General features: G+C 66.7%; 50 protein-coding genes (2 of these 50 running past the window's edge). 34 read left to right on the top strand and 16 right to left on the bottom strand.

Annotation, left to right across the window (positions count from 1 at the left end; all coding sequences use genetic code 11):
• The 5 genes in view from ACW177_RS10785 to ACW177_RS10765 are tightly spaced (at most 37 nt apart) and all read left to right on the top strand, a layout consistent with a single transcriptional unit that may run on beyond the window.
• Positions 1-500, top strand: the 3' portion of a protein-coding gene (locus ACW177_RS10785) for a septal ring lytic transglycosylase RlpA family protein (RefSeq protein ID WP_492025717.1). It extends 331 nt beyond the left edge of the window; only the last 500 of its 831 coding nucleotides appear in the window; the start codon falls outside the window, past its left edge; its stop codon occupies positions 498-500.
• A 37-nt stretch (positions 501-537) separates the two neighbouring features.
• Positions 538-1,170: a dTMP kinase gene (tmk, locus tag ACW177_RS10780; protein WP_492025716.1), complete on the top strand. Its 633-nt coding sequence runs from the start codon at positions 538-540 to the stop codon at positions 1,168-1,170.
• Positions 1,167-2,159 (top strand): DNA polymerase III subunit delta', encoded by a 993-nt coding sequence (locus tag ACW177_RS10775; protein WP_492025715.1) that lies wholly within the window; start codon positions 1,167-1,169, stop codon positions 2,157-2,159. Before tmk ends, ACW177_RS10775 begins: the two co-directional genes overlap by 4 nt.
• Positions 2,159-2,941 (top strand): TatD family hydrolase, encoded by a 783-nt coding sequence (locus ACW177_RS10770; RefSeq protein WP_492025714.1) that lies wholly within the window; start codon positions 2,159-2,161, stop codon positions 2,939-2,941. The genes ACW177_RS10775 and ACW177_RS10770 overlap by 1 nt, the downstream gene beginning before the upstream one ends.
• Entirely contained in the window at positions 2,938-3,732 is a 795-nt protein-coding gene (locus ACW177_RS10765) for an MBL fold metallo-hydrolase (RefSeq protein WP_492025713.1), read from the top strand. Before ACW177_RS10770 ends, ACW177_RS10765 begins: the two co-directional genes overlap by 4 nt.
• Positions 3,733-4,374: 642 nt before the next feature.
• Here ACW177_RS10765 and ACW177_RS10760 read toward each other — a convergent pair.
• The 4 genes from ACW177_RS10760 to recG all read right to left on the bottom strand — a co-directional run bounded on the left by ACW177_RS10760 (position 4,375) and on the right by recG (position 11,067).
• Positions 4,375-5,868 carry a serine hydrolase domain-containing protein gene (locus ACW177_RS10760; protein WP_492025712.1) on the bottom strand — a complete coding sequence of 498 codons (1,494 nt, stop codon included), beginning with the start codon at positions 5,866-5,868 and terminating at the stop codon, positions 4,375-4,377.
• Between the two features lie 148 nt (positions 5,869-6,016).
• Positions 6,017-6,959, bottom strand: a protein-coding gene (locus ACW177_RS10755; RefSeq protein ID WP_267515012.1) for an IS630 family transposase whose coding sequence is annotated in 2 segments (ribosomal slippage) — positions 6,017-6,622 and positions 6,624-6,959 — 942 coding nt in all. Because the reading frame shifts where the segments join, the coding sequence is not laid out codon by codon here.
• Positions 6,960-7,272: 313 nt separating this feature from the next.
• Entirely contained in the window at positions 7,273-8,886 is a 1,614-nt protein-coding gene (locus ACW177_RS10750) for an NAD(P)/FAD-dependent oxidoreductase (protein WP_492025711.1), read from the bottom strand.
• Positions 8,887-8,979: 93 nt separating this feature from the next.
• Positions 8,980-11,067, bottom strand: a complete 2,088-nt coding sequence (gene recG, locus ACW177_RS10745; RefSeq protein ID WP_492025710.1) for an ATP-dependent DNA helicase RecG — start codon at positions 11,065-11,067, stop codon at positions 8,980-8,982.
• Positions 11,068-11,212: 145 nt separating this feature from the next.
• On the opposite strand from recG, the gene ACW177_RS10740 reads away from it, so the two are divergent.
• Together ACW177_RS10740 and mfd are read left to right on the top strand one after the other, a co-directional pair.
• Positions 11,213-11,542 (top strand): FAD assembly factor SdhE, encoded by a 330-nt coding sequence (locus tag ACW177_RS10740; protein ID WP_346496910.1) that lies wholly within the window; start codon positions 11,213-11,215, stop codon positions 11,540-11,542.
• A complete protein-coding gene (gene mfd, locus ACW177_RS10735) occupies positions 11,542-14,997 on the top strand; it encodes a transcription-repair coupling factor (RefSeq protein ID WP_492025709.1) in 3,456 nt (1,151 codons plus the stop codon). Before ACW177_RS10740 ends, mfd begins: the two co-directional genes overlap by 1 nt.
• 689 nt (positions 14,998-15,686) lie before the next feature.
• On the opposite strand, the gene ACW177_RS10730 is transcribed toward mfd, so the two are convergent.
• Both ACW177_RS10730 and ACW177_RS10725 read right to left on the bottom strand, forming a co-directional pair.
• Positions 15,687-15,878, bottom strand: a complete 192-nt coding sequence (locus tag ACW177_RS10730; RefSeq protein ID WP_492025708.1) for a hypothetical protein — start codon at positions 15,876-15,878, stop codon at positions 15,687-15,689.
• An 855-nt stretch (positions 15,879-16,733) separates the two neighbouring features.
• Positions 16,734-18,041 (bottom strand): diguanylate cyclase domain-containing protein, encoded by a 1,308-nt coding sequence (locus ACW177_RS10725; protein ID WP_492025707.1) that lies wholly within the window; start codon positions 18,039-18,041, stop codon positions 16,734-16,736.
• A gap of 288 nt (positions 18,042-18,329) precedes the next feature.
• Here ACW177_RS10725 and ACW177_RS10720 point away from each other — a divergent pair, with 288 nt between their 5' ends.
• Positions 18,330-19,187 (top strand): YihY/virulence factor BrkB family protein, encoded by an 858-nt coding sequence (locus ACW177_RS10720; RefSeq protein WP_492028106.1) that lies wholly within the window; start codon positions 18,330-18,332, stop codon positions 19,185-19,187.
• A gap of 9 nt (positions 19,188-19,196) precedes the next feature.
• Here the strand turns inward: ACW177_RS10720 and ACW177_RS10715 are convergent, their stop codons facing one another.
• Complete coding sequence (locus ACW177_RS10715; protein ID WP_492025706.1) at positions 19,197-19,424, bottom strand: sulfurtransferase TusA family protein; 228 nt, start codon at positions 19,422-19,424, stop codon at positions 19,197-19,199.
• Positions 19,421-19,912, bottom strand: a complete 492-nt coding sequence (locus ACW177_RS10710) for a CinA family protein (RefSeq protein WP_492025705.1) — start codon at positions 19,910-19,912, stop codon at positions 19,421-19,423. Before ACW177_RS10710 ends, ACW177_RS10715 begins: the two co-directional genes overlap by 4 nt.
• Before the next feature lie 264 nt (positions 19,913-20,176).
• On the opposite strand from ACW177_RS10710, the gene ACW177_RS10705 reads away from it, so the two are divergent.
• Together ACW177_RS10705 and ACW177_RS10700 are read left to right on the top strand one after the other, a co-directional pair.
• Positions 20,177-21,202, top strand: a complete 1,026-nt coding sequence (locus tag ACW177_RS10705; protein WP_492025704.1) for an IS110 family RNA-guided transposase — start codon at positions 20,177-20,179, stop codon at positions 21,200-21,202.
• A 207-nt stretch (positions 21,203-21,409) separates the two neighbouring features.
• Entirely contained in the window at positions 21,410-23,569 is a 2,160-nt protein-coding gene (locus tag ACW177_RS10700; protein ID WP_492025703.1) for a spermidine synthase, read from the top strand.
• Positions 23,570-23,572: 3 nt separating this feature from the next.
• Here ACW177_RS10700 and ACW177_RS10695 read toward each other — a convergent pair whose 3' ends face one another.
• Positions 23,573-24,727, bottom strand: coding sequence for a bifunctional 2-C-methyl-D-erythritol 4-phosphate cytidylyltransferase/2-C-methyl-D-erythritol 2,4-cyclodiphosphate synthase (locus ACW177_RS10695; RefSeq protein WP_492025702.1), 1,155 nt, complete (start codon positions 24,725-24,727; stop codon positions 23,573-23,575).
• Between the two features lie 94 nt (positions 24,728-24,821).
• On the opposite strand from ACW177_RS10695, the gene dusB reads away from it, so the two are divergent.
• From dusB to ACW177_RS10660, 7 genes are all read left to right on the top strand, one after another.
• The gene (gene dusB, locus ACW177_RS10690) at positions 24,822-25,877 is read left to right on the top strand and encodes a tRNA dihydrouridine synthase DusB (protein ID WP_492025701.1); all 1,056 of its coding nucleotides are present in this window, start codon (positions 24,822-24,824) and stop codon (positions 25,875-25,877) included.
• Complete coding sequence (locus ACW177_RS10685; protein ID WP_492025700.1) at positions 25,874-28,141, top strand: sensor histidine kinase NtrY-like; 2,268 nt, start codon at positions 25,874-25,876, stop codon at positions 28,139-28,141. The genes dusB and ACW177_RS10685 overlap by 4 nt, the downstream gene beginning before the upstream one ends.
• 10 nt (positions 28,142-28,151) lie before the next feature.
• Complete coding sequence (ntrX, locus tag ACW177_RS10680; RefSeq protein WP_492025699.1) at positions 28,152-29,558, top strand: nitrogen assimilation response regulator NtrX; 1,407 nt, start codon at positions 28,152-28,154, stop codon at positions 29,556-29,558.
• On the top strand, positions 29,558-30,421 hold the full coding sequence (locus ACW177_RS10675; RefSeq protein WP_492025698.1) for a D-amino-acid transaminase: 864 nt from the start codon (positions 29,558-29,560) through the stop codon (positions 30,419-30,421). The genes ntrX and ACW177_RS10675 overlap by 1 nt, the downstream gene beginning before the upstream one ends.
• 106 nt (positions 30,422-30,527) lie before the next feature.
• Positions 30,528-30,773, top strand: coding sequence for an RNA chaperone Hfq (gene hfq, locus ACW177_RS10670; protein ID WP_003164861.1), 246 nt, complete (start codon positions 30,528-30,530; stop codon positions 30,771-30,773).
• On the top strand, positions 30,774-32,087 hold the full coding sequence (gene hflX / locus ACW177_RS10665) for a GTPase HflX (RefSeq protein ID WP_492025697.1): 1,314 nt from the start codon (positions 30,774-30,776) through the stop codon (positions 32,085-32,087). It begins immediately after the preceding gene.
• 3 nt (positions 32,088-32,090) lie between these two features.
• A complete protein-coding gene (locus tag ACW177_RS10660) occupies positions 32,091-33,731 on the top strand; it encodes a Na+/H+ antiporter (protein WP_492025696.1) in 1,641 nt (546 codons plus the stop codon).
• A 23-nt stretch (positions 33,732-33,754) separates the two neighbouring features.
• On the opposite strand, the gene ACW177_RS10655 is transcribed toward ACW177_RS10660, so the two are convergent.
• Positions 33,755-35,029 (bottom strand): NAD(P)/FAD-dependent oxidoreductase, encoded by a 1,275-nt coding sequence (locus ACW177_RS10655; RefSeq protein WP_492025695.1) that lies wholly within the window; start codon positions 35,027-35,029, stop codon positions 33,755-33,757.
• Positions 35,030-35,061: 32 nt separating this feature from the next.
• The gene (locus ACW177_RS10650) at positions 35,062-35,712 is read right to left on the bottom strand and encodes an alpha/beta hydrolase (protein WP_267513407.1); all 651 of its coding nucleotides are present in this window, start codon (positions 35,710-35,712) and stop codon (positions 35,062-35,064) included.
• A 158-nt stretch (positions 35,713-35,870) separates the two neighbouring features.
• Here ACW177_RS10650 and ACW177_RS10645 point away from each other — a divergent pair, with 158 nt between their 5' ends.
• From ACW177_RS10645 to ACW177_RS10590, 12 genes are all read left to right on the top strand, one after another.
• Positions 35,871-36,353: an Rrf2 family transcriptional regulator gene (locus tag ACW177_RS10645; protein WP_492025694.1), complete on the top strand. Its 483-nt coding sequence runs from the start codon at positions 35,871-35,873 to the stop codon at positions 36,351-36,353.
• Positions 36,350-37,489, top strand: a complete 1,140-nt coding sequence (locus ACW177_RS10640; protein WP_492025693.1) for a cysteine desulfurase family protein — start codon at positions 36,350-36,352, stop codon at positions 37,487-37,489. The genes ACW177_RS10645 and ACW177_RS10640 overlap by 4 nt, the downstream gene beginning before the upstream one ends.
• Positions 37,489-38,955, top strand: coding sequence for a Fe-S cluster assembly protein SufB (sufB, locus tag ACW177_RS10635; RefSeq protein WP_492025692.1), 1,467 nt, complete (start codon positions 37,489-37,491; stop codon positions 38,953-38,955). The genes ACW177_RS10640 and sufB overlap by 1 nt, the downstream gene beginning before the upstream one ends.
• On the top strand, positions 38,952-39,185 hold the full coding sequence (locus tag ACW177_RS10630; RefSeq protein WP_492025691.1) for a hypothetical protein: 234 nt from the start codon (positions 38,952-38,954) through the stop codon (positions 39,183-39,185). The genes sufB and ACW177_RS10630 overlap by 4 nt, the downstream gene beginning before the upstream one ends.
• Positions 39,186-39,348: 163 nt before the next feature.
• Positions 39,349-39,609 carry a hypothetical protein gene (locus ACW177_RS10625; protein ID WP_492025690.1) on the top strand — a complete coding sequence of 87 codons (261 nt, stop codon included), beginning with the start codon at positions 39,349-39,351 and terminating at the stop codon, positions 39,607-39,609.
• Positions 39,606-39,908, top strand: coding sequence for a type II toxin-antitoxin system RelE/ParE family toxin (locus ACW177_RS10620; RefSeq protein ID WP_492025689.1), 303 nt, complete (start codon positions 39,606-39,608; stop codon positions 39,906-39,908). Before ACW177_RS10625 ends, ACW177_RS10620 begins: the two co-directional genes overlap by 4 nt.
• 6 nt (positions 39,909-39,914) lie before the next feature.
• Positions 39,915-40,676: a Fe-S cluster assembly ATPase SufC gene (gene sufC / locus ACW177_RS10615; RefSeq protein WP_492025688.1), complete on the top strand. Its 762-nt coding sequence runs from the start codon at positions 39,915-39,917 to the stop codon at positions 40,674-40,676.
• Positions 40,673-41,695, top strand: a complete 1,023-nt coding sequence (sufD, locus tag ACW177_RS10610) for a Fe-S cluster assembly protein SufD (RefSeq protein WP_492025687.1) — start codon at positions 40,673-40,675, stop codon at positions 41,693-41,695. Before sufC ends, sufD begins: the two co-directional genes overlap by 4 nt.
• Entirely contained in the window at positions 41,674-42,912 is a 1,239-nt protein-coding gene (locus ACW177_RS10605; protein ID WP_492025686.1) for an aminotransferase class V-fold PLP-dependent enzyme, read from the top strand. The genes sufD and ACW177_RS10605 overlap by 22 nt, the downstream gene beginning before the upstream one ends.
• 4 nt (positions 42,913-42,916) lie before the next feature.
• A complete protein-coding gene (locus tag ACW177_RS10600; protein WP_492025685.1) occupies positions 42,917-43,306 on the top strand; it encodes an SUF system Fe-S cluster assembly protein in 390 nt (129 codons plus the stop codon).
• A 13-nt stretch (positions 43,307-43,319) separates the two neighbouring features.
• On the top strand, positions 43,320-43,709 hold the full coding sequence (locus tag ACW177_RS10595; protein ID WP_492025684.1) for a HesB/IscA family protein: 390 nt from the start codon (positions 43,320-43,322) through the stop codon (positions 43,707-43,709).
• Position 43,710: 1 nt separating this feature from the next.
• A complete protein-coding gene (locus tag ACW177_RS10590; protein WP_492025683.1) occupies positions 43,711-44,070 on the top strand; it encodes a TfoX/Sxy family protein in 360 nt (119 codons plus the stop codon).
• Here ACW177_RS10590 and ACW177_RS10585 read toward each other — a convergent pair.
• From ACW177_RS10585 to ACW177_RS10575, 3 genes are all read right to left on the bottom strand, one after another.
• Positions 44,063-44,812: a lysophospholipid acyltransferase family protein gene (locus ACW177_RS10585; RefSeq protein ID WP_492025682.1), complete on the bottom strand. Its 750-nt coding sequence runs from the start codon at positions 44,810-44,812 to the stop codon at positions 44,063-44,065. The two genes, ACW177_RS10590 and ACW177_RS10585, sit on opposite strands and share 8 nt — an antisense overlap.
• Positions 44,813-44,852: 40 nt before the next feature.
• On the bottom strand, positions 44,853-45,902 hold the full coding sequence (locus ACW177_RS10580) for a GGDEF domain-containing protein (protein ID WP_492025681.1): 1,050 nt from the start codon (positions 45,900-45,902) through the stop codon (positions 44,853-44,855).
• 79 nt (positions 45,903-45,981) lie between these two features.
• On the bottom strand, positions 45,982-47,622 hold the full coding sequence (locus tag ACW177_RS10575; protein WP_492025680.1) for a DEAD/DEAH box helicase: 1,641 nt from the start codon (positions 47,620-47,622) through the stop codon (positions 45,982-45,984).
• A 250-nt stretch (positions 47,623-47,872) separates the two neighbouring features.
• Between ACW177_RS10575 and ACW177_RS10570 the strand changes: the two genes are divergently transcribed.
• Genes ACW177_RS10570 through ACW177_RS10560 form a run of 3 tightly spaced genes read left to right on the top strand, consistent with a single transcriptional unit; the run spans position 47,873 to position 53,500 of the window.
• A complete protein-coding gene (locus ACW177_RS10570; protein WP_492025679.1) occupies positions 47,873-48,691 on the top strand; it encodes an ImuA family protein in 819 nt (272 codons plus the stop codon).
• Positions 48,591-50,147: a Y-family DNA polymerase gene (locus tag ACW177_RS10565; RefSeq protein ID WP_492025678.1), complete on the top strand. Its 1,557-nt coding sequence runs from the start codon at positions 48,591-48,593 to the stop codon at positions 50,145-50,147. The genes ACW177_RS10570 and ACW177_RS10565 overlap by 101 nt, the downstream gene beginning before the upstream one ends.
• Positions 50,144-53,500 (top strand): error-prone DNA polymerase, encoded by a 3,357-nt coding sequence (locus tag ACW177_RS10560; RefSeq protein WP_492025677.1) that lies wholly within the window; start codon positions 50,144-50,146, stop codon positions 53,498-53,500. The genes ACW177_RS10565 and ACW177_RS10560 overlap by 4 nt, the downstream gene beginning before the upstream one ends.
• 6 nt (positions 53,501-53,506) lie before the next feature.
• Here the strand turns inward: ACW177_RS10560 and ACW177_RS10555 are convergent, their stop codons facing one another.
• Positions 53,507-54,676 carry an MFS transporter gene (locus ACW177_RS10555; RefSeq protein WP_492025676.1) on the bottom strand — a complete coding sequence of 390 codons (1,170 nt, stop codon included), beginning with the start codon at positions 54,674-54,676 and terminating at the stop codon, positions 53,507-53,509.
• 103 nt (positions 54,677-54,779) lie between these two features.
• Here ACW177_RS10555 and ACW177_RS10550 point away from each other — a divergent pair, with 103 nt between their 5' ends.
• Entirely contained in the window at positions 54,780-55,676 is an 897-nt protein-coding gene (locus ACW177_RS10550; RefSeq protein WP_492025675.1) for a LysR family transcriptional regulator, read from the top strand.
• 60 nt (positions 55,677-55,736) lie between these two features.
• Here the strand turns inward: ACW177_RS10550 and ACW177_RS10545 are convergent, their stop codons facing one another.
• Positions 55,737-56,231: a hypothetical protein gene (locus ACW177_RS10545; protein ID WP_492025674.1), complete on the bottom strand. Its 495-nt coding sequence runs from the start codon at positions 56,229-56,231 to the stop codon at positions 55,737-55,739.
• Positions 56,232-56,418: 187 nt separating this feature from the next.
• Between ACW177_RS10545 and ACW177_RS10540 the strand changes: the two genes are divergently transcribed.
• Positions 56,419-56,656, top strand: the 5' portion of a protein-coding gene (locus ACW177_RS10540; RefSeq protein ID WP_492025673.1) for a 50S ribosomal protein L11 methyltransferase. It continues 629 nt past the right edge of the window; 238 of the gene's 867 nt are visible here — the first part of the coding sequence; the start codon lies at positions 56,419-56,421; its stop codon lies beyond the right edge, outside the window.

Raw genomic sequence — 56,656 nt, 5'->3', positions numbered from 1 at the left:
CCAATCTGGAGAACGGACGGCGGATCGTCGTGCGGGTCAATGATCGCGGGCCGTTCGTCGATGGGCGGATCATCGATCTGTCGCGCGGGGCGGCGCAGGAGCTGGACATGCTGCGTCAGGGCGTGGGCCGGGTGCGGGTTCGCTACCTTGGACGGGCGCCGAGGTTGGGCGGAGGGACGGTGCTGCGGGCTGAGGCGCCGCCGCCGGCGCAATCCACCACGGCGAGGCCGTATCAGCCCGCGTCCCAGGCAGCGCCTGTCGAAGCGAGGGCGGTCGTGAGTGGAAGCGGCTCTTACTGGGTTCAGGCCGGATCGTTTTCCGATCAGGCGGCGGCGCGGCGAATCGCCGAGCGGCTGGGCGCGCGGGCGACCGTGGACGCCAGCAGCGGCGGTTATCGGGTTCTGGTCGGGCCCTGGATCGACGCCAATGCGGCCGAGACGGCCCGTCAGGCGGTCGTGGCGCGCGGATATGCGGACGCTCTGTTGATATCCGGCGGCTAAGGCTTGCCTCCCGCGCCGCGGTCGCCATTGTGCGCCCGTGACCCGTGGAAAATTCATCAGCTTCGAAGGCGGCGAGGGCGCCGGCAAGTCGACTCAGGTCGGCCGGCTGGTCGAGCGACTGCAAAACCTCTTGGGCGATCGCCAGGTGGTGCGGACGCGCGAACCGGGGGGATCGAAGGGGGCGGAGGTGATCCGCAACCTGGTCGTGGCCACCGAGGCTGAGCCCTGGTCGGCGATGACCGAGACCTTGCTGATGTACGCCTCGCGCTCGGATCACCTGGAGCGGACAATCCGGCCGGCGCTGGACGCCGGCGACTGGGTGGTGTGCGACCGGTTCGCCGACAGCAGTCGAGCCTATCAGGGCGCCGGCGGGGGCGTGGCCCAGAGCTTTATCGAACAGATCGATGCGGGCGTGGTCGGGGACGACCAGCCGGACCTGACCCTGGTGTTCGACCTGCCGGTCGAGGTGGGGCTGGAGCGGGCGTTCGGGCGAGGCCAGTTCGAGACGCGGTTCGAGTCCAAGGGCCTGGAGTTCCATCAGCGACTGCGCGAGGGCTTCCTGCGGATCGTCGAGGCCCATCCTGAGCGGTGTTTGCTGATCGACGCCGTGGGATCGCAGGACGAGGTTGAGGCGCGGGTCTGGCAGGCGGTTCAGGACCGGCTGCTGTGAGCGACGACCATCCCCGCGACCGGTTCGACCTGGTTCCCGATGCGGCGGCGGAAGCGGCCTTTCTGGACGCCTGGGAGCGGGGGCGGCTGCACCACGCCTGGCTGTTGTGCGGGGTCGAGGGGACGGGCAAGGCGACCTTCGCCTATCGCGCGGCGCGGCGGCTGCTGGGTGCGGCGGCCGATCCGGCGCGCGGGCCGCTGGGCGCGCGGCGCGAGGATCCGGTCAGCCGGCTGATCTCGGCCCAGTCCCATCCCGACCTGCTGGTGCTGGAACGGCTGGTCGAGGGCGGCAAGACCAAGAAGTCGATCTCGGTCGATCAGTCGCGCGACCTGCCCGAGTTCTTCTCCAAGAGCCCGTCCCAGGCCCAGCACCGGGTGGCGATCATCGATGCGGCGGACGATCTGAACATCAATGCGGCCAACGCCTTGCTGAAGGTTCTGGAGGAGCCGCCCGAGCGGGGCGTGCTGTTCCTGGTGACCCACGCCCCTGGGCGGCTGCTGGCCACGATCCGTTCGCGCTGCCGGCGGCTGAGCTTCCCCATATGGACGCCGGAGCGGCTGGAGACCCTGGTGCGAAACCGGACGGGGGCGGAGCCGGAGGAGGCCGAGCACGCGGCGGCCATGGCGGGGGGATCGCCGGGCGCGGCCCTGGCTCTGGCGTCGGGGGCGACCTTCGAGATGGATCAACTGGCGCGGCGCTGGGTCGAGGGCGATGTGGACCGGGCCGAGGCCCTGGCCATCGCCGACAAGTTCCGGGGCGCGGAGGGCCAGGAGCGGTTCGAGACCCTGATGGACCGGCTGATCGCGGCGGTGCGGATGCGGGCCTTGAGCAGTCCGGCCGGCGCAGGCAATCGCTGGGCCGAGCTGTGGGAGCGGCTGCAGCCCTTGCCGGAGCGGGCGGCGGGGCTGAACCTGGACAAGGCCGATGTGCTGGCCGGGGCGCTGGCGGACTTAAGGCGGGTGCAGGCCCAGCAAGAGCGGATGGGCTGATGCTGATCGACAGCCATGTGAACCTGCACGCGCCCCAGTTCGACGAGGACCGGGACGACGTGATCGCCAGGGCGCGTGAGGCCGGGGTCGGTCTGATGGTCGAGATCTCGGACAAGCTGACCACATTCGAGGCGACCCATGGGATCGCCATGGCGAACGACGACATCTGGTGCACGGTCGGGGTCCATCCGCACGAGGCCAAGGATGCGGCGGAGCTGACGGCGGCGACCCTGATCGAACTAGCGCAGCGGCCCAAGGTGGTGGGGATCGGCGAGTGCGGTCTGGACTTCCACTATGACTTCAGCCCGCGCGAGATCCAGGCGGCGGTGTTCCGCCAGCATGTGGCGGCGGCGCGGGAGACGGGCCTGCCGCTGGTGATCCATACCCGCGAGGCGGATGAGGTCATGGGGGCGATCCTGAAGGAGGAGCACGCCGCCGGGCCGTTCAAGATGCTGATGCACTGCTACACCAGCGGGGTGGAACTGGCGGGAATCGCTGCGGAACTGGGGGCGTGGTTCTCGGTCTCGGGCATCGCCACCTTCAAGGCGGCCGAGGATGTGCGGGCGGTGATCCGGGACATGCCGGCCGAGCGTATAATCGTCGAGACCGACTGCCCTTATCTGGCGCCCATCCCGCATCGGGGGCGGCGCAACGAGCCGGCCTATATCCGCCATGTGCTGGACAAGCTGGCCGAGATCCGAGGCTGGAGCGCCGAGGAGGCGGATCAGAGAACCACCGAGGCCTTCTTCGGCCTCTTTGACCGGATACCGAGATCGGCATGAGCTTCGAAGTCGTCATCCTGGGCAGCGGATCCTCGGGCGGGGTGCCGCGGGGCGACGGCGACTGGGGCGTGTGCGACCCGGCCGAGCCGAGGAACCGGCGGACGCGCTGCTCGATGCTGGCGCGCAAAACGGGGCCGGAGGGGATGACCAACATCCTGATCGACACCTCGCCGGATCTGCGCGAACAGATGCTGGCCTCGGGGACCCGGCATGTGGACGCGGTCCTCTATACCCACGACCATGCGGACCAGACCCACGGGATCGACGACCTGCGGACCTTCGCCACGCGGGCGCGCAAGCGGATCCCGGCCTGGATGGATGAGGCGACGCTGAACTCCCTGTCGCACCGGTTCGACTATATCTTCGAGAGCAAGTTCGGCTATCCGCCGCTGCTGGACGCCCAGCTCATCCCGCCGCACGGGACGGCCTGGTCGGTGGAGGGGCCGGGGGGCGCGATCCCGGTCGTGACCTTCGATCAGGGGCACGGGCCGATCCGGTCGGTCGGCTATCGGCTGGGCGACATGGCCTATTCCAGCGACGTGTCGGACCTGGACGAGGCGGCGATCCGCGCGGTGGCCGGGTGTCAGGTCTGGATTGTCGACGCCCTGCGCTACACCCCCCATCCGACCCATGCCCATCTGGACCGGACGCTGGAGTGGATTGCGGCGGCGGACGTCGAGCGGGCCGTGCTTACGAACCTGCATATCGACATGGATTACAAGGAACTGTCGGCGATTGTTCCGGCCAATGTCGAGGTCGGGTTCGACGGCTGGACCTGCATGATCGGCTGAGTTTTGGCAGGCCTGTCGTAAAAACAGGGTGACAAACCGCCAAACCGCCAAAGCGCATGCTGTGGCGTTAGGGTCCGCTGAGGCCCTTCGGTTTGGCGCGAAAACAGGGTGACAACCGTGCCAAAGGCGCCGAACGCGCCAGGGAGCGCCTGCTGTGGCGTTGATGGGGGGGGACGGCGCAGGCGGACTGCGGCGCGCGCCCGATGTCAAAGACCGGACGACGAGGCTAACACAGTCTGGAGGCGTGGTTGGTCGATGGCCGTCTGGGCGCGTTAGGGTGTTGAAATGATTAGGTTCAGTTCGCCAAATTAGGAGAGATGACCTTCGTTTGCCTTCCCTGGTTCATCTATACGAACCGCTCTCCTCACATTTTCATTCAGCAGAGCTGCGCTGGAAAGCGGACGTGCCGGACGTCCGTTCGGGGTGGATTTCGGTTCCAGGATTTCGGCGCCGAAAGCGGACGTCTGGCCTCAGACTGCGAAGGGGTTTCCATCGACGTCAGCATTGGGCGGCACGGACAGTCGCGAGGCTCCGACCGGAATCGCGCCTGAGTAAACCATGGTGGACGGGCGTACCGCGCCGCCGCAGCCATAGTCGAGGTTGGACTGTTGGTAGAAGTCCGCCTTGGTACGGGCAATCTTTCTATTGAGCCCTTACGCCAGTGTAGACGTTTGCCCCGCGAAACAGGCTGAACCCTGTGACAGCGCCTTCATCGCCGCGTTCGAAGCGGATCGACATGTCCTGTGCCGTCATGAAGAACGCCGTCTGCGACTCGGCGAACATCTCCATAGGTTTGGCGCCGAACAGATCGCTCTGGAAGTGCAGGCGATCACCTGCGGCTATGATGTGGACCGGTTGGTCTAGCAGCAGATAATCGCCAGCATACTGGCTGTTCAGTGTCGCATCGCCAGGTACCGCAACCTTCTCGATGGCCTGGAATTCGGGCCACCCGTATTCCTCGGCGATACTGCCGAGGATTTCGGCGATCAAAGCCGCCCCGTTGTCACTATTGGTCATCACGACCACGCCTTGGCCTGATTGCGTGTAGCCGTAGAGTTGAGAACGAAACCCTTTTGTGCCGCCGCTGTGACCGAAACTTGTGCTGGCACCGAGATCTTCAACGTAGAATCCGAGACCGTACTGGCCCAGCCCGCGTGTCAACATCAAAGACGCCAGGCTGTGGGGGAGGATGCTTCCTGAGGCGCCAGCCTCCGCCTGCTGGACGGCGATTACGACGCGCGCGAGATCACTCGGCGTACTCCACAAACCTGCCGCGGCGGATTCCGGATAGACGCGCCACTGACCTGGGACGGCTCGGCCATCGCTTTCGTAAGCCGTTGCCGCGAAGGCGCGTGATCCAGGGGGCAACATGGGGGCAAACGTACTTTGGCTCATCCCAAGTCGATCGAGAACTTCGGTTTGCATGTATCGTTCGAAAGGAGACCCGCTGGCTTCTGTCATCATCAGCTGGACGATTTCGTATCCGCCCCCTGAATATCGCCAGGTGCTGCCGGGGATGAGGTCAACCCGGACGGGTTCGGAGTTGGCCGGCGCGACACCGTCCAGTGTCTGCTCCAGTGTCGGCGCTGCCTCATCCTGCGCATACCCGTTGTAGCCATGCACAGTCATGCCGGCGCTGTGGTTGAGCAGCATGCGCAGGGTGACCGCCCTGGTCTGCGTGAACTCGTTTTCCGGAATTTTCCATGAGACGAGTTGGCTATTGGCATCCTCATCGAGGATGAGTTTGCCCTGTTCAGCCAAGCGCAAGGCTCCGATGGCAGCAACCGACTTGCTGATCGAACCTGCCTGGAACAAGGTGTTGACCGTCGCCGGGTGGTCGCCTGCGGCGTCGGCCATGCCATAGGCCCGTGCCCACTCTACCTGGTCGTTGTTGATTACCGCGATGCTGACGGCCGGGACCTGATGGAAGGCCATGCGATCCTTCAGCGTCATCTTCTGACCTTGTGCACCCCTTATGACGACAGGCGTGGTGAGCCCTCGCTCGACACGGTCGATCCTTTCATGGATGGCAAGCCGTTCGGCTTCGTTGGAAGGCGGCGGTGAAGTTGATTGAGCCTCTGCGCTCACACTCCACAGCATCAGCGTCGTGCAAGGCACCAACAAGTGTTTGAGCATCGAAGTCTCACCAAGACGGTCGGGCAGAATCGGTCCGCGCAGTTACACAAGCATCGCCCGACGACAAGGTTGAGGTCTAGGTTCAACAGCGGACGTTCGGAAAGTCCGCAACGGGTCGGGAACCGTCTTGGGCTAGAGCGTGATTCCTTCACACGGAACCGTATCCTGAGTTGACGAGGTAGTTCGCACATTCGGCGGGGCTGAAGAGATTGATGATCTCTCCGGCCTTTCGCCACGTGGCTTCAATGGTTCTGGGCTGGGCGTTGCGCATGAGGTGTTTGAGCTTGGCGAAGACCTGTTCGATGGGGTTCAGGTCGGGGGAGTAAGGGGGCAGGAAGATCATGTGTGCGCCTTTGGCCCTGACAGCGGCGCGGGCGGCCTTGCCCTTGTGACTGCCGAGGTTGTCGAGGACGACGACGTCGCCAGGCGACAGGGTCGGAGCCAGTATTTTCTCGATGTAGACGAGGAAGATCGCACCGTTGATCGGACCATCGATAACCCAGGGCGCGTCGATCCGGTCATGGCGCAGGGCGGCGATGAAGGTCAGGGTTTTCCAGTGACCGAAGGGCGAGTGGCCCTTCAAGCGTCGCCCCCTCGGCCCCCAGCCGCGCAAGGGCGCCATGTTGGTCTTGACCCAGGTCTCGTCCAGGAACACCAGTCGCGACGGGTCGATCCGCCCCTGATGCGCCTTCCAGCGTGCGCGGCGGCGCGCGACGTCAGGCCGGGCCTGCTCCTCAGGCAGCAGTGTTTTTTTTGAAGCTCAGTCCTTCAGCGTGCACGAACACCCACACCGCTCGAGGGCCGGTCTTGATCCCGCGCGCGGCAAGTTCGGCCGTCAGTCCTCTGAGCGTGAACGGCCCTGAGGCGATGCGGGTGCGCAGCCATTCGGCGCAGTCTCCTGACAGCGTGCGAGGCTTGTGGCCGCCGACCTGGCCCGGCGCCACCGAACCTGTCTCTCCAACTCGCTTCGTCCACTTGGACACGCAAGACGGACTGATCCGAAGCGCCGCCGCGATCTCCCGGTGTGTCTCGCCCTCCGCCTTACGCGCCAACGCTCGCTCACGAAGATCCATCGAATAAGGAGCCGTCATCCGGGCTGGCCTCCCATCCAGCACGGATGTTGAATCAGATCACCGCAAACTTGGGAATCCCGATTCCGTCAAAGCGAGCCATGCTCTAGCGGCCGGAAAGCCGACTTTCGAGCGCGCGCTGAATGTCGCGTTTGGGGCCGACAGTGAATGACCGATTTGGCGTATTGCGTAACTGTTGGACCGGCGAGCAAGGCAGTATGCCTTCCGCCTGATGCGGCATTCGGCGAAACTCGACTGGGGGGGTGAAGTCTGCTCCACGCCCTCTGACGAGGTCCGGATTGTCACACGATGGTGGCGATGCGCCGCCTTTTGGCTACGCCGTCCCCTTCGCGACCATCGACCGGGCGACGGCTTCGGCCACCTTGATGCCGTCAACGGCGGCCGACAGGATCCCGCCGGCATAGCCGGCCCCTTCGCCGGCAGGGAAGAGGCCGCGCACGTTCAGGCTCTGGAAGTCGGCGCCGCGGGTCATTCGGATCGGGGATGAACTGCGGGTTTCGACGCCCGTCAGAACCGCCTGGGCGTCGTCGTAGCGGGCGATCTTGCGGCCGAAGACGGGCAGGGCCTCGCGCATGGCGGCGATCACATAGTCGGGCATCAGGGGCGCCAGGTCGGTCGGGCGGACGCCCGGCTTATAGCTGGGGACGACCTCGCCCAGCGCGGTCGAGGCGCGGCCCGCCAGGAAGTCGCCGACCAGCTGGCCCGGCGCGAAATAGTCGCCGCCGCCGGCCACATAGGCGCGGGTCTCCAGCTCCCGTTGCAGTTCGATGCCCGCCAGCGGATGGTCGCTGGGATAATCCTCGGGCGAGATGCCGACCACGAAGCCGGAGTTGGCGTTGCGCTCGTTGCGCGAATACTGGCTCATGCCGTTGGTCACGACGCGGCCCGGCTCGCTGGTGGCCGCGACCACCGTGCCGCCCGGGCACATACAGAAGCTGTAGACGGTCCGGCCGTTTGAACAGTGGTGCGAGAGCGTATAGGCCGCCGCGCCAAGATCGGGGTGGCCGGCGCAAGGACCGAACATGGCCTTGTCGATCCACGACTGCGGATGCTCGATGCGGAAGCCGATCGAGAACGGCTTGGCCTCGATATGGACGCCGCGCTCGTAGAGGGTCTGGAAGGTGTCGCGCGACGAATGGCCGATGGCGAAGACCACGTGGTCGGCCTCAAGCGTCTCGCCGGTGTGCAGGCGCACGCCCCGTAGGGCGCCCTTGTCGAGATCGATGTCGGTGACCCGGTGCTCGAAGCGGTACTCGCCGCCCAGCCGTTCGATCTTCTCGCGCATGGCCTCGACCATGGTCACCAGGCGGAAGGTGCCGATGTGCGGGTGGGCCTCGGTGAGGATTTCCTCCGGCGCCCCGGCCGCGACGAATTCGGTCAGCACCTTGCGGGCCAGGAAACGCGGATCCTTGATCTGGCTGTAGAGCTTGCCGTCGGAGAAGGTGCCCGCGCCGCCCTCGCCGAACTGCACGTTGGATTCCGGGTCCAGCTTGCCTTTCCGCCACAGGCCCCAGGTGTCCTTGGTCCGCTGCCGAACCACCTTGCCGCGGTCGAGGATGATCGGCTTGAACCCCATCTCGGCCAGGATCAGCCCGGCGAACAGGCCGCACGGCCCGGCCCCGATCACGACCGGCCGAAGGCGCTCGGTCTTGGGCGCAACAGCGACAGGGCGATAGGCGACGTCTGGCGTCGGCGCCACGTGCACGTCGTCCGCAAGGCGGGCCAGCACCGCTGATTCATCCCTCACCTCGACGTCAAGGATATGGACTTTCAGAATCGCGGACTTCCGGCGGGCGTCGTGCGCCCGCTTCCATATCGACCAAGAGATAAGATCGTGCGGCGGCACGCCCAGGCGGGCGGCGATCGCGGCGGGCAAGGCCTCCGGCGGGTGGTCGAGGGGCAGTTTGAGTTCTGACAGGCGCAACATCCGGGGCGTTCTAGCCGGTCGAGTCTTTGGATCCTAGGTGCAAGGCCTAGGATGACGGGTGTTGGGTGTTGGGCGCGGGCGTGGCCGTCCCTTTTAATCCGCTCCCGACCTATGCCCCTTCCAGTCGAACAGCTCTTCCAGCACCTGAACCGCCTGGCCGCGTTCGGAGGTCAGGTCGGGGTCGCGGTTCAGGATCAGGCGGGCGTCGTCGGCGGCGGCCAGCATCAGGGCGCGGTGGCGGATCGGGTCGGCGAAGCGGTAGGCGGGGAAGCCGCTCTGTTTCAGGCCCAGGGGGTCGCCGCCGCCGCGCAGGCGGAAGTCTTCCTCGGCGATGACGAAGCCGTCTTCGGTGCGGCGCAGGGTTTCGAGCCGTTCCTTGGCCGTTTCTCCGAGGGCGCCGTCCTGGCCGCCGTACAGCAGGATGCAGGAGCTGGCCTTTGAGCCGCGACCGACGCGGCCGCGCAGCTGGTGCAGCTGGGCCAGGCCGAAGCGGTCGGCGTGTTCGATGACCATGATGGAGGCGTTGGGCACGTCGACCCCGACCTCGACCACCGTGGTGGCGACCAGCAGGGGGAGGCGGCCATCGGCGAAGTCGGCCATGACGGCCTCACGCTCGGCGCCGGGCATCTGGCCGTGGGCGAGGCCGACCGCGACGCCCAGCAGGCGGCGCAGATCGTCGGCGCGGTCGACGGCGGCGGCGAGGTCTATGGCCTCGGATTCGGCGACCAGGGGGCAGATCCAATAGGCCTGGGCGCCGGCGTCCAGCGCCGTCTTCAACCGGGCGGCGACCTCGCCGATGCGGGCCAGGGGGACGACGGCGGTGGTGACGGGGGTGCGGCCCGGCGGCTTCTCCATCAGGCGGCTGACCTCCAGCTCGCCGTACTGGGTCAGTTCCAGGGTGCGGGGGATGGGGGTGGCCGACATGGTCAGCAGGTGGACGGCGCCGATGCGCGGATCGCCCTTGGCCTGGAGCCGCTGGCGCTCGCTGACGCCGAACCGGTGTTGTTCGTCGATGACGGCCAGGGCCAGGCGGTCGAAGCGGACGGCGTCCTGGAACAGGGCGTGGGTGCCGATGGCGACCTGGGCGTGACCTGACGCCAGGGCGGCCAGCTTCTCGCGCCTCTGGCCGTTGGTGTCGCGGCCGGTGAGCAGGACGGAGGCGACGCCGGCCGCCTCCAGCAGGGGGCCGAGCTTTTCGTAATGCTGGCGGGCCAGGATTTCGGTCGGGGCCATCAGGGCGGACTGGAAGCCGCTGGAGGCCGCGTCGGCCAGGGCCAGGGCGGCGACGGCGGTCTTGCCCGAACCGACGTCGCCCTGAAGCAACCGGCCCATCTGTTTGCCGGAGGCCAGGTCGCGGCGGATTTCGGCGACGGCCTGGGCCTGGGCGTTGGTCAAGGTGAAGGGCAGGGCCTGGAGCAGGTGTGAGGAGGCGGCGCCGGGCGCGATGATGGCCGAGGGCTTGATTTCGCGGGCGCGGCGACGGCGGGCCAGGGCCAGTTGGTGGGCCAGGAATTCGTCATAGGCCAGGCGTTGGCGGGCGGGGGCGTCGGGCGTCAGGTCCAGCTCGCCCGCCGGGGCGTGCAGGGTGTCCAGGGCGGCGCGCCAGCCCAGCCAGTTCTGCTTCTTCAGCCAGGCGGGGTCCTGCCATTCCGGCAGGTCGGGGGCGGCGGGCAGGGCGGTCTGGACCAGTTTGCGCAGCTGGCGCGAGGTCAAGCCCTGCGTCGCCGGATAGACGGGTTCGGAGGCGGGGATGTCGGCGGCCTTGTCCAGGGTGACGATGTCCGGGTGGACGATCTGGACCTCGCCGTTGAAGCGTTCGACCTTGCCCGAGACCAGCCGGGTCTCGCCGCGCGGCAGCAGCCGGTCGATATGCTGGGGCGAGCCGCCGAACCAGACCAGGTGAACGAAGCCGGTCGGGTCGCTGGCGCGGACCTTCAGCGGGGCGCCGGGGCGGCTGGGGACGAACAGGCGGTCGATGACGATCTCGAAGATCCCGACCTCGCCGTCCACGGCGGTCGCCGCCTCCATGGGCCGGCGGACGATGACGCCGGAGGGGCTGAGGAAGGCCAGGTCGCGCACCAGCGGCCCCGCCACCTTCTGCACCAGGGGCAGGGCGCGGGGGCCCACGCCCTTCAGGCTGGAGACCTCGGCGAACAGGGGAAAGAGAATCTGCGGACGCATCGCCGGGAACATAGCGTGACCATGACGGGTGGCGAAGTGGGCGAAGGAGCGCTATCTGCGCTTCTTCCATTTTAGGACGCTGAGGTTCGCCACGCGGTGGATCGCGGCTTGAACGTCCTTCAACCTTGCCGGGCCAGGATTGCTTGTGACCGAAATCCCCCAAGACGACAGTGGCGACCAGGCGGCGCTGGCCCGCAAGCAGCGGCTGGGCCGAATCCAGTTCCGGTCCTGGCGGCGCGGCTTCCGCGAGGCCGACATGGTGCTGGGCCCGTTTTCGGACCAGGTGGCGCCGACCCTGACCGACGCCGAACTGGACCAGCTGGAACTGCTGATCGACGAGGAAGACCAGTGGCTTTACGGCTGGATCATCGAGCGTGACCCGACCCCGCCCGAGTTCGAGACGCCGGTGATGGCCAAGGTGCGGGCCTTCATGCGCGAGCATGTGGCGGCCGAGGTCGGCAAAGGCATCGGCTGATGGATCAACAGGTCACTGTGCAGCACCGGACCGACGCCGATCTGGGCGGGGCGCCCGAGGGGCTGGACGCCCTGGTCGTCGCGGAGCGGATCAAGGCCAGCGGCGGGGTCGGCGTGTTTGTGGCGCGCGACTATCAGCGGTCGGGCGGGTTTGTTCAGGCGTTCCGCTTCTTCTCGCAAGACATAGAAATCCTGGAATATCCGGCCTGGGACTGTCTGCCCTATGACCGGCTGAGCCCGACGGCGGGGATCGCCGCCCAGCGGATGGCGACCCTGACGCGGTTGGCCCAGCGCAATCCGGGGGACGCGCCGGTTCTGGTGGTCACGACCGTCGGCGCGGCCATGCAGAGGACGCCGCCCAGGTCGGTGACGACCCAGGCGGGGTTCGAGACCAAGGTGGGCCGCGATCTGGATATCCAGGCGCTGGAGCGGTACTTCGCCGCCAACGGCTATGTCCGGGCCTCGACCGTGTCGGAGCGCGGCGAGTTCGCCGTGCGGGGCGGGGTGGTCGATGTGTACCCGCCGGGCTTCGAGGAGCCGGTGCGGCTGGACATGTTCGGGTCCGAGCTGGAATCGATCCGCACCTTCGACCCCGAGACCCAGAGATCGACGGGGCAGATGACGGCGGTGTCGCTGGCGCCCGTGTCGGAGGCCCTGCTGGACGCCGATGCGATCTCGCGCTTCCGCACCGGCTATCTGAAGCTGTTCGGGGCGCCGGGCGACGATCCCCTGTATGCGACCATCAGCGAGGGCGCGCGGCGTCAGGGCATGGAGCAGTGGCTGCCGCTGTTCTACGAGACGCTGGATTCGCTGTTCGACTATCTGCCGGACCAGGCCCAGATCTTCCTCGACAATCAGGCCGAGAGCGCGCGGGCCGAGCGGTGGGACCTGATCGCAGACGCCTATGAGGGGCGGACGGAAGCGGCGAAAACCAAAGGGCACGCGGCGGCCAATCGGGCGCTGCCGCCCCGGTCGCTGTATCTGGACGCCGGTGACTGGAACCAGGCGCTGGCCGGTCGCGCCGTGCGACGGTTCACGCCGTTCTCGGGCGGCGGCGAGGACGCGGGCGGTCGCCTGGGCCGGACCTTTGCGGCCGAGCGGGCGCAGGACAGCGTCAACCTGTTCGAGGCGGTGGCGGCCCATGCTGCGGCGCTGAAGGCCGACGGCAAACGGGTGCTGTTCGCCTCGTGGACCGAAGGCTCGTCTGAACGGCTGGCGACCATGCTGGCCGATCACGGCCTGGATCATATCGTCGCCGTGCGCGACTGGGCCGATGTGCTGGCCGCGCCGAAGGATCTGTATCTGCGCGGCGTCCTGCCGGTCGAGCATGGGTTTGCGACGGACGATGTCGCGGTCATTTCCGAGACCGACATCCTGGGCGACCGGTTGGCGCGGCCGCGCAAGAAGCGGCGGGCGTCGAACTTCCTGGCCGAGGCCTCGGCCCTGACGACCGGGGATCTGGTGGTGCACCTAGATCACGGCATCGGGCGGTATGAGGGGCTGAAGACGCTGGAGATTCAGCAGGCGCCGCACGACTGTCTGGAGCTGTTGTACGCCGGCGAGAGCAAACTCTATCTGCCAGTTGAAAACATTGACCTCCTGACCCGGTATGGCACCGACGCCGACGGGGTTCAGCTGGACAAGCTGGGCGGGGCCGGCTGGCAGGCGAGGAAGGCCAAGGCCAAGGAACGGCTGCGGGCCATGGCCGAGGGGCTTATTGCGCTGGCGGCCAAGCGGGCGCTGCGCGAGACGGACGCCGTCACGCCGCCGCCGGGCCTGTTCGCCGAATTCTGCGCCCGCTTCCCCTATGAGGAGACGGACGACCAGCTGAACGCCATCGGCGACGTGCTGGAAGACCTGGGCAAGGGCACGCCGATGGATCGCCTGATCTGCGGCGACGTCGGCTTCGGCAAGACCGAGGTGGCGCTGCGGGCCGCCTTTGTGGTGGCCATGACGGGGCAGCAGGTGGCTATTGTGGCGCCGACCACCCTGCTGGCGCGCCAGCACTACAAGACCTTCACCGAGCGGTTCGCCGGCTGGCCTGTGAAGGTGCGGCAACTGTCGCGGATGGTCGGGTCCAAGGAGGCGTCAGAGACGCGGGCGGGCCTGAAGGACGGCTCGGTCGAGATCGTCGTCGGCACCCATGCGGTGCTGTCCGAACAGGTCGGTTTCCGCGACCTGGGCCTGGTTATCGTCGACGAGGAGCAGCACTTCGGCGTCAAGCACAAGGAGAAGCTGAAGACGTTGCGCGCCGACGTCCATCTGCTGACCCTGACCGCCACCCCGATCCCGCGAACCCTGCAAATGGCCCTGTCGGGCATTCGCGAGATGTCGATCATCGCCACCCCGCCGGTCGACCGGCTGGCGGTGCGGACCTATGTGACGCCGTGGGACCCGGTGCTGGTGCGCGAGGCCCTGCTGCGCGAGAAATATCGTGGCGGCCAGGCCTATTATGTCGCGCCGCGCTTGAAGGACCTGCCGGCCATCGAGAAATTCCTGCGAGAGCAGGTGCCCGAGGTGAAATTCGTGGTCGGTCACGGCCAGATGTCGGCGACCCAGCTCGAGGAGGTGATGAGCGCCTTCTACGACGGGGAATACGACGTCCTGGTCTCGACCACCATCGTCGAGAGCGGGCTGGACATCCCGACGGCCAATACGCTGGTCGTGCACCGCGCCGACATGTTCGGCCTAGCCCAGCTGTATCAGATCCGGGGCCGGGTCGGCCGGTCCAAGGCGCGGGCCTTCGCCTATCTGACCACGGATGCGGTCAAGCCGATGACCCTGTCGGCCGAGCGACGGTTGCAGGTCTTGCAGTCGCTGGACAATCTGGGCGCCGGCTTCCAACTGGCCAGCCACGACCTGGACCAGCGCGGCGGCGGCAATCTGCTGGGCGACGAACAGTCGGGCCATATCCGCGAGGTCGGGGTCGAACTGTATCAGCAGATGCTGGAAGACGCGGTCGCCGAGCTGCGCGAGAAGGGCGAGGGGGCCACTGTGGATCGCGGCTGGTCGCCGTCGATCAATGTGGGCGCTTCCGTCCTGATTCCAGAGGAATACGTCCCGGACCTGAACGTTCGTCTGAGCCTGTATCGCCGCCTGTCCGACGCCGAACAGGCCGAGGATCGCGAAGCCCTGGCCGCCGAACTGATCGACCGGTTCGGGCCCCTGCCGGACGAGGCGCAGCAACTGCTGAAGATCGTCGGCATCAAGTCGAACTGCCGCCGCGCCTGTATCGAGAAAATCGACATCGGGCCGCGCGGGGCCGTGCTGACCCTGCGCGACAACAGCTTCCCCAATCCCATTGGATTGGTCGGGCTGATCCAGAAGAACCAGGCCTTCTGGAAGATCCGGCCGGATCAGAAGATCGTCGTGACGGGCGACTGGCCGACGGCGGAGGACCGGCTGAAGGTGGCGGAGCGGATCACGGCCGATCTGGCGCGGGTGGCGGGGGCGTAGAGGCCCCCGCTGCGGCTCTCGTACTCGGGCTTGGCCCGAGGACATGGCGTATCCCATAGTGCAATGTGATTGTCTGGCGTCAGCTCAAGGTGTGAAACGACAGGGACGCATCGCCGTGGCAAGGGCCGGCCTCCGGCCTGTAAGCGGACACGGTGATGGTCTGTTCGGGGCGGGAAGCGGACTCAAGCTTTGCTGGGCGCGGCCACCGCATCAGGCAGAAATCGAACCTCGGCCTGTGTCCAGCAGTCGCTCCACTGCGTGGCGACCATTGAACCGCACAAGCACGCTCGGTTCGGTCCGTCGCACCCGTCCGATCCGCAACAGCCATTATCCGCACCAGCGGAAACCATACTGTCGGTCAGAACGTCCTCGGGGTTGGAGGCAATCGCGCCAGGCTCAGAATGGACTTTGCGCCCTACGATCTGGTCGCCCTGGAATACATCGACGGCGTCTTGGCCGCGCAAGCGGATCAGCACGCCCTTGGGAACAGCTGGGTTTCGATCAACAGCGGTACGGTCGTAGTCGCCCTCTGCTCCCCACTCGCATTGTCCGGTGAGAGGTCGTCCGCAGCAGGCGCAGGCGATTTGAACTGTCATCCGACAATTGTGCGGGACAGACGGACTGTCCGCAACGGGTCGAACGCGGTCGCGACCTTTCGGTCCAAAAGCGGACCGGCCGGTGAAGGATGGTCAGCTGTCGTGCGCTCGGTCAATGGTGGCGACCGTTAGCTTCCGATCAGGACGCATAATGGTTGCTCCTAAACCTTCCTGACGACAAAGCTCGGTAACTTCCGAAATGGCCGCTTCGTCATCATTAAACACCAGCGTGCCGAGTTGGGCTTTTCTGTCGCCGAAGTCCCATTCGACCTTGTATTTCGGCATCGCTGTTCCTCTGGGTCATATGCGCTGATCCTACACAACAGCGGCGGTGCAGCAATGTCCGCAACGGGTCGATTTGCGAATTGGGCGTCACCGCTGAAACCAGACGTTCAAAGAGATCGCCCACGAGCTGACACCCCAGAGTTCGAATGGGGTAGCTGGCGGAAATGTCTCTTCGCGAGTAACTGCAGCTGAACGTTGAGGGGCAAGTCGTGGGACGTGTGAACGAGGGCTTGAAGATTGTCGCGTTTTCGACATGCGCCGCCATCATCTACGGCATCATTCACGATCAAGTCACTGCGCACTTGTGTGTTGAGTATTTCACTTTCGCTCATCCACCAGTGTTTCCAACGAATTCTCCGTTCCTCTTGGCAATTGGTTGGGGGATTCTCGCAACGTGGTGGGTGGGCTTGGCGTTGGGGGTGGGGCTTGCCTTAGCCGCCCAGGTCGGTCGTGCGCCGACAATCCCTCTCCGCGCGCTTCGACGACCGATATTGCTTATGATGGGGGTGTGCGGGGCTGTGGCGTTGGCGGCTGGGTTGCTTGGCGCTGCTCTAGTTTGGTCTGGAGCTTTCGCCGCTCCAGGTTTCTGGGGCGCTGTGCTTCCAGAGAACAAACACGTTCCGTTCTCGGCCGCAGCGTATGCGCATCTCGCCAGCTATGCCTCAGGAGCCGTTTTCGGGTTGATCCTCGTGGTTCGGACCATTTGGTTGCGTAGGCGTCTGGCCAAAACGAATGTCCGCTAGGGCTGAAAGCACGCTTTAGTTTAGGCGCCGATCTCGGCCGGTTAAATCGTTACGGCGCGCAATTTTACATCTCGCGGCGCCCGCCCGATGGGGCGAGGGCGATGGCCAACCCCTACCGCGTCTTGTCGAACAAGTCGGCGGAGGCGCGTTCGAGGAGGGCGCCGGCGGATTCGCCGGGGCGCATTTCGGCGGCGCCGACGTCGAACTCGGCGACGAAGGGCGAGCGGTCGGGGCCGGCGTCGAAGGCGGTGCAGCCGATGACGGCGGCGATCCGTTCGGCGGCCAGGCGGGCGGCCTCGCCGCGTGTGGCCGGCAGCGCCAGAGCGAAGACCTCCTTGGCCAGGCGGGCCGGCGTATCCTCGACCCGCACCAGGCGCGAGACCATGGCGCCGATCTGGGGCAGGGCGCGGTCCAGCCAGCCGCCTTGGCGGGCCCAGGCGACAGCCTCGTTCTCACGCACCCGCAGCACGCAGACTGAGAGGGGACGTCGTCGGGCGCGCGAGGCGTCGGCGACCCGCGCCAGATGGGCGGCGAACAGTTCCGGGGTGAAGAGGCCGGTCGTGGCGTCCATGACGTCCAGGCCCCGAACCGAATCCAGCGCCTTGCGGATGGTCAGGTAGCGGCGGTGCGATTTTGCCAGGGCCAGCAGGCGCTCGGCGGTTTCGTCTTCACGGGTGTCGGCGGTGGCGACGTCGGAGAAGCCCCGGTTGAACAGCTCGTCCAGGCTCATCTCGCTGCCGCCGCGCAGATAGAGCATCAGGGGGATGTGATAGAGGCGGGTGTTGCGCTTCATGCCCGAGGCGATGGACAGGGCCGGGGCGTGATCCTTGGCCCCCCACAGGACGGCGGCGTCGAACGGGCTTTCGTGCAGATAGTCGAAGGCGGTGTAGGGGGTGGGGGCGGCGACGACCTCGACCCCGGCAGAGGTCAGGGCGTTCGACAGGGCCAGGAAGCGGCGCTCCGCCACGCCGGCGGCCAGAACTCGCAAGGGCGAAAGGTCGGCGCCGTCCGGCTGTAGATCCAGGCCACGCGCGGCGAAGGTGGTGCAGCGAAGGTCGAACTCCTCTTCTGCCACGGCCGCGCGGGTCATCTGTTCGAGACGCAGGGCCGCCTGGGCCGGATGGGGCGGGGTGGTGACGGCGAGGTCCGCGTCAGCCGCAGCACCGCGCGGCGCGCCGACCACCATGACCGGCAGGCTGCGCGGCTGGGCGGCGGCGCGCAGCCGCGTGATGGCGTCGTCCTGATACGAATCGAAATCGATCACGGCGGCGTCCAGCGGGAAGTCCTGAAGCGTCGCTTCGGCTGCGGCCAGGTCGCGCGCGGTGACGGTCGTCCAGCCGAGGGCGTCCAGTCCGGCCGCCAGCGGCCCGATCCGGCCGTCCTGTGCCGCCAGGATCAATACACGCGCGTCGAAAGCCAAGTTGGTCGTCTCCCCCGGACGTCCGTGCGCCCCTTGCCCGTACAGGCTGTCCGACCATAGCGAGGCGCCCCTTAATGAAGCAATGTCTCGGCGCGTCTGGAGCGGGGATAGACGGGTGTTTCCGGGTGGGATTTTCCTCGGCGAAGGAATGCTCTAGGTTAAGTCGCCTGTTCAACAGCTGTGAGAACCGGCTTGAGTGATCACCTGACCCGCACGGTTCTGAAGGCGCCCGGATTCTGGGGCGGGCTGGCGGTGCGCGCCTTTGCCCGAAGCTGGGGGCGCGACGTGATGCTGTACACGGGCGGGGTGTCGTTCTTCGCCCTGCTGGCTGTGTTTCCCGCCATTGCGATTCTGATCGGCTTCTACAAGCTGGGTTTGTCGATCAGCGAGGTCAGCGCCCAGGCTGCGGCGCTGTCGGACCTGTTGCCTCAGGCGGCGCAGACGATTTTTCAGGATGAGATCACGCGGCTGACCAATGCCTCGGCGCGCACGGTGTCGGCGCAGAGCGCCTTTGCCCTGATCGTCGGCGCCTATGCGGCGCACAGGGGGTTTAAGGCCTTGTTGGCGGGTCTGAACCTGATCCACGACGAGACCGAGCCGCACGGATTCTTCAAGTTCAACCTGCTGGCCTTCTTCGTCGCCGTCTTCGCCTTCGCCCTGTTCACCGTGGTGTCGGGGGCAGTGGTGACGGCGCGGATCCTGGCGCACACGACGTCATCGGCGGCGGAACAGTTCGGCGGCGGACTGATGCCGCTGGACGCCTGCCTGCCCGCGATGGGGCTCGTGGTGGGACTGACGCTGCTTTACCGCTACGCCATGAGCCACAGTTCGCGTGTCGCCTGGTTGCCGGCGGTCACAGGCGGTCTCGTGGCGACGCTGATGTCGGTCGTCTCGTCCTGGCTGTGCGCCATCTATGTGGAGCAGATCGCGCCGTTGGGGGCGACGTATGGTTCGGTCGGCGCCGTGGTGGTGCTGCTGATCTGGCTGTCGTGGAACATCAACGCCATCTTCTACGGCGGCGCCTTCGCCACCGAAATGGAGATCGCGGCCGAGGCCGAGGCGAAGGACAAGGTCACGCCGCCGAGCGCTCCGGCCGATGTGGTCGATTTGTCCGAGCGTCGGGCCAGCCGCCGGTCGCGACCGTAGGACCGGCCTTCAGCCAGTCTGAACCGTGAGGCGAATCACGCCTTCGGTCTCCTGAACGTCGAGCAAGCTGCCGTTCTTCTGGGTCATCAGATAGGGCACGTCGATTCGCGCCATGGGGTCCGTCGCCAGGAGGACGAAGACCGTTCCGGCCGGGGCGCCGTCCATGGCCTTCATCAACTTGAGGCTGGGCGTCGGGCAGACATGGCCACGCGCATCGACGAGGCGCGGTTCGGTCACGAGGCGAGCCGGTCCGCCAGCATCTCCAAGGCCACGCGGACGGCGGCCGTGCGGATGGCGTCGCGGCCGATGTCGCCGAAGGTTTCCCGGCGATGGATCAGGCCGCCCGGACCCTGGGCGGCGAAATGGACCAGACCGACCGGCTTTTCAGGCGATCCGCCGCCGGGGCCGGCGATGCCGGTGACGGCGACGCTGACGGCGGCGCGGGAGTGGGCGACGGCGCCCTGGGCCATGGCGCGGGCGGTCGGTTCGGAGACGGCGCCATGGGCGATCAGCGTCGCCTCGGGCACCGCCAGCATCTGCTGCTTGGCCTCGTTGCTGTAGGTGACGAAGCCCCGGTCCAGGGCGGTGGATGAACCTGGGACGGCGGTCAGGGCGGCGGCGACCAGGCCGCCTGTGCAGCTTTCGGCGGTCGCCAGCATCAGGCCGCGCGCGGTCGAGGTTGCGACGATCTGTTGCGCCAGGCGCTGAATGTCTTGCGGGAACATGGCCTTTTCATAGGCTGCGAGTCCCGCTCTAACCAGAGCCATGAGCGATGTGGCCCAGGCCCAAGTCCCGACCCGTGACGGTGCCCCGCAGGCGACCGCGCTCCTGTTCGCCATCGCCGTCTTCACTTCGGCCTGTCTGGTCTTTGTGGTCCAGCCGATGGCGACCAAGCTGATCCTGCCGACCCTGGGTGATGGGGTGGACGCCCCCCGACGGCATCGATGTGCCAGAGTGAGGGTGTTGAACAACACTCGAAGGAGGCGTCCATGGGACAGGTTAGCACTGTTGGTCTGGATCTCGCCAAGAGCATCTTTCAAGCGCATGGCGCGGATGCTGGGGGCGAGGTGGTGTTTCGCAAGAAGTTGGGGCGAGGACGTTTGCTGGCGTTCTTTGCAGGCCTTCGCCCCTGTGTCGTGGCGATGGAGGCCTGCGCGGGCGCCCATCACTGGGGTCGAGAGCTGACCCGCCAGGGTCATACAGTCCGGCTGATCCCGCCGGTCTACGTAAAGCCGTTCGTGAAGCGGCAGAAGAACGACATGGCCGACGCCGAGGCGATCTGTGAGGCGGCGCAACGGCCCAGCATGAGGTTCGTGCCGCTCAAGCCGGAAGAGCAGCAGGCCAGCAGCGTCGTGTTTCGTGCTCGGGACCTGCTGGTGCGTCAGCGCACCCAGACGATCAACGCCCTGCGTGGCCATCTGGCGGAGTACGGCTGGATCGTTCCCAAAGGCGTGCCGCACGTCGAGCGCCTGATCGCACGCGTCGAGGATCCGGCCGAAGCGCTTCCGCCCGCCGCGCGCACCATTTTGCTGGTTCTGGTCTCGACCCTGCGAACGCTCGACCAGCAGATCGCTGTGCTCGACGCGGAGATCGCCTCGCGCGCCAGGCATGATCCGGTCGCACGTCGATTGATGACCATCCCGGGGATCGGTCCGATCACGGCGACGGCTCTGGTCGCCCTCGCTCCCTCCCATGAAGCCTTCAAGAGCGGGCGCCACTTCGCCGCCTGGCTGGGCCTCACGCCGCGACAGCGATCCACCGGTGGCCAGCAAAAGCTCGGTGCGATCACCAAAATGGGCGAGCGAACACTTCGACGGCTTCTGACCATCGGGGCCAGCGCCGTCATAAAACAGGCCGCCATCCGAGGCGCGCCGGCAGGGTCATGGCTCGACCAGATGCTGGCGCGAAAGCCGAAGATGCTGGTCATCGTCGCATTGGCCAACAAGAACGCCCGCATCGTCTGGGCGCTCATGGCCAAGGGCGATGTCTACCGAGCTCCGGGCGTGCCGGCCTAGCCAGCACGAACGCGAGACGTCGAAGCGTAGGATGAGCGAAGGAGCATATGGCGCGACAGTCGGCGAGACGGGATCAGGAAAACCAGGGCTTTCCACCGTGCCTCGAGCACGCTTTGGGTGATTTGGACCGGATCCGCGAACTCCCATATAGGCCAGCGACGGTACGCCGCCGCAGTACAGGCCGGACAGATGGCAGCATCCGACTACGTGTCAGAAACTCTCGGATTCACTCTTGCGCTGAAGGGGGCGTCCACAGATGGATCGCCGTCGGTGTGGAATGCGGCCATGGTCTTCTTCCAGACCGCGCTGCTGGCCGGCTATCTCTATGCCCACCTGTTGCAGAAGATCGGATCGATGCGTCTTCAGGCGGCGGTCCATCTGGGCCTGCTGCTGATCGCGGGCGATCCCGATCCGTCGGCGCCGACGGTCTGGCTGCTGGCGACCCTGGCGGTGTCTATCGGCGTTCCCTTCGCAGTTCTGTCGGCGACGGCGCCGCTGTTGCAGGCCTGGTATGCCCGGGTCACGGCCGGTGATGGTACGCCGGGGGGCAGCAACCCCTATGTGCTTTACGCCGCCTCGAACCTGGGAAGTTTCCTGGCCCTGCTGGCCTATCCGGTCCTGATTGAGCCCTTGGTCAGCCTGTCGGGGCAGAGGGGAGGGTGGAGCCTGGGGTATGGGCTGTTCGTGGTCATGGTCGCGGGGCTGGGCGTCTTTGCGTGGCGGCGGCGCGAGGCGGTGGCGGCTGAACCGGCGCGACTGGAAGCCGGGCCCCGCATCGCCTGGCGCGAGAAGGGGTTGCTGGTTCTGCTGGCCGCTGCGCCGTCCAGCCTGATGCTGGGGGTGACGGCGCATCTATCGACGGACGTGGCCTCGGCGCCCTTCCTGTGGGTCATCCCGCTGGCCCTGTATCTGCTGACTTTTGTTATCGCCTTCCAGGCGCGGCCGGTCATTCCGATCTACCTGACCCTGGCGATCCAAGCGGGGGTGTTGGCGGCCTGTGCGGCCCTGGCGGCTTTTAGGACGACCGAGTGGCTGTTCGTCTTCGGGGTCAATCTGACGGCCTTCTTCTTCAGCGCCCTGATGTGCCACCAACTGATGGCTGAGCGGCGGCCGGCGCCGGGGCGGCTGACCGAGTTTTATCTGCTGCTGTCGCTGGGCGGGGTTATGGGCGGGGTGTTCAACGCCCTGATCGCGCCGGTGATCTTCAACATGGTGTGGGAGTATCCGCTGGTCCTGGTCGCTGTGGGCTTGCTCCGGCCGTGGCGCGGGCGGGAGATGCGGTCGTGGGAGATCATCGCCTGCGTGGCCGGGGTGCTGATCGCCCTGTCCGGGCCGCTGGGACTGGCCCTGGTCCGCTATGCGCCTGATATTCGCGCCAAGGTTCCGGATGCGGAGCTGGTGAGGATCGCCCAGGCGGTGCTGGGGATCGCGGCCCTGTTCGCCTTCCTGCTGCGCGACCGGGCGGTCATGTTCACCGTGGTCATCGGGGCCATGGTCTGGTCCGGCTATCATGTGGCGCGGGGCTATGACTGGACGCTGACGGAGCGCAGCTTCTTCGGCGTCATGCGGGTGGCCAGCACCACTATCGAGGGCCTGGACGGGCCGGTTCATGTGCTGATGCACGGCACCACCCTGCACGGCGCCCAGGCCCAGTCTGAGCGGTATCGCTGCCTGCCGACGCTCTATTACGCCACGACTACGCCCATCGGACAGGCGGGTCTGATCGCCCATGACCGACACCCGCAAGGCGCGGTGATCGGCGTTGTGGGGCAGGGGGCCGGGGCCATGGCCGCCTACAAGCGGTCTCAGGACCGGATGACCTTCTTCGAGATCGATCCGATGGTGGACCGGCTGTCGCGTGATCCGCACTGGTTCAGCTTCATCAACGGATGCGCCCAGGGGCCGGTGCGGACGGTGCTGGGCGATGCGCGTCTGACCATGGGGCAGGAGGCGCCGGGCAGCTATGACCTGTTGATCATCGACGCCTTCTCCTCGGACGCGGTGCCGACCCATCTGCTGACGGTCGAGGCCATCGCCGGCTATCTGCGCCTGCTGAAGCCGGACGGGGTGGTGGTGCTGCACCTGTCGAACCGGAACCTGGAGATCACCCTGCCAGCCGAGGCGGCGGCGGCGGCCCTGAAGGCGCCGGCCCTGCACCAGATCTATATGGAACGGGGCGAGGCGGTGCAGATGTCCGAATCCTCGACCGAGGGCCTGGTCATCGGCAAGTCGGAGGCGGCCATGGCGCCCTATCGGGCGGACCCGCGCTGGCGCAGGCTGGAGGCGACGGAGGTGCGGCCGTGGACCGACGACTATGTAAATCTGTTCGGGTCGCTGGTCCGCCAGATTCAGTATTCCGCGCGGTAAGGTCTAGGCGGGAACGGGGATCTCGACCGTGGCCACGGCCTGGGCGGCGAGGCCTTCCCCGCGTCCAGTGAAGCCCAGGCCCTCGGTCGTGGTGGCCTTGACGCTGACGGCGTCCAGCGGAAGCGACAGCAGGCTGGCGATCCGTTCGCGCATGGCCTGGCGGTGCGGTTTCACCTTGGGGCGTTCGCAGATCAGGGTCACGTCAACATTGACGATGCGGCCGCCACGGGCGGCGACCAGCTCGGCGGCGTGAAGTAGGAAGAGGTCGGAAGAGGCGCCCTTCCATTTCGGATCGGTCGGCGGGAAGTGATCGCCGATATCGCCCTGGGCGATCGCGCCCAGCAGGGCGTCGGTCAGGGCGTGAAGCCCGGCGTCGGCGTCGGAATGGCCGATCAGGGTCTGGTCGTGCGGCACCTCGATCCCGCACAGCCAGACCGACCCGCCGGGGGCCCAACGGTGGACGTCGTAGCCGGAGCCGATGCGGGTCTGATAGTGGGTCGCTTGCGACAACAGGGCCTCGGCCATGGCGAAATCCTCGGGATAGGTCAGTTTCATCAGGCGCGGGTCGCCCGCGACAAGGGCGACGCGTCCGCCGTGGCGTTCGACCACCACGGCTTCGTCCGTCGGGGCGTCGGGACCGGTCCAGGCGGCGTAGGCGGCCTCGATAGTCTGGCGACGGAAAGCCTGGGGCGTCTGGGCCCGCCAAAGGCCGTCGCGCTCGACCACCCCGGCCATCAAGCCCTCGGCGCCGCGACGCAGGCTGTCGGCGACCGGCAGGGCGGGCAGGGCGCCATCGGCGTCGGACAGGGCGGCGATCAGGCGGTCGATGACGGCGCGCTCCAGCAGGGGGCGGGCGGCGTCGTGGATCAGGACCGGCTGGTCGGCGGGGCCCGTCAGGGCGGCCAGGCCGGCGCGGACGGACTGGGCGCGGGTCTCGCCGCCCGCGACCGCGCGCCAGTTGGACAGGCCCGCCAGGGCCTCGGTCACGCGCGGCTCTGCGCCGGGCGCGACCACGATGACCAGTTCGTCGGCGCCCGCGTTCAGCAGGGCCTCGGCCGACCAGCGCAGCACGGGCTTTCCGCCCAGGGTGCGCCATTGTTTGTCGCCGCCGGCGCGCGAGCCTGAACCGGCCGCGACGATAATGCCCGAGAAAGTCATGACGGCCTTCTAAAGCGCGCCGTCGGCGGGCGAAACCATCAAACCGCCTCGGTGGTGCTTGACGAGGCGGCCTCGGATGCTGCGAAAGGCGGAGATGGCCAAGACCTTACAGATCGGCGACGTGACGGTGCCGGGGCAGGTGCTGATGGCGCCCATGACCGGCGTCACCGACCTGCCGTTCCGCGTGCTCGCGTCCAAACTGGGCGCGGCCTATGTGGCGACCGAGATGGTGGCGGCCAAGGAGCTGGCGCGCGAACGGCCCGACGTGGTGCGACGCGCCGCCGTCGGGGCCGGCCTGCCGCTGACGGTGATTCAGCTGGTCGGGCGCGATCCGGGCCAGATGGCCGAGGGCGCGCGCATGGCTGAGAAGGCGGGCGCGGACATCGTCGATCTGAACTTCGGCTGTCCCGCCAAGGAGGTTACGGGCTCGGCCGCCGGATCGGCCCTGATGCGGACGCCGGACCTGGCCTGCCGGATCATGGAGGCGGCGGTGCAGGCGACCGGTCGGCCGGTGACGGTCAAGATGCGGCTGGGCTGGGACGACGATAGCCGAAACGCCGCAGAACTGGCGAAGCGGGCCGAAGAAATCGGGGTTAAGGCGGTGACGGTCCACGGCCGCACACGCCAGCAGTTCTATACCGGCAAGGCCGACTGGGACGCGGTGGCGGACGTCAAGGCGGCCGTGGGCATTCCCGTGATCGTCAACGGCGACATACTGACGGCGGATGATGCGCGCGAGGCCCTGGTGCAGTCGGGCGCGGACGGTCTGATGCTGGGGCGTGGGGTCTACGGGCGGCCCTGGCTGGCGGCGCATCTGGAGCGGGCGCTGATCGACGGGGTGTCGCTGGAAGAACCCGGGCCGGAGGCGCGGCTGGCCATCGTCGTCGAACACCTGCGGGCCTCGGCGGAGTTCTACGGTCTGCCGCTGGGGTTGAAGATGTTCCGCAAGCACCTGGGCTGGTACATCGAACAGGCGCCCTGGCCGGCTGATCCGCAACACCGCAGGGAGGCCAAGGCAAGAATTTGCCGGCTGGACGAGCCGTCGGCGGTCGAGGCGGCCATGGCGGAGCTTTGGCGGCGGAATTTGCCGGATAGAGCTAAGTCTGTTGTTGAAAATGCGCCACAGTTGATCGACACTGCTGTGGCATGACGGATACGCCTTCAGACGTGGCCTCTCGAACCGACCGGGTGTCGGACGATGAGTCATTCTGGGGGCGGTTCGACGTTGAAAGATCGCGAGCCGGCTTCGGATTCGCTTATTTCATAGCCGTAGTGATCACCGCAGCGGCTGTTTGGCTGGTGGCGGTGGCGCCTGGCGCGACATCGGGGGCAGCGCGCGGTTCGAGCAGCCAATTGGTGCTGTTCGTGCTGCTCGCCAATCTGGCGCTGATCTCGGGCCTCGCCTTTATCGTCGGTCGTCGGGTTCTGACCCTGGCGCGCAGTACGGGCGAAGCGGGGGCGCGACTGCACCTGCGGTTTGTCGCACTGTTCTCCATGGTGGCCGTGATTCCGGCGGTGCTGATCGCGCTGGTTTTCGGGGTGCTGGTGACGCGCGGCGTGGACCAATGGTTCAGCCAGAATGTCCAGGCTTCGGTCGAGAACGGCGCCGTGGTGGGGCGAGCCTATGTGCAGGACGTCGCCTCGGCCGTGGATGCGGACCTCGTGACGATCTCCGAACAACTGAGCAGCGCGAAAGGTCTGTTCGGCAACCGGATCCAGTTCAACGACGCTCTGGCCCAGGTCGGTGAAATATTCGGCTATCCGGCGATCTATATTTTGAACGGGCAAGGTGAAGTTTTGGCGCGCGCGGAACGCCCGGATGCACCGCCCTATTTGGCCCCCCCGCTCACCTATCTGGAAGACGCCGCCCAAGGTGGGAAGCCGCCAACGGACGTGACGCAACATCCCGATACGGTGCGGTCCTTGATCGCCCTGCCGGCCTATGGCGACGCCTATCTCTATCTGGTGCGACCGCTTCAGGACGGTCTGATCGCCCGGATGAACGCGTCCGACCAGTCGATCCAGGCTTATCGCGAGGCCAGCGAGAGCCGGTCGCGGATTCAGTCGGCCTTCGTCCTCAGCTATCTGGAGACGGCCCTGCTGGTGCTGGTCGGGGCCGTGTGGCTGGGCATGTCGGCGGCCAGCAGTATTTCAGCGCCCATCGGCCGTCTGGTGAAGGCGGCGGATCAGGTGGCGGGCGGTGATTTCAGCGCCCGGGTGGACAGCGACGGCGCGCCAGCCGAAATTGCGACCCTGTCGGACGCCTTCAATCGAATGACGGGCGATTTGCAAGCCCAGCAGACGGCGCTGAAGGCCGCCAGCGACGAGGCGCAGGATAGAAGCCGGTTCATCGAGACCGTCCTGTCCGGGGTCAGCGCCGGCGTCATCGGCCTGGATCGACGCGGGCGCGTGTCCGCGATCAATGACAGCGCGTTGCAGCTTCTTCACATCGAGGAGGAGGCGGTGCTGGGTCACGAACTGGCGGCCCTGTCGCCTGAGCTGAGTGATCTGGTGGGACGGGTCGAGGCTCATATCGAAGAGGACATCGACATCAGCCGGGGTGGCGAGACCTTCCGGCTGCGGGTGCGGATCGAAGGCGGTCAGGGCGGCGAGATGGTCCTGACCTTCGACGACATCACCCGGCTGGTGACGGCCCAGCGCAACGCCGCCTGGCGCGATGTGGCGCGGCGCATCGCGCACGAGATCAAGAACCCGCTGACGCCGATCCAGCTGTCGGCCGAGCGGCTGAAGCGGAAATACCGGGACAAGGTGGACGAGGTCGAAATCTTCGACCGCTGCACCGACACCATCATTCGCCAGGTCGGCGACATCGGCCGGATGGTGGACGAGTTCTCGTCCTTCGCCCGTATGCCGGCGCCGCGCTTCGGCTCGGCCAACCCGGCGGAGATGCTGCGCGAAGCCGTGTTCGCCCAGAGGGTCGCGGCCGCCGATATCGTGGTCGAGATGCACGAGCCCCTGCCCAAGGCGAGCCTGCGCTGCGACGCCCGGATGGTGGGGCAGGCCCTGATCAATATCCTGAAGAACGCCGGCGAGTCCGTCGCTGCGCGTCGTCTGGCGGACGGCGAGGCGGCAGCATCGGACAGGCCGGGGATCATCGCCTCGCTGGTCATCGAAAACGGCACGGCGACTTTCGAAGTCGAGGATGACGGGATCGGCCTGCCGGCCAAGGATCGCGATCGTCTGACCGAACCCTATGTCACCACGCGCGAGAAGGGCACGGGCCTGGGCCTGGCCATCGTCAAACGCATCTGCGAGGACCACGGCGGCGAGCTGAAGCTGGCCGATGCCGAGACCCTGCGCGGCGCGCGCGTGTGCCTGATCTTCCCCCTGAAACCCCACGGCAAGACCGGCGACGTGACGGAGCGCAAGCTCCAGACCATCGTCGCCGAATAAGCGAGGCAAGATGCGACCTACCGGTTCCGACATTCTGGTCGTCGACGACGAGGCGGACATCCGCGATCTGGTTTCGGGCCTGCTCGAGGACGAGGGGCACGCCGTGCGCGTGGCCGCCAACTCCGACGAGGCCCTGGCCGCGATCCGCGCGAGGAAGCCGTCGCTGGCGATCCTCGACATCTGGATGCAGGGCGGCGGTCTGGACGGGCTGGAGCTGCTGGAGGTGGTCAAGGAGATCGATCCGGACCTGCCGGTGGTGATGATCTCGGGCCACGGCAATATTGAGACGGCGGTGACGGCCCTGAAGCGCGGCGCCTATGACTTTATCGAAAAGCCGTTCAAGTCGGACCGGCTGGTGGTCGTGGTCGAACGGGCCATCGAGGCGGCGACGCTGAAGCGCGAGAACCGACGGCTGCGAGCGCAGACCATGACGCCGTCCGGCCTGATCGGCCGGTCGCAGGCGGCCCAGGCCCTGCGCGGCACTATCGCCAAGGTGGCCCAGGCCAATAGCCGGGTCTTGATCGCCGGACCGGCCGGTTCCGGCAAGGAACTGGTCGCGCGCCAGATCCATGAGGCCAGCCCCCGCGCCAGAGCCGAATTCGTGGCCATTTCGGCGGCCGGGATGACGCCCGAACGTCTGGACGTCGAACTGTTCGGGGAAGAGGGGCAGGACGGCCGCCCGCGCAAGATCGGCGTGTTCGAACGGGCCCACAACGGCACGCTTTATCTGGACGAGATCAGCGACATGCCGCGCGAGAGCCAGAGCCGCATCCTGCGCGTCCTGGTCGATCAGCGTTTCCGCCGTGTCGGCGGCGAGCAGGACGTGCAGGTCGATGTGCGGGTCGTCACCTCGACCTCACGCGATCTGAAGGCCGAGATCGCCGAGGGGCGGTTCCGCGAGGATCTGTTCCACCGCCTGAACGTGGTGCCGATCCGCGTGCCGGCCCTGTCGGAGCGGCGCGAGGATATCGCCGAACTGGTTGAATATTTCGTCGAGACCATCAGCACCTCGCAAGGTCTGCCGCGTCGCATCGTCGGCGATGATGCGGTGGCGGTGCTGCAGGTCCATCCGTGGCCGGGCAATATCCGACAGCTGCGCAACAACATCGAACGGCTGCTGATCCTGGCGACGGGCGATCCGAACGAGCCGATCACCGCCGACATGCTGCCGCAGGAGGTGGCGACGTCGAACGGTGGTGCGTCCTCGATGGGCGCCGAACGCACCATCGCCCTGCCGTTGCGCGAGGCGCGTGAAGTGTTCGAGCGGGACTATCTGGCGGCGCAGATCATGCGGTTCGGCGGCAATATCTCGCGGACCGCAGCCTTCATCGGCATGGAACGATCGGCGCTGCACCGCAAGCTGAAGTCGCTGGGCGTGTCGCCCGCCCGCGGCGGGGAAGAGGAAGATCCGGCCTGATGTCCCGCGTCGCCTATGTCAACGGAACCTACAGCCCGCATGGCGAGGCCGTGGTCCATATTGAGGATCGGGGCTTTCAGTTCGCCGACGGCGTCTACGAGGTCTGGTCCGTGTTCGACGGTCGGCTGGCGGATTTCGACGGCCATATGACCCGCCTGCACCGCAGCCTGAACGAGTTGCGCATCGACATCCCCATGTCGGTGGCGTCCCTGACGCGGGTGCTGCGCGAGACCGTCCGCCGCAATCGGGTGAAGAACGGCATCGTCTATCTGCAGGTCACACGCGGCACGGCGCGTCGCGACCATCCGTTCCCCACGCCGGGCACGCCGCCCAGCGTCATCGTCACCGCCAAGTCGATTTCGCCCGCGCGTGGAGAGGCCCAGGCGCAAAAGGGCGTCGCCGTCCTGACCCAGCCCGACATCCGTTGGGGGCGATGCGACATCAAGACGGTCGGCCTCTTGCCCAACATCCTGGCCAAACAGGCGGCGCGCGAAGCCGGCGCCTATGAGGCCTGGTTCGTGGACGACATGGGGCTGGTGACCGAGGGCTCGTCTACCAACGCCTGGATCGTCGATGAGCACGGCAAGCTGCGGACCCGCGACACCCAGGCCAACATCCTGAGGGGCTGCACCCGCACCACCCTGATGGAGTTGATCAAGGAACATGGGGTCGAACTGGACGAGCGTCCGTTCAGTGTCGAAGAGGCCAAGCGAGCGCGGGAAGCCTTCTTCACCGCCGCCGGCGCCTTCGTCACCCCGGCGGTCTCGATTGACGGAACCAGGATCGGCGACGGCAAGCCGGGGCCGATTACGCTGAAGCTGCGCGCGCTCTATCTTGATCAGGCGCGCCGAGAGGCCATTTAGGGCGTTGCCGGAGGATGGAGGCGGCGTTTAAGGTCGCCTCCGGCCGCCATTCGGCCCCGACGCCGCTCCCATGGCGACGAACAACCAAGAACAGGAAAAACCTGCCATGTCGCAAGACAAACGTCAGAACCTTCAGGACACCTTCCTCAACTCGGTCCGCAAGACCAAGACGCCGCTGACCATCTTCCTGGTCAACGGGGTCAAGCTGCAGGGAATCGTGACCTGGTTCGACAACTTCTGTGTGCTGCTGCGCCGCGATGGCCAGTCCCAGCTGGTGTACAAGCACGCCATCTCCACCATCATGCCGTCCGCGCCCGTGCAACTGTACGAGCCCGACGCCGAAGAAGACTGATTGACCAGCAAACTGATCGACCACGCCGTCCCGCTGATCCGGGCGGTCGTCATCCATCCTGATCGACGCACCGACAGCCCTCGGCTGGCCAGCGAGCGCCTTGAGGAAGCCGTGGGCCTTGCCCGCGCGCTGGACCTTGACGTGCGCGCTGAAGAGATCGTGCGATTGCGTGGGACCATGCCTGCCACCCTGTTCGGAAGCGGCAAGGTCGAGGAACTGGCCGCCTTGGTTCGCGCAGCCGATGCGGAGGCGGTCATCATCGACGACGCCCTGACCCCGGTGCAGCAACGCAATCTGGAGAAGGCGTGGGAGGTGAAGGTCATCGACCGCACCGGCCTGATCCTGGAAATCTTCGGACGCCGCGCGCGGACCAAGGAAGGCCGGTTGCAGGTCGAACTGGCGCGGCTGGACTATGAGCGGTCGCGCCTGGTGCGGACCTGGACTCACCTGGAGCGCCAGCGGGGCGGCACCGGCTCGACCGGCGGTCCTGGCGAAACCCAGATTGAGCTGGACCGGCGTCTGATCGCCGACCGGATCGTGCGGCTGAAGGCCGAGCTGGAAGAGGTGCGCCGCACGCGCGGCCTGCACCGCAAGCAGCGCCAGAAGGTCCCGTTCCCGACCATCGCCCTGGTCGGCTACACCAACGCCGGCAAGTCGACTCTGTTCAATCGGCTGACGGGTTCCGAGGTCTTCGCCAAGGACCTGTTGTTCGCCACCCTGGACACGACCCAACGGACCATCCGCCTGCCGCAAGGCCGGCCGGCCATCGTGGCGGACACCGTAGGCTTCATCTCGGACCTGCCCCACGAACTGGTCGAGAGTTTCCGCGCCACCCTGGAAGAAGTGGGCGAGGCCGATCTGATCCTGCACGTCCGCGATATCGCCTCGGCCGACAGCGACGCCCAGGCCAAGGACGTCGAGATGGTGCTGAAACAGATCGAGACGCCCGAGGGCAAGACCCGGCGGGTGCTGGAGGTCTGGAACAAGATCGACCTGCTGGACGACGAAGCGCGCGAGGCCGTGCTGGGGCAGGCCGAACGGCTGGCCAAGGACGGCGAGGCGGTCGCGGTTTCCGCCTGGACGGGCGAGGGGATCGAGCCGCTGCGCCAGACCATCGCCGGACTGATCGATGATGATCCGGAGACGCGGCTGCGGCTGGAGCCCGAGCAGGGCGAGGCCCTGGCCTGGCTGTACGAGCATGGGCGGGTGACGTTCCGCGACACTGACGCGGAAGGGCGCACCCATGTCACAGTGCGGCTTCATCCTGCGGCGCTTGGGCGTTTCGAGCGTCTTTATCCTGACCTGGCCGACTGACCCATGCATCTGATCGAAACCGTGCTGCTGCTGCTTCTGGCCGTCGTGGTGTCGGGATCGGTCGCACGGATCACGCGCATCGCCCTGCCGCTGGTGCAGATAGGATTGGGGGCCGCCATCGTCCTGGCGACGGGCACGACGGTGGATCTGGAACCGGATATCTTCTTCCTGCTGTTCCTGCCGCCCCTGCTGTTTCTGGACGGGTGGCGGATCCCCAAGGAAGCCCTGCTACGCGACCGGGCGGTCATCCTGGAGTTGGCCCTGGGCCTGGTGCTGTTCACGGTTATCGGCCTTGGCTTCCTCATCTGGTGGATGATCCCGGAGATGCCTTTGCCGGTGGCCTTCGCCCTGGCCGCCATCCTGTCGCCGACCGACCCGATCGCGGTCAAGGCGATCGCCGCGCGCGCGCCGATTCCGAAGCGGCTGATGCATATTCTCGAGGGCGAGTCGCTGCTGAACGACGCCTCCGGTCTGACCTGCATGCGGATCGCGGTCGCGGCGGCGACCACCGGGGCCTTTTCCGTGGGCGGCGCCGTGGGGACCTTCGCCTGGCTGGCGCTGGTCGGGGTGGCGGTCGGCGTGTTGGTCACCATGGGCATCAGTTCCGCCAAGGCCTTCGTCAGTCGGCGCTGGGGCGAGGACGTGGGCGCGCAAATCCTGATCAGCCTGCTGATCCCGTTCGCCGCCTATCTGGTTGCTGAGGAACTGCAGGCCTCAGGCATTTTGGCGGCCGTCGCGGCGGGCGTGACCATGAGCTTTACCGAGCGGGCCGGCGGGATTGGCGGCCAGTCTCTGGCCATGACCCGCATCCGACGCAGTGTGGTCTGGGATACAGTCCAGTTCGTGGCCAACGGCATCATCTTCGTGATCCTGGGCGAACAGATGCCTTCTATCATGGCGCGCGCGGCGGAGGTGGTGCGAGGCACCAGCCGACCGGAAGTCTGGTGGCTGGCCGTCTATGTCTTCGCCATCGTCGCCGCGCTGGCCGCATTGCGCTTCGCCTGGGTTTGGACCTCGCTAAGGCTGACGCTGTTTCGGCGGCCGCATCGAGGGCCACCGCCCAAGGTGGGGCTGCGGCTTACGATGGTGATGTCGTTGGCCGGCGTGCGCGGGGCCATTACTCTGGCGGGTATTCTGACCCTGCCGTTCGCGCTGGCGGACGGGTCGCCGATGCCGTCGCGGAACCTGGCCATCTTCCTGGCGGCGGGGGTGATCATCGTCTCGCTGCTAGTGGCGACCTTCGCCTTGCCGCGTCTGATGAAGGGGGTCGAGCTTCCGCCCGAGCCGTCACAGGAGCGGGAGGTGGACCGGGGCCGGGTCGCCGCCGCCTCGGCCGCGCTCCGCGCCGTCGAGGACGCGTCCCATGCGATGGCGGAGGGAAAGACAAACCCCGATCTTTATTCCGACATCGCCAGCCGGATCATGGAAGTTTATCGCCGACGCATCGAGACCCATACTCGCACGGAGGAGGACGACGCGGTTCTGGCGCGCAAGATCGACGATGTAGAGCGCCGGCTCTGGTTGGCAGGCCTTGCCGCCGAACGCGACGAACTGATCCGGATGGCGCGGTCGCGACAGTTGGACGAGGTCACGGCGCGCCGAATGGTCCGAGATGTCGACTTGCAGGAACTGCGCTACCTTTGAGGCCGCTCCCGGAGGTCTGAAACCTAGTGCAGCTTCAGGCGGCCGGAGACGCGGCGGTGCAGCAGGCGGGACAGGGCCAGCAAGGCGGTGCGGCGCACGCCCAGAATGGCGCGGTGGTGGTCCAGGTGCAGGGCCATATAGGCCCATTTGGCGACCAGCCCCTCGATCAGGAAGTTCGGACCCCCGAGGTTGCCCATCAGGGAGCCGACGCCGCGATCGCCGCCCAGGGACACCAGCGAGCCCTTGTCGCGATAGACGTAAGGGCCTGGATCGCGCGACGGATTGGACAAAGTCTTGGCCAGATAGGCGGCTTGCTGAGCGGCAGCCTGGGCGCGGGCGGGGACGGGGCGGCCTTCGGGGCCCGGCGCTTCGGCGCAGTCGCCCATCGCATAGATGCCGGGGGCGGAAGTGCGGAGATGGTCGTCCACCACAAACTGGTTGATGCGGCCGGTGGTCAGGCCCAGATCGCGGTTGGACTCGGCCGCCTTTACCCCGGCCGCCCAGACGATCAAATCGGCCGGGACCGGGCCCCTGGAGGTGTCCAGCCGGCCGGCGTGAACGGCATCAACCTTGGCGTCCGTCAACAGCCGAACGCCCTTGGCCTCCAAGGCGTGAGCCGCCTTGGCCGAGACGGTCTCGGGAAGGCCGCCCAGTATGCGGGGCGCAGCCTCGACGATGGTGACGTTGAGGTCGAATTTCTGGTTTGGAGTCAGGCCGGCCGACAGTTCGTCGTGCCCCTCGATCAGTTCGGTGGACAGTTCGACCCCGGTCGCCCCGGCGCCGACGATGGCGATGTTCAGTGTCCGCTCGTCGGAATAGGCGGAGGCGAGGAAGGCGGCGGTCAGGCGCTTGTTGAAGGCCTCGGCGTCGGCGACGTCTTCCAGCAGGTGCGCGTGTTCGGCGGCGCCGGGCGTGTTGAACAGATTCGAACCGCTGCCGATCGCCAGGACCAGTGTGTTGAACGACAAGCTGCGGGGCTTGACCAAAACCAGGCCATCCTGATCCAGGATTTCGCCCAAAGTCAGGGTTTTGCTCGTCGGGTCGAGACCCGTCAGGTCGCCGAAAGCGAAGCTGAAATGATTGCGTCGGGCCAGGACGGGATAGGACAGGCCCTCCTGATGGCTGTCCAGCGATCCGGCCGCCACCTCGTGCAGGCTGGGCTTCCAAAGATGGAAGATCGAACGGTCGATCAGCAGAACGCGCTGACGGCCCTCACGCGGGCCGAACTTCCGGCCCAGGCGGGCGGCGAGCTCAAGCCCGCCGGCGCCGCCGCCGATGATGACGATGTCGTGCTGCATCCGGGTCTCCTTAAGGCGACCCGAATCTAGGGTCAGGCTGGCTTTTCTTCCAGACGCTTGTCCAGATAGGCGCCGACGCGGCGTTCCACGGCGCTCATGTGGTCCTGCCAGAAGTGGCTCGCGCCCTCTTCCAGTTCGTAGTCGATGATGATGCCCTTTTGGGTGCGCAGCTTGTTGACCACGCGCTCGACCTCGACCGGCGGCACGATGGTGTCGGCCGTGCCGTGTAGGAACAGGCCCGAAGCCGGGCAGGGGGCCAGGAAGCTGAAGTCGTACATGTTCGACGGCGGCGAGACCGAGATGAAGCCGTCCGTCTCGGGCCGTCTCATCAAGAGTTGCATGCCGATATAGGCCCCGAACTGGTAGCCGCCGACCCAGGTCTGGCTGGCGCCGGGGTTGTTCGACTGCAGCCAGTCGAGGGCGGTGGCCGCGTCGGCCAGTTCGCCGATGCCGGAATCGAACTCGCCCTGCGACTTGCCGACGCCGCGCGAATTATAGCGCAGGGTGGCGAAGCCGCGTTGCTGGAACAACTGGTGCAGGGTGACTGCGACCGGGTTGTTCATGTGCCCGCCCGCCTTGGGATGCGGGTGCAGAATCAAGGCGATCGGGGCGTTCGGGCGCTTGCCCGGGGAATAGCGGCCTTCGATGCGACCGGAGGCGCCGGGCAGGATGACTTCAGGCATAGGGGCTCTGGAATCCGTTCAACTGTCATTTCGCGTGTGCGTAATACTTGACCGCTGAGGTAGGACTTTCTAAGTCCCTCTTCAAGCGAGCCGCCTTTGCGAAGGCGCGGGTTCTAGCACAAGAGCCCCGAAAAGCGCGCAATTTTTGAAGGTGCGATATGCGTCTGTCGACCAAGGGACGATACGCCGTGATGGCGATGGCCGATCTGGCGAAAAACGGACGCGGCGAGAGCGGCGAAATCCGGGCGGTTTCGCTGGCTGAAATCGCTGCGCGCCAGGAGATTTCGCTCAGCTATTTGGAGCAGTTGTTCGCCCGGCTGCGCAAGAGCGGCCTGGTCAAGAGCGTGCGCGGACCGGGCGGCGGCTATCGTCTGGCCAAGGGCGCGGATGAGACGGTGGTGGCCGAGATCGTGCTCGCGGTCGACGAACCGATCCGGGCGACGCGCTGCGTGGCCCACGGATCGCCCAAGGGCTGTATGCTGGCCGGCGAGCGTTGCATCACCCATGAACTCTGGGAAGACCTGGGTGACGAGATCCATCGCTATCTGGCCGGGGTGTCCCTGGAGGACGTGGTGATGAATCGCACGGGCCAGCGCCGTCGCAACGTCGAACCGCCCCAAGCTGTGGGGGTGGCGGCATGAACGCGATCTATCTGGACTATAACGCCTCGGGCCTGGTGCGGCCCGAAGTGCTGGAGATCATGGCCAAGGCGCTCGCTGACAACGGCAATCCGTCAGCGGTCCATGCGGCCGGACGGCGGGCGCGGGCGCGGGTCGAGACGGCGCGGGCTCAGGTTGGTGAGTTGGTCGGCGCCGATCCAACGGCCGTAGTGTTCAACAGCGGCGGGACCGAGGCGAATGCTCAGGGCATCGCCAGCGCGCTGGCCGCGGGATGCGAACGGTTGATCGTTTCCGCCACCGAACATCCATGCGTGGCAGAGACGGCGGCGAATGCGGGCGCGCCTGTTGAGGTGCTGCCGGTCGACGCCGACGGGGTGGTGGATCTTGCCTGGCTGGCGGAGGCGCTGGCGCGGCCGGGACGAGCCGTGGTCGCCATCCATCATGCGAACAACGAGAGCGGCGTGATCCAGCCGGTGGTCGAGACGGCCGCGTTGGTGCGTGCGGTCGGCGGCTGGCTGCACGTCGATGCGATTCAGTCGGCGGGCAAGATCCCTGTCGATATTCGGGTTCTGGACGCGGATAGCCTGACCCTGTCGGCGCACAAGCTGGGCGGGCCGCAGGGCGTCGGGGCCTTGATCCTGAAGGAAGGCGTGGCGGGCGTTCGCATCCTGCACGGGGCGGGGCAGGAGCGGGGCCTGCGCGCCGGGACCGAAAACGTGCCGGGCATCGCGGGTTTCGGCGTGGCCGCCGACTGCGCCGCACGGGACCTGAAGACGATGGCTTCGCATGTCGGATGGCGCGACGCCGCCGAGGCGAAGGTGAAGGCCGTCGGGGCGACCGTGATCGGCGCTGACGTGGCGCGCCTGCCCAACACCCTGTTCATGGCGGTCGAGGGTTGGGACAGTCCTCAACAGTTGATTACGCTCGATCTGGCTGGGGTCATGGTGTCGGCGGGGTCGGCCTGTTCGTCGGGCAAGGTCAAGCCGTCTAAGACCATCAGCGCCATGGGATTGAACGCTCTGGCGACCGGGGGCGTGCGCGTTTCCGGCGGCTGGGGCACGACCGAGAGCGACTGGGTGCGGTTCGCCGACGCCTGGATCGCCGCCTACGACAAGCACAAGACACGCGCCGCAGAGCGTGTGAGAGAGGTCGCCTGATGGCCGCCGTCAAGGAAACCATCGACGCCGTCGCCGCGCTGGAGAAATACGCGCACGGCTTTACGTCGGACATCGAGCAGGAGTTCGCACCGCGCGGCCTGAACGCCGACATCGTGCGCTTCATCTCCGAGAAGAAGGGCGAGCCGGAATGGATGCTGGAATGGCGTCTGGCCGCCTATGAGCGCTGGCTGGCGATGGAGGAGCCGACCTGGGCGGCGGTGAAGTATGAGCCGGTCGATTACCAGGACCTGTTCTACTATGCGGCGCCCAAGCAGAAGGAGGGGCCGAAGTCGCTGGACGAGGTCGATCCCGAGATCCTGGAAATCTACAAGAAGCTGGGCATCCCGCTGAAGGAGCAGGAAGTGCTGGCGGGGGTGCAGGGCGCGCCGAAGGTCGCCGTGGACGCCGTGTTCGACAGCGTCTCGGTGGTCACCACCTTCAAGGAGGAACTGGCCAAGGTCGGCGTGATCTTCATGCCGATTTCCGAGGCCTTGCGGGAATATCCTGAGCTGGTGCGGCAATATTTGGGGTCGGTGGTGCCGGTCTCGGACAACTATTTCGCGGCCTTGAACAGCGCGGTCTTTTCGGACGGATCGTTCGTCTACATCCCGCCGGGCGTGCGCTGTCCGATGGAGCTATCGACCTATTTCCGCATCAATGCGTCACAGACGGGCCAGTTCGAACGCACCCTGATCATCGCCGACAAGGGCAGCTACGTCTCGTACCTTGAGGGCTGCACGGCGCCGATGCGCGACGAGAACCAGCTCCATGCGGCCGTGGTGGAGATCGTGGCGCTGGACGACGCCGAGGTAAAATATTCGACCGTCCAGAACTGGTACCCCGGCGACGCCGAGGGCAAGGGCGGCATCTACAACTTCGTCACCAAGCGCGCGGATTGCCGGGGCGATCGGTCGAAGGTGTCGTGGACCCAGGTCGAGACCGGTTCGGCCGTGACCTGGAAATACCCATCCTGCATCCTGAAGGGCGACGACAGCTCGGGCGAGTTCTATTCCATCGCCATCACCAACGGACATCAGCAGGCCGACACCGGCACCAAGATGATCCACCTGGGCAAGAACACCAAGTCGCGGATCATCGCTAAGGCGGTGTCGGCGGGCAAGTCGGACTCGACCTATCGCGGCTTGGTCTCGGTGCACCCGAAGGCGACGGGGGTGCGCAACTTCACCCAGTGCGATTCCTTGCTGATCGGCAAGGAGTGCGGCTCGCACACCATCCCCTATATCGAGGCCCGGAACGGCTCGGCCCAGCTGGAGCACGAGGCGACGACGACGCGGTTGAGCGACGACCAGATGTTCTACGCCCAGCAGCGCGGGCTTTCGCAGGAAGAGGCTGTCGCCCTGCTGGTCAATGGTTTCGTCCGCGATGTGATGCAGAAGCTGCCGATGGAGTTCGCCGTTGAGGCGCAGAAACTGGTGGCGATCAGTCTGGAAGGGAGCGTGGGGTGACGAGCTTCCACGAACGATTCTTCAAACGGCGACCATCCGGTTTCTACCCGAAGGGGCCAAAAGCGCGACGTTTCGCTCTTGTCGGCTTGATCATCTTTATTGCCGTTTTGGCGGTTGGACTCGTCATGATGTCCAACGGTCACCGGCTGATTGGGCAGGTCACTCTCGGCGGACTGGCGGTCGCGATGATCATCTACAACGGCTTTGTGTCCACCCGATCAGATCTGTGAGAAATATGCTCCACATCTCCAACCTCCACGAATCCGGCGGCGAAAAACCGATTCTGAAGGGTCTAACGCTCGCCGTCCCGGCGGCCGGGGCGGCCGCCATCTTGTGGCTGGATCGTGGTATCATCGACAAATCTGGTCTGATCCGATTGTCGAGGACATTCTGATGGAAACGATTGCTGTTCCTTTCCGAGAAGACGCCGCTGATCGCTTGAAACGTGCAGCGGCCGAGATCGGGATGCCGGTTGGTGAGTTTATCGCCTCGGCTGCCGAAGGCTTCATAATGGACAAAGAGGTTCACCGTGGCTCGCCGTTATCGGCGGACCAGATCGCGCAGGTCGAGGCCGGACTGACCGCAGAGCGTGAGGGTCGGATCATTTCGAACGTGGAGGCGGATGCCCGGCTTGCGGCGCGTCGTACTCGGTGAAGGATTTCGACTGGTCTGAGCCCGCGCTGACGGCCTTCTCCGATTTTCTAGATCACCTTGACGAGTACAGTCTTGCAACTGCGGACCAGGCGGAAACGGAGATCAAAGCGACGCTCTGGCGTCTGGCCGAGCACCCTCATCAAGGTCATCTGTCCCGCTGGCCTGGGCTTCTCGAATGGAGCGCAGCCGATTGGAAGAAGATCATCGTCTATCGCGAACGCCCAGACGGCATTCGTGTCATTGCCTTCTACGACGCTCGACAGGATTTGAGCGCCGTTCATCCCACTCCGAACGACTGATTGAACATGCTTTCCATTTCCAACCTCCACGTCTCCGTCGGCGACAAGCCGATCCTCAAGGGACTGACGCTCGACGTTCCCGCCGGCGAGGTGCATGCGATCATGGGTCCGAACGGGGCTGGCAAGTCGACGCTGGGTTACGCCCTGTCGGGACGGCCGGGCTATGAGGCGACCGAAGGCGCGGTCGAATGGGCGGGCGAGGACCTGCTGACGCTGGACCCGGCTGAGCGTGCGGCCAAGGGCGTCTTCCTGTCGTTCCAGTATCCGATCGAGATTCCCGGCGTGCCGGCCCTGACCTTTGTGCGGACGGCGCTGAATGCGCAGAAGCGCGCGCGGGGCGAGGAGGAGGTGGCGGCGCCGGCCTTCCTGAAGCTGGTCCGGGAGGCGTCCAAGGCGCTGAAGATGGACTTCGACATGCTGAAGCGACCGCTGAACGTCGGCTTCTCCGGCGGCGAGAAGAAGCGGATGGAGATCCTGCAGATGGCGCTGTTGGAGCCGTCGCTGCTGATCCTCGACGAGACGGACTCGGGCCTGGACATCGACGCCCTGCGGATCGTGTCGGAGGGGGTGAACGCCCTGCGCCGTCCCGACCGTGCCATGCTGGTCATCACCCACTATCAGCGCCTGCTGGACTACATCAAACCGGACCGGGTCCATGTGCTGGCCGGGGGGCGGATCGTGGCCTCGGGCGGGCCGGAGCTGGCGTTGCAGCTGGAGGCGGAGGGATATGACAAATACCTGCCGCCGGTGCTTGAGGGCGCGGCGTGAGCGCGACCTTCGCCATCGACCTGACCGACGCCGCCACATTCCCGTCGCGGCGGGACGAGGCGTGGAAGTACAGCGACATGAAGCGCTGGCTTCGCGAAGCGCCGCAGCCGTCGCCGACGGCGGCGGTTGGTGCGCCGGGACCGTTTTACGACCTGGGCGGAGAGGCCATCGTCTTCGCCAACGGGCGGGCCGTGGGCGTCACCGACTTCATCGCCTCGGGCGAGCAGACGCTGCGGCTGCGCTATATTTCCGACGCGGTCGGGACGGGGCACACGGCTGGGGCGCGAGTTGCGGCGCGGGCGGGCGCCAAGCTGCTGCTGCTGGAGACGCATGAGGGCGCGGGCTCGGCCTATGTCGCCCACAATACGCTGGAGCTGGACGTGGCGGCCGGGGCCGAGGTGACGCGCGTCGTCCTGGTCGAGGAGCCGGAGGACGCGATTTCCGTGTCCGAGGCCCATGTGAAGGTCGAGGCGGGCGGCGTCTATCGTCAGACCGTCATCACCACCGGCGCCAAGCTGCAACGGATCGAGACCCGTATTTCCCACTTCGCCCAGGGTGCGCAGGTTCAGGCCGACGGCCTGTATCTGCTGAATGGATCGCGCCACACTGATCTGACCAGCGTCGTGCGGCACATGGAGCATGACGGCGCGACGTCGCAACTGATCAAGGGCGTGGCGCGCGATACGGCGCGCGGCGTCTTCCAGGGCAAGATCGTGGTCGAGCGCGGCGCTGACGGCACCGATGCGCGGATGGGCCACCATGCTCTGATCGCGTCAGAACGGGCCGAGATCGACGCCAAGCCGGAACTGATCATCTATGCCGACGACGTGCAGTGCGCGCACGGCAACACGGTGGGGACGCTGGACGAGAGCGCCCTGTTCTACATGGAGCAGCGCGGCATTCCGGCCGAGGAAGCCCGCGCCCTGCTGACCCAGGCCTTCCTGATCGAGGTCATCGACCGGATCGAACATGAGGGCGCGAGAGAGGTGGCGCGGGAATGGCTGACGGCTCGGTTGTGAACACCTTCGATCCCTACGCCGTGCGGGCGCAATTCCCGATCCTGTCGCGACAGGTGAACGGCAAGCCGCTGGTCTATCTGGACAATGCGGCCTCGGCCCAGAAGCCGCGCGCGGTGATCGACGCCCTGGTCGCGACGATGGAAGGCGGCTACGCCAACGTCCATCGCGGCCTGCACACCCTGTCGAACGAGGCGACCGAGGCCTTCGAGAAGGCCCGCGAGATCGTGGCTCGCTTCCTGAACGCCGAGAGCCCGGAACAGGTCGTGTGGACCAAGGGCGGCACCGAGGCGATCAACCTGGTGGCCAATGGGCTGGGGCTGTCCATCCAGCCGGGCGACGAGATCATCGTCTCGGAGATGGAGCATCATTCCAATATCGTGCCCTGGCACCTGCTGCGTGAGCGGCGCGGGGCGGTGATCAAGTGGATTCCGGTGCTGGACGACGGGTCGCTGGACATGGCCGCCTATGCCGACCTGCTGGGGCCGAAGACGCGCATGGTCGCGGTCACCCATATGTCGAACGTGCTCGGCACCATCAATCCGGTGGCCGAGATCACGCGACTGGCGCATGCGGCCGGTGCTCAGGTGCTGATCGACGGGTGCCAGGGGGCGGTCCATGCGACGCCGGATGTGCAGGCCATCGGCTGCGACTTCTATGTCCTGACCGGCCACAAGCTGTTCGCCCCGACCGGCATCGGCGCCCTGTACGGCAAGGCCGAGGCGCTGGAGGCTCTGCCGCCGTATCAAGGTGGGGGCGAGATGATCGAGACGGTCGAGCGGGACCGCGTGACCTATGCCAAGCCGCCGCATCGGTTCGAGGCGGGGACGCCGCCGATCCTGGAGGCCATCGGCCTGGGCGTGGCCCTGGAGTGGCTGGCGCAATACGACCGCGCGGCGGTGCAGGCGCATGAGCACGCGCTGTATCAGCACGCCGTTGATCGTCTTCAAGGGCAGAACTGGCTGCGGATCCTGGGGCAGGCGGAAGGGAAGGGCGCGATCCTGACCTTCGCCGTCGAGGGGGCGCACGCCCATGATGTGGCCCAGATCATGGACCGTTACGGGGTCGCCGTGCGGGCCGGACTGCACTGCGCCGAGCCGCTGGCGAAAAGAATGGGGGTGACGTCAAGCACCCGCGCCTCCTTCGCCCTATATAACACCGTGGAGGATGCCGACGCCTTCGTGGACGCGCTGATCAAGGCGCGGAACTTCTTCGTGTAAGCTGATGACAGACGACACCATTCAAGACAGCGACGCCTTCAAGGACGCCTGGGACGAACCCCAGAAGAGCGCCTTGTCGCAGGCTGAGCTGGACACCCTGACCGAGAACCTGATCGAGGCCTTGAAGTCGGTCTATGATCCGGAAATCCCGGTCGATATCTATGAGCTGGGCCTGATCTACCGGGTCGATGTCTCCGACGACCGCGACGTGGTGGTCGACATGACCCTGACGGCGCCCGGTTGTCCGGTCGCTGGCGAGATGCCGGGCTGGGTCGAGACGGCGGTCGAGAAGGTCGAGGGCGTACGTAGCGCCAAGGCCAATCTGGTGTTCGATCCGCCGTGGGATTCCTCGAAGATGAGCGACGAGGCCAAGCTCGCGCTCAACATGTTCTGACGTGGATAGTCCAATGACCGACCTCCAGGCCACATCCCGACCGCGCCGCCCGCGTCCCAAGGCCGTGACCCTGACGGACGCCGCCGCCGAACGTGTGCGCGAGATCCTGGACAATGCCGAGAACGACCACATCGGTCTGCGGATCGGGGTCAAGAACGGCGGCTGCGCCGGGCAGGAGTACACCTTCGCCTATGCCGACGAGATCGGCCCCATGGACGAGGTGGTCGAGGACAAGGGCGTCACTATCCTGATCGAGCCGAAGGCCGTGCTGTTCCTGATCGGCACTGAGATCGATTACGAGACGACCCGGCTGGCGTCCAAGTTCGTGTTCAACAATCCGAACCAGACCGACGCCTGCGGCTGCGGCGAGAGCGTCACCATAATCCCGGCCGCCGCCGTCTGAGATGGCCTACGACGCAGACTTCGGCGAATGGGTGCGTGAGCATTTCGCGGGCCTGGGTCGGTTGGAGATCAAGCGGATGTTCGGCGGGGCCGGGGTCTATGCTTCGGGCGTGATGTTCGCCTTGCTGGACGACGGGGTGGTCTGGCTGAAGGGCGACGAGGCGCTGGGCGAGGCCTTCGTCGAGGCCGGCTGTCGACAATTCAGTTATCCGACCAAGGACGGGCGGACGATGTCCATGGGGTACTGGACTTTGCCGGAGACGGCGCTCGATGATCCCGACGAGGCGGTCGACTGGGCGCGGCGGTCGCTGGAGGTTGCTGTTCGCAAGGCGTCGGGTAAGAAGCCGAAGAAGGCTACTTAGGCGCATCCACCAGAACGGCCGGGGTGACCGGTTGACCCGTGGCTTCGGCGATCAGTTCGGCCGTGCGGGTCTCGACCACGGCTTCGAGACGCGCGAGGAATTCGTCCTTGGGCAGGCCCACGGGTATGGGCTCCAGGAACTCCAGCGTCGCGGCGCCCGGGTGTTTCTCGTACTTTTCCTCGGGCCAGAACAGACCGAGGTTGGTGGCGAGGGGTACGACCGGCATGTCGAAGTCGCGGTACATGTGCCAGACGCCGGAACGGTAGCGATACTTCTGGCCGACCGCGGCCAGATGGCCTTCGGGATAGATCAGGATCTTGCGGTTCTCGGCCCTGGCTTCGGCGGCGCGGGTAGCCAGGGCTTTGCGGGCTTCGTGGCCGCCGCAGCTGTTGACGACGATGGCGCCCAGCTTCTTCAGCACGCCGCCCAGCAGCGGAAACTTCTCCAGGTGATCGCCGGTGACGAAGGCCAAGTCGTCGAACTGGTCATAGGTGGCGAAGCCATCGCCCCAGCTCTGATGCTTTGAAGCGATGATGAAGGCGCCGTCGGGCAGGCGATCCTTGCCGCGCACCTCCAGCCGGATTCCGGCGAAGACCGCCATGGCCTGGACCATGCGTCTGACATAGGCGCGGATAACCCGACTGGTGGGGCCGCGACCAGGGACGAGGGCGGCGAAGGCGGCGGTCAGGCCGTAGCCGATCGACAGAATCCAGTAGGCGATATTGAAGGCGAAGCTGCGCATGGCCCGACTATGGCAGAAAGCTTGACCTTGTCAGGTTGTATTAGGCGGCATTCTCGAGCGAAATTGCGCTGGTCACCTGATTGCGGCCGGCGTGCTTGGAGGCATAGAGCGCCGCGTCGGCGCGTTCCAGCAGGCTGGAGGCCGTCTCGCCGGAGACATGTTCGGCGAATCCTGCGGACAGGGTCACGGCGCCCAGGTCGTCGTTGGTCGAGCGGCGACGCAGCGACCGTGAGGAGACCTCTCCCAGGATCGTCTCCAACGCCATGGTGACGGCGCCCGCGCTCTCGCCGGGGAAGATGATCGCGAACTCTTCGCCGCCGAACCGGGCGACGAAGCGATTGCCGCTGCAGACGCGTGACAGGATGGTTGAGACATAGCGCAGCACCTGGTCGCCGGTCTGGTGCCCCCAGGTGTCGTTGAAGCGTTTGAAGTGGTCGATGTCGAGGATGGCCAGGGTCAGAGGGGCGTGGGCGTCACCGTTGCAGACCCTCTCCAGGCGCTCGTCGAACGCCTTGCGGTTGGCCAGATTGGTCAGGGCGTCGGTCATGGCGTCGCGCCGGACCTGTTCCAGGTGTTCGCGCAGCCGGGCGACCTCCTTGTTGGAACTTTCCAGACGTTTCTCGAGAATGGCGGTCTCGCGCCGGACGCGTTTTGTCGCGATGGTCAGACCGCCGACCAGGGTCTTCAGGGGGGCGCCGTCTTCAGCCGCCTCCATGGTCTGGGATGCGGCGACCAGGGTTTCACCATAGTCGGCCTGGGTCTTGTGGGCCTTGGCGATGGCGCCGGCCACATTGGCCAGTTCACGATCCAGCACGGCGCCGGCGTCGCGAATGTCTTCCGACAGGCGGCTGCGCGGGAGGAATTCGGCAGCCAGCAGTTCCGCAGTCTCGTCGTTGATCACGACCTTTTCGGCCAGGAGGCGTTTGATCTCGCGGCCCAAGGGGGCGTCAGGATCGCCCATATAGTGGAGCCAGAGCTCGAAATTCAGCGGCGTCGGCCAGACGCCGACCTTCTCCATGTCAGAGATGACGTCCCGCGCAAGAGAATAGGCTTCCGGTCCCCGAACCGCCGTTTCGATTTGCGCCGTCATTCATCTCTCCCGAAGCTCCGTTCTGAAGCTCGGGAAGAGAGTACAGGCCTATCCGTAATAGCGAGTAAACGCCCGGTTCTTAGGCGCGGATGACGACCGGACGGCGCAGGAAGGCGGGGATGTCGTCGCCGAAGCCCTTGACGCCGGAGCGCTCACGCTCTTCCGGACGACGCTCGCCGCGACGATCCGACTGACGCAGATGCGGCTCGCGGTCCGTGCGGGCGGTGCGGGTTTCCTCGAAGGGCGCCGTCTCGCTCTCGATCTTCGCCTCGATCTTCGGTTCCTGCCGGGGCTCTGAACGGGCCTCGGACTTGGCTCGGCTGCGGTCGCGACCAGCAGGCTTGTCGGCTGTCGGGGCGATCTCGGTTTCGATCACGCTCTCGGCGGAGACTTCGGGCTTGGCCTTGCGGCGGCTGCGTGATCGCGTCGTCGCCTCGACGGCGTCCGTCTCGGCCATAGCGACGGCGGGGGTGGCCGCATGGGTTTGGGTCGGCTCGGCGGCGCGTGAACGGCCGCGACCGCCAGAGCGGGACTCGCTCGAACGGGACGAGCGCTTGTCGTCACGTCCGCCGTCCTTGATCGCGTCGAAGTCGATATCGAGAACCAGCTCTTGCGGGTCCATCTTGATCAGTTTCAGCACCTTATCCAGCGACTTGTCGTCGGCCGGGGTGACGATCATGAAGGCCTGGCCCAGCTTGCCCGCGCGGCCGGTGCGGCCGATGCGGTGGACGTAGTCGTCGGCATGGTGCGAGACGTCGTAGTTGAACACGTGGCTGACATCCGGGATGTCCAGGCCGCGCGCGGCGACGTCGGAGGCCACCAGGATCTTCAGCGCGCCCGAACGGAAGTCCGCCAGGGTCTTCATCCGGTGCGACTGGTCAAGGTCGCCGTGGATCGGCGCGGCGTCGAAACCGTGGGTCTTCAGCGACTTGGCGACGATATCGACTTCGGATTTGCGGTTGCAGAAGACGATGCCGTTTCGCACGTCCTCACGACCGACCAGGGCGCGCAAAGCGGTGCGTTTGGCCTTGGGGTCCGAGGTGGGGATGCGGACGATATACTGGGTGATGGTGTCGGCGGTCATCGCCGGACGCGAGGCCTCGATCCGGGTCGGATCCTTGAGGAAGGCGGTCGTCAGGCGGGTGATCTCCGGCGGCATTGTGGCCGAGAAGAACAGGGTCTGGCGACGCGGCGGCGTCAGTTTGAAGATGCGTTCGATGTCGGGGATGAAGCCCATGTCGAGCATGCGGTCGGCTTCATCGACGACCATGATCTCGACGCCGGTCAGCAGCATCTTGCCGCGTTCGAACAGGTCGAGCAGGCGGCCGGGCGTGGCGATCAGGACGTCCACGCCCTTGTTCAGCGCCGCCACCTGGTCGCCCATGGAGACGCCGCCGATCAGCAGCACCCAGCTCAGCTTGGTGCCCTTGGCGTATTTGGCGAAGCTCTCGGCGACCTGGTCGGCCAGTTCGCGGGTCGGGGCCAGGACGATGGCGCGGGGCATACGGGCCCGGGCGCGGCCCGAGGCCAGGCGTTCGACCAGAGGAAGTGTGAAGGCGGCGGTCTTGCCGGTGCCGGTCTGGGCGATTCCAAGGACGTCGCGGCCGGCGAGGGCGACGGGGATCGCCTGTTCCTGGATGGGGGTGGCGGTCGTGTAGCCGGTGTCGGCGACGGCCTGAAGGGTCGTGGGCGAAAGGCCCAGTTGAGAAAATTCGGTCATGAATCCTTGGGGTGGAAAGCGTCTGCGTGCATAGCAGCAACGGAACCGCCCCTCTTTGGGCGAGCGGGCGGCGCGGATCGCAGACCTGTCCCGAGGCTGGTGGCGATATAGAAGTCCCTGCGTGAAAGTCAAGTATTCTCGATATTTCGTTCGACCGGCGGGCGCGGAATAAATTCCCATGGCCAGCTGGACTCCGCTTGACTCCGCCGGGCGTGAAGGAGGCATATGAGAGAACAAAAGGAGAACTATTGTGCGGTCCGACCGCAAGATCGCAGCCCTGCGCGAACATCTGAAAGCTCTGGAGGGCGACGGCCATCCGGTCGATGAGGCGCGCTTCGACCTGGGCCTGGAGGCGGCGGATCGTCATCTGGGCGGGCTGGCGACCCATGGGCTGCACGAGGTTTACGCCGCGACGACGCCTGATGCGACGGCGGCTCTGGGGTTTGCCCTGGGGCTGGTGCGTCGGGCGGCGGGCGATCGGCCCATGGTTTGGGGCGTCCAGGCCATGGCGGGTCTTGAGACGGGTCAGATCCATGGGCCTGGCCTGCGCGAGTTGGGGCTGGATCCCGGCCGGGTGGTGCTGGTGCGGGTCAAGGAGATGAAGGATCTGCTGGCGGCGGGCGAGGAAGCCCTGGCCTGTGGGGCTGTGGGGGCGGTGCTGCTGACGGCCTGGGGCGAGAGCAAGGCGTTGAGCCTGACGGCCACCCGCCGGCTGTCGATGGCGGCAGGGCAGGGGCAGGCGACGGCGATCCTGACCCGGTTGGCGGCCCAGCCCCAACCTAGTGCGGCCGAGACCCGGTGGCGGGTCAGCGGGGCCTTGTCACGGGCGCTGGAGGCGGAGGCGCCCGGTCACCCGACCTATGCGGTCGAACTGTTGCGGCATCGGCTGGGCGCGCAGCCGAGGAGCTGGATCATGGAGTGGGATCGTGAGCGCGGAGTCTTCGAACAGGGCGGGCAGAATGCCGGACATGAACAGTCGCACCGACCGGCGCTACCTGGCGGTCTGGTTTCCCCTGCTGCCGACAGATCGGCTGCGGCGGGAGGAGGGGCGTTCCGACGCTACGGATGAACCCGCGACCGTGCTGGTGGAGAAGGTGAAGGGGGCTTTGCGCCTGGCGGCCGCAGACGGGTCGGCCTTGGCGCTGGGTCTGTCGCCAGGCATGACCCTGGCCGACGCGCGGGCGCGGGCGCCGGACATTCGCGTGGTCGCGCACCGGCCAGAGGCGGACATGGCCCTATTGAAGCGGGTATTGCTGGATTTCGGGCGTTTCACCCCGATGGCGGCGATTGACGGGCCGGATGGACTGGCGCTGGACGTGACGGGCTGCGCGCATCTGTTTGGGGGCGAAGACGGGCTGGTCCGGGCGGTGGCGGCGCGGGCGCAGGGCGTGGGTCTGGCGGTGTGTCTGGCGATGGCCAGCACGCCCGAGGCGGCGCGCGCCCTGGCCCGGTTCGGGCGTGGCGGGGTCTATGAGGGCGAGGGACAGAGCCAGGCCTTGCGCCGCCTGCCGGTCGCGGCGCTGGAGCTGTCGGACAAGGAGACCCAGGCCCTGTCGCGCGCGGGGCTGAAGACCCTGGCGCATCTGGCCGATCGCCCCACCGCACCCATCGCCGCCCGGTTCGGCGCGGCGGCGGCGACGCGGCTGAACCGGGTGCTGGGGCGCGAGGACGCCCGCATCCGGCCCGAACGGCCGGTCCCGCTGATTTCTGTTGATCGCATCCTGGTCGAACCGATCACCGAAACGACCGACGTCGAGGCGGTGATCGGCGACCTGTTGGTTGAGGCCATGGACCGACTGGACCTGCGCGGCCAGGGCGGGCGCGCCTTTCAGGCCGGCTTCTTCCGCCTGGACGGGGAGGTGCGCCACATCACCGTGCGGACGGGCCGGCCTACGCGTGAGGCGGCGGCCGTGCTGCGTCTGTTTCGCGAGCGGCTGGCCAGTCTGGCGCGGCCGCTGGACCCGGGGTTCGGGTTTGACCAGTTGCGCCTGTCCGTGCCGGTCGCCGACCGTCTGGCCTCGCGCCAGCGCGGCTTCGACGCCACCCCGCCGGGCGCGGAGGATCTGGGACGACTGGTCGATCGTCTGACCGCGCGGCTGGGACCGGAGGCGGTCAGCCGGTTCGAACCGATAGAGTCGCACTGGCCCGAACGCGCCGTGCGCCTGACGCCTGCGGCCCTTCCGGTGGGCGAGGTCGCCACCTGGATCGAACCAGACCCCGCCGACCCGCCGCTCCGCCCGTTGCAGATGTTCGACCCGCCGCAGCCGGTCCTAGCCACGGCGGAGGTGCCCGACCATCCGCCGAACCGCTTCATCTGGCGGCGGGTCGATCACCGTCTGGTCCGGGTCGAAGGCCCCGAACGCATCGCGCCCGAATGGTGGCGCAGCTTGCGGGGGGCGCTGGAGCCGACGCGCGACTATTACCGCGTCGAGGATCAGGAGGGCCGGCGCTTCTGGCTGTTCCGCTCCGGCTTCTACGGCGAGGAGCCGGCGCCGCGCTGGTTCGTGCACGGGGTCTTTGCATGACCGCCTATGCCGAGCTGGCGACGCGCAGTAACTTCTCCTTTCTGGAGGGGGCGTCGCATCCGAAACATCTGGTGCTGAGCGCCATCCTGCGCGGCCATACCGGAATGGGTCTGGCCGATCGCAACACCCTGGCCGGGGTGGTTCGGGCATGGAGTGCGTTGAAGACGCTGCGGGAGGAGGGCTGGTCGCCGCCGGATCGGGTGCGCCAGGGCGGCAGTCCCGGCGAGACGGTGCTGGTGGAGGATTCGTTTCCCATCGATCTCGATCCGGAGGAGATCAAGGCGCGGGCCCAGGCCTTCAAGCTGATCCTGGGGGCGCGGCTGCGGTTCAACGACGGGACGCCGGACATCCTGGCCTATCCCGAGGACCGGCAGGGGTGGGGGCGTCTGTGCCGCCTGCTGACCCTGGGCAACAGCCGGGCGAAGAAGGGCCAGTGCGAGATCGGGCTGCGCGACCTGCTGCGCGCGTCCGAAGGTCTGTTGCTGATCGTCATGCCGCCCCGCCGACTGGAGGGGGTGGAGGCCCTGCTGCGCCAGATGAACGACGCCGCGCCGGGCGCCGTCTGGCTTGGCGTCGCCATGGGCCGGAGGGGCGACGACCGGCGCCGACTGGCGCGGCTGAAGGTCTTGGCCGGGGCGACGGGCGTGCCGTTGCTGGCGGTCAATGACGTCCTCTATCACGACGCCGACCAGCGCGACCTGCAGGACGTCGTCACCTGTATCCGCGAGGGGGTGACGCTGGAGAACGCCGGCCGCCGACTGGATCAGAACGCCGAACGCCACCTGAAACCGCCCGCCGAAATGAGCCGCCTCTTCGCCGACGCCCCGGAGGCGGTGGCCGAGACGCAAGATGTGCTGGCGCGGGTGGCGTTCGATCTGGGGGACCTGAGCTATAATTATCCTGAAGAGCCGGTGCCGCCCGGCATGACGGCGCAGGATCGGCTGGCCGAACTGGTGTCGATCTATGAGGAGCGGAAATATCCGCAAGGCGTGCCGGGCAAGGTGCAGGACCTTCTGAAGAAGGAGCTGGCTTTCATCGCCAAGGAGAATCTGGCCCACTATTTTCTGACGATCCACGACATCGTTAGATTTGCGAACGACCAGCGCATCCTGTGTCAGGGGCGAGGTTCGGCGGCGAACTCGGCCGTCTGTTATGTTCTGGGCATCACCTCGGTCGATCCGAGCGTCCATGACGTGCTGTTCGAACGGTTCCTCTCGTCGGATCGAAAAGAGCCGCCGGACATCGACGTCGATTTCGAACACGAGCGGCGCGAGGAGGTCATCCAGCACATCTACGAACGATATGGTCGCCACCGAGCCGGCATCGCCGCCACCGTGATCCGCTATCGTCCGCGCAGCGCCATCCGCGAAGTCGGCAAGGTCATGGGGCTGACCGAGGATGTGACGGCGCGTCTGGCGGGAAGCCAGTGGGGCAGTTTCGGATCCGACATTCCCGACCGACATCTGGAACAGGCCGGGCTTGAGGTCGGTAATCCGACCGTGATCCGCGCCGTCGCCATGACCCGGCGGCTGCTGGAGTTTCCCCGACATCTGTCGCAGCACGTCGGGGGCTTCGTCCTGACCCAGGATCGGTTGGACGAACTGGTCCCCATCGGCAATGCGGCCATGCCGGACCGGACCTTCATCGAATGGGACAAGGACGACATCGATGCGCTGCGGCTGATGAAGGTCGATGTGCTGGCTCTGGGGATGCTGACCTGTATCCGAAAGGCGTTCGACCTGCTGCTTGAGCATGGGGCGCTGAACCTCAGCTTGGATACGGTCCCCGACGCCGACGAGGCGACCTACGAAATGCTGCAACAGGGGCGCTCCATCGGGGTCTTCCAGGTGGAGAGCCGGGCGCAGATCAACATGCTGCCCAGGCTGAAGCCGAAGCGGTTCTATGATCTAGCCATTCAGGTGGCGATTGTTCGTCCTGGGCCGATTCAGGGCAATATGGTCCATCCCTATCTGCGACGGCGGCAGGGTCTGGAAGTCGTCGACTATCCTTCTCCTGGTGCAGAGTTCGGGCACCCCGATGAGCTGAAGGACGTGCTGAAGGCGACCTTGGGCGTGCCGCTTTTTCAGGAACAGGCGATGAAGATCGCCATGGTCGCGGCGCGGTTTGACGACAAGCAGGCGAACGGCATGCGCAAGGCCATGGGGACCTTCAGGGGCGACGGGAACCTGAGCCACTATGGCCAGCTCATGGTCGAGGGCATGAAGGCGAGAGGGTATGATGCGGCCTTCGCCGAGCGTTGCTATGAGCAGATCAAGGGCTTCGGCTCCTATGGCTTCCCCGAGAGCCACGCCATCTCGTTCGCCAGGCTGGTCTACATCTCGTCCTGGATCAAATGCCATCATCCGGCGGTGTTCGCCTGTGCGCTGCTGAACAGTCAGCCGATGGGGTTCTATGCCCCGGCGCAGCTGGTGCGGGATGCGCAGGAGAGCCCGCAGAAGGTCGAGGTGCGGGCGATCGATGTGAACCACAGCCTTTGGGACAATAGGCTGGAGCCGAGCCATAGGGGATTGGCTCTGCGACTGGGCTTACGTCAGATCGACGGGTTCAAGGAAGGTTGGGCGACGAAGCTGGAGGAAGCACGCGACGCGCCTTTTACCGATGTCGAGGAGATGGCGCGGCGGACGGGGCTGGAGGCGGCCGCGATGCGCAAACTGGCGGATGCGGATGCGTTTCGGTCGATGGGTCTGGATCGCCGCGAGGGGCTGTGGGCGGTCAGGCGGTTGCCCGACGACGAGCCGCTGCCGCTGTTCCAGGCGGCGCGCGCCAGAGAGCTGGGCGCCGAGGCGGCGGCGAACCTGCCGCTGATGCCGCTGAAGGAGCATATCGCCACCGATTATCAGACGACGCGTCTGTCGCTGAAGGGGCATCCGATGCAGATCCTGCGGCCGATGTTCGACGCCGAGCGGGTGCTGAGCGCCGAGGCGGTCGAGGTCAAGAGGCACGGGGCGCTGGTGAAGACGGCGGGGGTGGTGCTGGTGCGCCAGAGGCCGGGCACGGGCAACGCCATCTTCGTGACCCTGGAGGATGAGACCGGGGTGGTGAACATCCTGCTGTGGGCGCGGCTGTTCGAGACCTTTAGGCGCGAGGTCATGGCCGCCCGGCTGATGGAGGTGGAGGGCACGGTCGAGAAGAGTGTCGAAGGCGTGCTGCACGTCATGGCGCAGCGGGTGATCGACCGGTCGGCCGAACTGGGACGGCTGTCCGAGGACTATGACCTGCAGGTCGAACTGTCGCGGGCGGATGCGGTGAAATATCCGCAAGGGCCGCGCAGCCCGACCGGCCGGCATCCGCGCGACGTCCGCATTCTGCCGGGATCGCGCGACTTTCATTGACGGGCGTCAGCAGGGAGCGGGCGCTGTGGTTGGAGAGCGCTTGCGGGTCAGCAACAGGACCAGCAGCAGGCCCAGTCCGGAAGCGACCGCTCCGGTCAAGGAGACGGCGGGATAACCGAGGCCGCCAGCGATGACCGCCCCGCCCACGGCCGCGCCGATGGCGTTGCCCAGATTGAAGGCGCCGATGTTCATCGCCGAGGCCAGGTTGGGCGCGTCGCCGGCGGCGGCCATGACCCGCACCTGGAGCGGCGGCACCAGGGCGAAGCTGGCGATCCCCCACAGGAAGACCAGGATCGAGGTCGGGACTGCGAACGGCATGGCTACAGCGAAAGCGACCAGGATGGCGGACAGGGAGGCCAGGGTGACGATCAGGGTGCGGTCGATGGACCTGTCCGCGAACTTGCCGCCCAGCCAGTTGCCGAGCGTCAGCCCCAGCCCATAGGTCACCAGCATGGCGGTGACGAAGCCGAGCGAGGCGTGAGTCTGCTCGCGCAGGATCGGGGCGATATAGGTGAAGACGGTGAACATGGCGCTGGAGCCGATCACGGTCAGGGCCAGGGCTGCCAGCACGGGACCGCGACCCAGGACACGCAACTCGGCGCCGATGTTCCCGCCGGTCGGAGCAGGCAGGTTGGGCAGGGTCAGGCGCAGCGCGGCCATGACCCCCACGCCGATGGCGGCGATGCCCCAGAAGCTGGCGCGCCATCCCAGGGCGTCTCCGGCCCAGGTCGCGAGGGGCACGCCGACGACATTGGCGATGGTCAGGCCCATGAACATGGCGGCGACCGCGCCCGCCTGACGGTTCGGCGCCACCAGGCCGGCGGCCACGATCGAGCCGACGCCGAAGAAGGCACCATGGTTCAGCGAGGTGATGACCCGCGCGATCAGCAGCATCGAATAGTCGGTCGAGATCGCCGACAGCAGATTGCCGATGGTGAAGATGGCGGCAAGACCGATCAGCAGGGCTCGGCGCGGCACGCGGCCGGTGGTCAGGGTCATCAGCGGCGCGCCCAGCATGACGCCCAGCGCATAGGCGCTGATCAGCAGGCCCGCCGTGGGGATGGAGACGCCGAGATCGGTGGCGATCACAGGCAGCAGGCCCATAGGCGCAAACTCGGTCACGCCGATGCCGAAGGCGCCCGCCGCGAGGGCCAGGAGGGGAGGGTTGAGTTTCATGGTTGTCCTTCGGCGATGTCCTTGTCCAAGCGCACAGATGGACGGCGGTCCGCACGAGCGGTAGGCAGGCTCCAGGCCAAAGATTTTTGATCTGGACGCACAGATGCAGACGACCGGCGTGGACCGCGCAAGAGAGATGGAAGTGTTCGCCGCCGTGGCGCAAAGCGGCAGTTTCTCGGCGGCGGGGCGGACGCTGGATCTGACCCCGTCAGCGGTCAGCCGGACCATTGACCGGATTGAGGCGCGGCTGGGCGTGCGGCTGATGCTGCGGACCACGCGGGTGCTGACGCTGACGGCGGAGGGCCAGACCTATCTGGCGGCGGCGCGTCGGATCCTGGCCGACCTTGACGATGCTGAGCGAGTGGTCGCTGACCAGGGGGCACCGCGGGGACGGGTCAGGGTCAGCGCGTCTCTGGCGCACGGCCGTCAGCGCGTCGTGCCGCTGCTGGGCGAGTTCGCTCGCCTGTATCCGCACATATTGATCGACTTCAATCTGACCGATGTCGTGGTTGATGTGGCGGCGGGTCAGGCCGATGTCGCCATCCGGTTCGGACCGCTGGCCGACAGTCCGCTGACGGCGCGGCGGCTGGGCGAGACGGGGCGGACCATTGTCGCCTCGCCGGACTATCTGGCGCGACGGGGCGCGCCGCAGGTTCCGGAGGATCTGCACGAGCACGATTGTCTGAACTTCAATTTCCGCCGGGCCGAGCCGGTCTGGCCGTTCCGGCGCGATGGGCGGGATTACGCCCTGACGGTGAAGGGATCGATCGAGGCCAACAATGGCGAGACCCTGACGCAGTTGGCGCTGGCCGGCGTGGGGGTGACGCGGGTCGGCAATTTCAGCGTGGCGGACGCCATCGAAATGGGACGGCTTGTCCCGCTGCTTGAAGCCTTCAATCCCGGCGATCGGGAGGCGATCCACGCGGTCTTTGTCGGCGGGGCCAATATGCCGGCGCGGGTGAGGGTGTTCGTCGATTTCTTGGCGGAACGGCCGAGATAAAAAGAAATCGCCGGACGGGCGGACCCGTCCGGCGATCTCAGTCTCGAATGCGATCCGACCTCAGCGCTTGCCGAAGATCATGTCGCCCAGTTTGGCGAAGAAGCTCTTTTCCTCTGCCTTGGGAGCGGGCTTGGCGGCCGGAGCGGCAGGCTTGGCGGCTTCTGCGGGCTTGGGCGCCGGAGCTGCGGCGGCGGCAGGGGCGACGACCGGAGCGGGCGTCGGCGCTGCGACAACGGCGGGAGCCGCCTTGGGCGCGGCGGCTTTCGCGGCAGGCTTGGCGGCCGGCTTGGCCGCCGTGGACTTGGCTGCCGGCTTTGCAGCGGCGGGCTTGGACGCCTTGGCCGGCGCGGTCTTCGGAGCGGCGGCCTTCACCGGCGCGGCCTTGGCGGCCGCCTTCGGAGCAGCGGCCTTCGGAGCGGCGGTTTTGGCGACCGCAGCCTTGGGAGCAGCGGCCTTGGGCGCAGCAGATTTCGCAGCGGGCTTGGCGGCCGTGGTCTTGGCGGCGGCGGGCTTGGTCGCCTTGGGCGCCGCTGTTTTCTCGGCGACAGGCTTCACAGCGCTCGACTTCGGCGCGGCTTTAGGCTTGGAAGCGGCGGTCGCCGGCTTCGGCGACGCAGTTTTAGACGTAGACGGTGACTTGGCCATGTATTCCCCGACCCCTCGGTTAGTTAAAAAGCCCGGCGGCGTCGGGAAGACGAAGCGCCGGATCGCAACGATTCGCCATCTTAGCGGTGTTTGAAAAATGTCCGAGTCCGCAGTTCAGATAATCGCACGGGGTCCGCGCGAAAACGCAGAGGCCGCCGCCGCCGCCATCGACGCCGATCCCACGCTGGAGGGCGCGACCTATTCCATCCTGGAGGAGGACGAGGATCGCAACATCTGGCGCATCGACGCCTTCCCGACCACGGCCGAAGAGGTCGAGGGGCTGAAGGCGACCCTGGCCGACTATCCGGTCACCGTCACGGTCGAGAAGCTGGCCG

The sequence above is a fragment of the Brevundimonas sp. AVps23W genome (assembly GCF_058681395.1).
Note: the sequence above shows the minus strand (reverse complement) of the source record. Positions and strands in the feature narration are given on the sequence as shown.

Bases quoted from the DNA above. Each gene is read 5' to 3' on its own strand.
- ACW177_RS10770 (WP_492025714.1), top strand. From the start codon at position 2,159: ATGCTGATCGACAGCCATGTGAACCTGCACGCGCCCCAGTTCGACGAG.
- ACW177_RS10765 (WP_492025713.1), top strand. From the start codon at position 2,938: ATGAGCTTCGAAGTCGTCATCCTGGGCAGCGGATCCTCGGGCGGGGTG.
- ACW177_RS10760 (WP_492025712.1), bottom strand. From the start codon at position 5,868: ATGCTCAAACACTTGTTGGTGCCTTGCACGACGCTGATGCTGTGGAGT.
- ACW177_RS10750 (WP_492025711.1), bottom strand. From the start codon at position 8,886: ATGTTGCGCCTGTCAGAACTCAAACTGCCCCTCGACCACCCGCCGGAG.
- recG (WP_492025710.1), bottom strand. From the start codon at position 11,067: ATGCGTCCGCAGATTCTCTTTCCCCTGTTCGCCGAGGTCTCCAGCCTG.
- mfd (WP_492025709.1), top strand. From the start codon at position 11,542: ATGGATCAACAGGTCACTGTGCAGCACCGGACCGACGCCGATCTGGGC.
- ACW177_RS10730 (WP_492025708.1), bottom strand. From the start codon at position 15,878: ATGCCGAAATACAAGGTCGAATGGGACTTCGGCGACAGAAAAGCCCAA.
- ACW177_RS10720 (WP_492028106.1), top strand. From the start codon at position 18,330: ATGCTGTACACGGGCGGGGTGTCGTTCTTCGCCCTGCTGGCTGTGTTT.
- ACW177_RS10710 (WP_492025705.1), bottom strand. From the start codon at position 19,912: ATGTTCCCGCAAGACATTCAGCGCCTGGCGCAACAGATCGTCGCAACC.
- ACW177_RS10705 (WP_492025704.1), top strand. From the start codon at position 20,177: ATGGGACAGGTTAGCACTGTTGGTCTGGATCTCGCCAAGAGCATCTTT.
- ACW177_RS10695 (WP_492025702.1), bottom strand. From the start codon at position 24,727: ATGACTTTCTCGGGCATTATCGTCGCGGCCGGTTCAGGCTCGCGCGCC.
- dusB (WP_492025701.1), top strand. From the start codon at position 24,822: ATGGCCAAGACCTTACAGATCGGCGACGTGACGGTGCCGGGGCAGGTG.
- ACW177_RS10685 (WP_492025700.1), top strand. From the start codon at position 25,874: ATGACGGATACGCCTTCAGACGTGGCCTCTCGAACCGACCGGGTGTCG.
- ntrX (WP_492025699.1), top strand. From the start codon at position 28,152: ATGCGACCTACCGGTTCCGACATTCTGGTCGTCGACGACGAGGCGGAC.
- ACW177_RS10675 (WP_492025698.1), top strand. From the start codon at position 29,558: ATGTCCCGCGTCGCCTATGTCAACGGAACCTACAGCCCGCATGGCGAG.
- hfq (WP_003164861.1), top strand. From the start codon at position 30,528: ATGTCGCAAGACAAACGTCAGAACCTTCAGGACACCTTCCTCAACTCG.
- ACW177_RS10660 (WP_492025696.1), top strand. From the start codon at position 32,091: ATGCATCTGATCGAAACCGTGCTGCTGCTGCTTCTGGCCGTCGTGGTG.
- ACW177_RS10655 (WP_492025695.1), bottom strand. From the start codon at position 35,029: ATGCAGCACGACATCGTCATCATCGGCGGCGGCGCCGGCGGGCTTGAG.
- ACW177_RS10650 (WP_267513407.1), bottom strand. From the start codon at position 35,712: ATGCCTGAAGTCATCCTGCCCGGCGCCTCCGGTCGCATCGAAGGCCGC.
- ACW177_RS10645 (WP_492025694.1), top strand. From the start codon at position 35,871: ATGCGTCTGTCGACCAAGGGACGATACGCCGTGATGGCGATGGCCGAT.
- ACW177_RS10640 (WP_492025693.1), top strand. From the start codon at position 36,350: ATGAACGCGATCTATCTGGACTATAACGCCTCGGGCCTGGTGCGGCCC.
- sufB (WP_492025692.1), top strand. From the start codon at position 37,489: ATGGCCGCCGTCAAGGAAACCATCGACGCCGTCGCCGCGCTGGAGAAA.
- ACW177_RS10625 (WP_492025690.1), top strand. From the start codon at position 39,349: ATGGAAACGATTGCTGTTCCTTTCCGAGAAGACGCCGCTGATCGCTTG.
- sufC (WP_492025688.1), top strand. From the start codon at position 39,915: ATGCTTTCCATTTCCAACCTCCACGTCTCCGTCGGCGACAAGCCGATC.
- ACW177_RS10605 (WP_492025686.1), top strand. From the start codon at position 41,674: ATGGCTGACGGCTCGGTTGTGAACACCTTCGATCCCTACGCCGTGCGG.
- ACW177_RS10600 (WP_492025685.1), top strand. From the start codon at position 42,917: ATGACAGACGACACCATTCAAGACAGCGACGCCTTCAAGGACGCCTGG.
- ACW177_RS10595 (WP_492025684.1), top strand. From the start codon at position 43,320: ATGACCGACCTCCAGGCCACATCCCGACCGCGCCGCCCGCGTCCCAAG.
- ACW177_RS10590 (WP_492025683.1), top strand. From the start codon at position 43,711: ATGGCCTACGACGCAGACTTCGGCGAATGGGTGCGTGAGCATTTCGCG.
- ACW177_RS10585 (WP_492025682.1), bottom strand. From the start codon at position 44,812: ATGCGCAGCTTCGCCTTCAATATCGCCTACTGGATTCTGTCGATCGGC.
- ACW177_RS10580 (WP_492025681.1), bottom strand. From the start codon at position 45,902: ATGACGGCGCAAATCGAAACGGCGGTTCGGGGACCGGAAGCCTATTCT.
- ACW177_RS10575 (WP_492025680.1), bottom strand. From the start codon at position 47,622: ATGACCGAATTTTCTCAACTGGGCCTTTCGCCCACGACCCTTCAGGCC.
- ACW177_RS10565 (WP_492025678.1), top strand. From the start codon at position 48,591: ATGAACAGTCGCACCGACCGGCGCTACCTGGCGGTCTGGTTTCCCCTG.
- ACW177_RS10560 (WP_492025677.1), top strand. From the start codon at position 50,144: ATGACCGCCTATGCCGAGCTGGCGACGCGCAGTAACTTCTCCTTTCTG.
- ACW177_RS10555 (WP_492025676.1), bottom strand. From the start codon at position 54,676: ATGAAACTCAACCCTCCCCTCCTGGCCCTCGCGGCGGGCGCCTTCGGC.
- ACW177_RS10550 (WP_492025675.1), top strand. From the start codon at position 54,780: ATGCAGACGACCGGCGTGGACCGCGCAAGAGAGATGGAAGTGTTCGCC.